Origin of the sequence: Bacillus sp. FDAARGOS_527 (assembly GCF_003812125.1) — a bacterium.
In the GTDB taxonomy this organism is placed as follows: Bacteria; Bacillota; Bacilli; order Bacillales; family Bacillaceae_G; genus Bacillus_A; species Bacillus_A paranthracis.
On record NZ_CP033789.1, the window covers coordinates 1 to 57,671 of the forward strand.

The 57,671-nt window shown below is 34.1% G+C and carries 53 protein-coding genes and 9 pseudogenes (1 of these 62 running past the window's edge); 15 read left to right on the forward strand and 47 right to left on the reverse strand.

The features are described from left to right. The first annotated feature begins 359 nt into the window (after positions 1-359). Positions 360-908, forward strand: coding sequence for a recombinase family protein (locus EGX95_RS00075; protein WP_413463791.1), 549 nt, complete (start codon positions 360-362; stop codon positions 906-908). A 22-nt stretch (positions 909-930) separates the two neighbouring features. Here the strand turns inward: EGX95_RS00075 and clpP are convergent, their stop codons facing one another. The 8 genes from clpP to EGX95_RS00115 all read right to left on the reverse strand — a co-directional run bounded on the left by clpP (position 931) and on the right by EGX95_RS00115 (position 5,516). Then, positions 931-1,512, reverse strand: a complete 582-nt coding sequence (gene clpP, locus EGX95_RS00080; RefSeq protein ID WP_001049162.1) for an ATP-dependent Clp endopeptidase proteolytic subunit ClpP — start codon at positions 1,510-1,512, stop codon at positions 931-933. Between the two features lie 242 nt (positions 1,513-1,754). Further along, complete coding sequence (locus tag EGX95_RS00085; protein ID WP_048548355.1) at positions 1,755-2,624, reverse strand: DUF421 domain-containing protein; 870 nt, start codon at positions 2,622-2,624, stop codon at positions 1,755-1,757. A gap of 20 nt (positions 2,625-2,644) precedes the next feature. Continuing rightward, positions 2,645-2,851, reverse strand: a complete 207-nt coding sequence (locus tag EGX95_RS00090) for a DUF1657 domain-containing protein (protein WP_000215901.1) — start codon at positions 2,849-2,851, stop codon at positions 2,645-2,647. Positions 2,852-2,860: 9 nt separating this feature from the next. Continuing rightward, a complete protein-coding gene (gene spoVAE, locus EGX95_RS00095; RefSeq protein ID WP_000575919.1) occupies positions 2,861-3,211 on the reverse strand; it encodes a stage V sporulation protein AE in 351 nt (116 codons plus the stop codon). Continuing rightward, complete coding sequence (gene spoVAD / locus EGX95_RS00100; protein WP_000938965.1) at positions 3,208-4,224, reverse strand: stage V sporulation protein AD; 1,017 nt, start codon at positions 4,222-4,224, stop codon at positions 3,208-3,210. Before spoVAD ends, spoVAE begins: the two co-directional genes overlap by 4 nt. Continuing rightward, the gene (spoVAC, locus tag EGX95_RS00105; protein ID WP_000095403.1) at positions 4,225-4,701 is read right to left on the reverse strand and encodes a stage V sporulation protein AC; all 477 of its coding nucleotides are present in this window, start codon (positions 4,699-4,701) and stop codon (positions 4,225-4,227) included. A gap of 29 nt (positions 4,702-4,730) precedes the next feature. Continuing rightward, positions 4,731-5,216: a YhcN/YlaJ family sporulation lipoprotein gene (locus tag EGX95_RS00110; protein ID WP_001170597.1), complete on the reverse strand. Its 486-nt coding sequence runs from the start codon at positions 5,214-5,216 to the stop codon at positions 4,731-4,733. A 93-nt stretch (positions 5,217-5,309) separates the two neighbouring features. Further along, positions 5,310-5,516, reverse strand: coding sequence for a DUF1657 domain-containing protein (locus tag EGX95_RS00115; protein ID WP_000216164.1), 207 nt, complete (start codon positions 5,514-5,516; stop codon positions 5,310-5,312). Between the two features lie 484 nt (positions 5,517-6,000). Here EGX95_RS00115 and EGX95_RS00120 point away from each other — a divergent pair, with 484 nt between their 5' ends. Further along, the gene (locus EGX95_RS00120) at positions 6,001-6,711 is read left to right on the forward strand and encodes a tyrosine-type recombinase/integrase (protein ID WP_123805304.1); all 711 of its coding nucleotides are present in this window, start codon (positions 6,001-6,003) and stop codon (positions 6,709-6,711) included. 73 nt (positions 6,712-6,784) lie between these two features. On the opposite strand, the gene EGX95_RS00125 is transcribed toward EGX95_RS00120, so the two are convergent. From EGX95_RS00125 to EGX95_RS00150, 6 genes are all read right to left on the reverse strand, one after another. Then, positions 6,785-8,215, reverse strand: a complete 1,431-nt coding sequence (locus EGX95_RS00125) for an IS4-like element ISBce2 family transposase (protein ID WP_001055915.1) — start codon at positions 8,213-8,215, stop codon at positions 6,785-6,787. A 231-nt stretch (positions 8,216-8,446) separates the two neighbouring features. Next, positions 8,447-9,883: an IS4 family transposase gene (locus EGX95_RS00135; RefSeq protein ID WP_001053964.1), complete on the reverse strand. Its 1,437-nt coding sequence runs from the start codon at positions 9,881-9,883 to the stop codon at positions 8,447-8,449. A 287-nt stretch (positions 9,884-10,170) separates the two neighbouring features. Further along, positions 10,171-10,623: a Ger(x)C family spore germination protein gene (locus EGX95_RS00140; protein ID WP_000226102.1), complete on the reverse strand. Its 453-nt coding sequence runs from the start codon at positions 10,621-10,623 to the stop codon at positions 10,171-10,173. A gap of 80 nt (positions 10,624-10,703) precedes the next feature. Further along, positions 10,704-10,991: a spore germination protein gene (locus EGX95_RS30865; protein WP_264295257.1), complete on the reverse strand. Its 288-nt coding sequence runs from the start codon at positions 10,989-10,991 to the stop codon at positions 10,704-10,706. Continuing rightward, a complete protein-coding gene (locus tag EGX95_RS00145) occupies positions 10,888-11,667 on the reverse strand; it encodes a spore germination protein (RefSeq protein WP_264295258.1) in 780 nt (259 codons plus the stop codon). Before EGX95_RS00145 ends, EGX95_RS30865 begins: the two co-directional genes overlap by 104 nt. After that, positions 11,600-11,902 (reverse strand): N-acetylmuramoyl-L-alanine amidase family protein, encoded by a 303-nt coding sequence (locus EGX95_RS00150; protein ID WP_002073809.1) that lies wholly within the window; start codon positions 11,900-11,902, stop codon positions 11,600-11,602. Before EGX95_RS00150 ends, EGX95_RS00145 begins: the two co-directional genes overlap by 68 nt. A gap of 361 nt (positions 11,903-12,263) precedes the next feature. Between EGX95_RS00150 and EGX95_RS00155 the strand changes: the two genes are divergently transcribed. Further along, positions 12,264-12,716, forward strand: a complete 453-nt coding sequence (locus tag EGX95_RS00155) for a hypothetical protein (RefSeq protein WP_000701228.1) — start codon at positions 12,264-12,266, stop codon at positions 12,714-12,716. A 254-nt stretch (positions 12,717-12,970) separates the two neighbouring features. Here EGX95_RS00155 and EGX95_RS00160 read toward each other — a convergent pair whose 3' ends face one another. The 3 genes from EGX95_RS00160 to EGX95_RS00170 all read right to left on the reverse strand — a co-directional run bounded on the left by EGX95_RS00160 (position 12,971) and on the right by EGX95_RS00170 (position 15,207). Further along, a complete protein-coding gene (locus EGX95_RS00160; RefSeq protein ID WP_033656251.1) occupies positions 12,971-13,546 on the reverse strand; it encodes a recombinase family protein in 576 nt (191 codons plus the stop codon). A 127-nt stretch (positions 13,547-13,673) separates the two neighbouring features. Continuing rightward, the gene (locus EGX95_RS00165) at positions 13,674-14,519 is read right to left on the reverse strand and encodes an AraC family transcriptional regulator (RefSeq protein WP_000383881.1); all 846 of its coding nucleotides are present in this window, start codon (positions 14,517-14,519) and stop codon (positions 13,674-13,676) included. Between the two features lie 112 nt (positions 14,520-14,631). Beyond that, a complete protein-coding gene (locus EGX95_RS00170) occupies positions 14,632-15,207 on the reverse strand; it encodes a recombinase family protein (protein ID WP_001226074.1) in 576 nt (191 codons plus the stop codon). A 147-nt stretch (positions 15,208-15,354) separates the two neighbouring features. On the opposite strand from EGX95_RS00170, the pseudogene EGX95_RS00175 reads away from it, so the two are divergent. Next, positions 15,355-15,675, forward strand: a pseudogene (locus EGX95_RS00175) (DUF4158 domain-containing protein); the annotation flags it as partial. 71 nt (positions 15,676-15,746) lie between these two features. Here EGX95_RS00175 and EGX95_RS00180 read toward each other — a convergent pair. Together EGX95_RS00180 and EGX95_RS00185 are read right to left on the reverse strand one after the other, a co-directional pair. Beyond that, complete coding sequence (locus EGX95_RS00180) at positions 15,747-18,800, reverse strand: Tn3 family transposase (RefSeq protein ID WP_179099244.1); 3,054 nt, start codon at positions 18,798-18,800, stop codon at positions 15,747-15,749. Next, on the reverse strand, positions 18,797-19,423 hold the full coding sequence (locus EGX95_RS00185; protein WP_000690664.1) for a recombinase family protein: 627 nt from the start codon (positions 19,421-19,423) through the stop codon (positions 18,797-18,799). The genes EGX95_RS00180 and EGX95_RS00185 overlap by 4 nt, the downstream gene beginning before the upstream one ends. A gap of 392 nt (positions 19,424-19,815) precedes the next feature. On the opposite strand from EGX95_RS00185, the gene EGX95_RS00190 reads away from it, so the two are divergent. The 3 genes and pseudogenes from EGX95_RS00190 to EGX95_RS00200 all read left to right on the forward strand — a co-directional run. Continuing rightward, positions 19,816-20,292 (forward strand): DUF2975 domain-containing protein, encoded by a 477-nt coding sequence (locus EGX95_RS00190; protein WP_000820334.1) that lies wholly within the window; start codon positions 19,816-19,818, stop codon positions 20,290-20,292. Positions 20,293-20,301: 9 nt separating this feature from the next. Next, a complete protein-coding gene (locus EGX95_RS00195) occupies positions 20,302-20,532 on the forward strand; it encodes a helix-turn-helix domain-containing protein (protein WP_000974627.1) in 231 nt (76 codons plus the stop codon). Positions 20,533-20,616: 84 nt separating this feature from the next. Beyond that, positions 20,617-21,282, forward strand: a pseudogene (locus tag EGX95_RS00200) (alpha/beta fold hydrolase); the annotation flags it as partial. A gap of 379 nt (positions 21,283-21,661) precedes the next feature. Here the strand turns inward: EGX95_RS00200 and EGX95_RS00205 are convergent. The 9 genes and pseudogenes from EGX95_RS00205 to EGX95_RS00245 form a co-directional block, all read right to left on the reverse strand. After that, positions 21,662-22,462, reverse strand: a complete 801-nt coding sequence (locus EGX95_RS00205) for a hypothetical protein (RefSeq protein WP_000957125.1) — start codon at positions 22,460-22,462, stop codon at positions 21,662-21,664. A 120-nt stretch (positions 22,463-22,582) separates the two neighbouring features. Then, positions 22,583-23,296, reverse strand: a complete 714-nt coding sequence (locus EGX95_RS00210) for an HAD family hydrolase (protein ID WP_000588533.1) — start codon at positions 23,294-23,296, stop codon at positions 22,583-22,585. A 1-nt stretch (position 23,297) separates the two neighbouring features. After that, complete coding sequence (locus tag EGX95_RS00215; RefSeq protein WP_000842461.1) at positions 23,298-23,978, reverse strand: formylglycine-generating enzyme family protein; 681 nt, start codon at positions 23,976-23,978, stop codon at positions 23,298-23,300. Positions 23,979-23,997: 19 nt separating this feature from the next. Then, positions 23,998-24,813 (reverse strand): sulfotransferase, encoded by an 816-nt coding sequence (locus EGX95_RS00220; RefSeq protein WP_123805306.1) that lies wholly within the window; start codon positions 24,811-24,813, stop codon positions 23,998-24,000. 644 nt (positions 24,814-25,457) lie between these two features. Then, complete coding sequence (gene cysC, locus EGX95_RS00225; protein ID WP_002073964.1) at positions 25,458-26,060, reverse strand: adenylyl-sulfate kinase; 603 nt, start codon at positions 26,058-26,060, stop codon at positions 25,458-25,460. Between the two features lie 222 nt (positions 26,061-26,282). Beyond that, positions 26,283-27,473, reverse strand: a complete 1,191-nt coding sequence (gene sat / locus EGX95_RS00230; RefSeq protein ID WP_000646391.1) for a sulfate adenylyltransferase — start codon at positions 27,471-27,473, stop codon at positions 26,283-26,285. A gap of 612 nt (positions 27,474-28,085) precedes the next feature. Continuing rightward, positions 28,086-29,423 (reverse strand): annotated as a pseudogene (locus tag EGX95_RS00235) (IS3 family transposase). A gap of 447 nt (positions 29,424-29,870) precedes the next feature. Beyond that, positions 29,871-30,739: pseudogene (locus EGX95_RS00240) on the reverse strand (phage integrase N-terminal SAM-like domain-containing protein). A 10-nt stretch (positions 30,740-30,749) separates the two neighbouring features. Beyond that, positions 30,750-31,355, reverse strand: coding sequence for a recombinase family protein (locus EGX95_RS00245; RefSeq protein ID WP_001097387.1), 606 nt, complete (start codon positions 31,353-31,355; stop codon positions 30,750-30,752). 333 nt (positions 31,356-31,688) lie between these two features. On the opposite strand from EGX95_RS00245, the gene EGX95_RS00250 reads away from it, so the two are divergent. The 4 genes from EGX95_RS00250 to EGX95_RS00265 all read left to right on the forward strand — a co-directional run bounded on the left by EGX95_RS00250 (position 31,689) and on the right by EGX95_RS00265 (position 35,576). Continuing rightward, positions 31,689-32,021, forward strand: coding sequence for a hypothetical protein (locus tag EGX95_RS00250; RefSeq protein ID WP_002073959.1), 333 nt, complete (start codon positions 31,689-31,691; stop codon positions 32,019-32,021). A 179-nt stretch (positions 32,022-32,200) separates the two neighbouring features. Next, the gene (locus tag EGX95_RS00255; RefSeq protein WP_000714042.1) at positions 32,201-32,581 is read left to right on the forward strand and encodes a GtrA family protein; all 381 of its coding nucleotides are present in this window, start codon (positions 32,201-32,203) and stop codon (positions 32,579-32,581) included. A 34-nt stretch (positions 32,582-32,615) separates the two neighbouring features. Continuing rightward, complete coding sequence (locus EGX95_RS00260; protein ID WP_000413109.1) at positions 32,616-33,590, forward strand: glycosyltransferase family 2 protein; 975 nt, start codon at positions 32,616-32,618, stop codon at positions 33,588-33,590. A 306-nt stretch (positions 33,591-33,896) separates the two neighbouring features. Next, the gene (locus tag EGX95_RS00265) at positions 33,897-35,576 is read left to right on the forward strand and encodes a DUF6044 family protein (RefSeq protein ID WP_000479588.1); all 1,680 of its coding nucleotides are present in this window, start codon (positions 33,897-33,899) and stop codon (positions 35,574-35,576) included. A 91-nt stretch (positions 35,577-35,667) separates the two neighbouring features. Here the strand turns inward: EGX95_RS00265 and EGX95_RS00270 are convergent, their stop codons facing one another. The 5 genes from EGX95_RS00270 to EGX95_RS00290 form a co-directional block, all read right to left on the reverse strand. Then, complete coding sequence (locus EGX95_RS00270) at positions 35,668-35,892, reverse strand: DUF2187 family protein (protein ID WP_000400418.1); 225 nt, start codon at positions 35,890-35,892, stop codon at positions 35,668-35,670. A 677-nt stretch (positions 35,893-36,569) separates the two neighbouring features. Beyond that, complete coding sequence (locus EGX95_RS00275; RefSeq protein WP_000095762.1) at positions 36,570-39,530, reverse strand: Tn3 family transposase; 2,961 nt, start codon at positions 39,528-39,530, stop codon at positions 36,570-36,572. Between the two features lie 143 nt (positions 39,531-39,673). Further along, entirely contained in the window at positions 39,674-40,234 is a 561-nt protein-coding gene (locus EGX95_RS00280) for a recombinase family protein (RefSeq protein ID WP_000668449.1), read from the reverse strand. Between the two features lie 296 nt (positions 40,235-40,530). Continuing rightward, the gene (locus EGX95_RS00285) at positions 40,531-40,908 is read right to left on the reverse strand and encodes a VOC family protein (RefSeq protein ID WP_000449612.1); all 378 of its coding nucleotides are present in this window, start codon (positions 40,906-40,908) and stop codon (positions 40,531-40,533) included. A 53-nt stretch (positions 40,909-40,961) separates the two neighbouring features. Then, positions 40,962-41,825 (reverse strand): helix-turn-helix domain-containing protein, encoded by an 864-nt coding sequence (locus EGX95_RS00290; protein ID WP_000041618.1) that lies wholly within the window; start codon positions 41,823-41,825, stop codon positions 40,962-40,964. A 411-nt stretch (positions 41,826-42,236) separates the two neighbouring features. Here EGX95_RS00290 and EGX95_RS00295 point away from each other — a divergent pair, with 411 nt between their 5' ends. Further along, the gene (locus tag EGX95_RS00295) at positions 42,237-43,673 is read left to right on the forward strand and encodes an IS4 family transposase (protein ID WP_001053964.1); all 1,437 of its coding nucleotides are present in this window, start codon (positions 42,237-42,239) and stop codon (positions 43,671-43,673) included. A gap of 306 nt (positions 43,674-43,979) precedes the next feature. On the opposite strand, the gene EGX95_RS00300 is transcribed toward EGX95_RS00295, so the two are convergent. The 8 genes and pseudogenes from EGX95_RS00300 to EGX95_RS30595 all read right to left on the reverse strand — a co-directional run. Then, positions 43,980-44,432 carry a DUF421 domain-containing protein gene (locus EGX95_RS00300; protein WP_225991073.1) on the reverse strand — a complete coding sequence of 151 codons (453 nt, stop codon included), beginning with the start codon at positions 44,430-44,432 and terminating at the stop codon, positions 43,980-43,982. A gap of 42 nt (positions 44,433-44,474) precedes the next feature. Then, positions 44,475-44,528 (reverse strand): annotated as a pseudogene (locus EGX95_RS31090) (hypothetical protein); the annotation flags it as partial. Between the two features lie 247 nt (positions 44,529-44,775). Beyond that, on the reverse strand, positions 44,776-46,269 hold the full coding sequence (locus tag EGX95_RS00305) for a phospholipase D-like domain-containing protein (RefSeq protein WP_000454745.1): 1,494 nt from the start codon (positions 46,267-46,269) through the stop codon (positions 44,776-44,778). A gap of 352 nt (positions 46,270-46,621) precedes the next feature. Continuing rightward, positions 46,622-47,129, reverse strand: a pseudogene (locus EGX95_RS00310) (DUF421 domain-containing protein). Positions 47,130-47,243: 114 nt separating this feature from the next. Beyond that, a pseudogene (locus tag EGX95_RS00315) lies at positions 47,244-48,106 on the reverse strand (DUF421 domain-containing protein). Between the two features lie 29 nt (positions 48,107-48,135). Then, entirely contained in the window at positions 48,136-48,342 is a 207-nt protein-coding gene (locus EGX95_RS00320) for a DUF1657 domain-containing protein (RefSeq protein WP_000215801.1), read from the reverse strand. Between the two features lie 11 nt (positions 48,343-48,353). Continuing rightward, the gene (locus tag EGX95_RS00325) at positions 48,354-48,617 is read right to left on the reverse strand and encodes a SpoVA/SpoVAEb family sporulation membrane protein (protein WP_087943165.1); all 264 of its coding nucleotides are present in this window, start codon (positions 48,615-48,617) and stop codon (positions 48,354-48,356) included. A 126-nt stretch (positions 48,618-48,743) separates the two neighbouring features. Next, positions 48,744-48,821: pseudogene (locus EGX95_RS30595) on the reverse strand (recombinase family protein); the annotation flags it as partial. Between the two features lie 104 nt (positions 48,822-48,925). Between EGX95_RS30595 and EGX95_RS00340 the strand changes: the two are divergent. Beyond that, positions 48,926-50,362, forward strand: a complete 1,437-nt coding sequence (locus EGX95_RS00340) for an IS4 family transposase (protein ID WP_061184285.1) — start codon at positions 48,926-48,928, stop codon at positions 50,360-50,362. Positions 50,363-50,935: 573 nt separating this feature from the next. Here EGX95_RS00340 and EGX95_RS00350 read toward each other — a convergent pair. From EGX95_RS00350 to EGX95_RS00365, 3 genes and pseudogenes are all read right to left on the reverse strand, one after another. Next, positions 50,936-51,478, reverse strand: a pseudogene (locus EGX95_RS00350) (DUF6037 family protein); the annotation flags it as partial. Positions 51,479-51,660: 182 nt separating this feature from the next. Further along, the gene (locus EGX95_RS00355; protein WP_000200275.1) at positions 51,661-51,960 is read right to left on the reverse strand and encodes a transcriptional repressor PagR; all 300 of its coding nucleotides are present in this window, start codon (positions 51,958-51,960) and stop codon (positions 51,661-51,663) included. Between the two features lie 855 nt (positions 51,961-52,815). Beyond that, positions 52,816-54,129, reverse strand: coding sequence for a hypothetical protein (locus EGX95_RS00365; protein ID WP_000531859.1), 1,314 nt, complete (start codon positions 54,127-54,129; stop codon positions 52,816-52,818). Positions 54,130-54,690: 561 nt separating this feature from the next. Between EGX95_RS00365 and EGX95_RS00370 the strand changes: the two genes are divergently transcribed. Next, on the forward strand, positions 54,691-55,071 hold the full coding sequence (locus EGX95_RS00370) for a DUF4878 domain-containing protein (RefSeq protein WP_000790845.1): 381 nt from the start codon (positions 54,691-54,693) through the stop codon (positions 55,069-55,071). Between the two features lie 41 nt (positions 55,072-55,112). Here the strand turns inward: EGX95_RS00370 and EGX95_RS00375 are convergent, their stop codons facing one another. The 3 genes from EGX95_RS00375 to EGX95_RS00385 form a co-directional block, all read right to left on the reverse strand. Beyond that, a complete protein-coding gene (locus tag EGX95_RS00375; protein WP_001015690.1) occupies positions 55,113-55,565 on the reverse strand; it encodes an SMI1/KNR4 family protein in 453 nt (150 codons plus the stop codon). Between the two features lie 14 nt (positions 55,566-55,579). Then, the gene (locus EGX95_RS00380) at positions 55,580-56,812 is read right to left on the reverse strand and encodes a WXG100 family type VII secretion target (protein WP_000107160.1); all 1,233 of its coding nucleotides are present in this window, start codon (positions 56,810-56,812) and stop codon (positions 55,580-55,582) included. 370 nt (positions 56,813-57,182) lie between these two features. Further along, on the reverse strand, positions 57,183-57,425 hold the full coding sequence (locus EGX95_RS00385; RefSeq protein WP_000491739.1) for a hypothetical protein: 243 nt from the start codon (positions 57,423-57,425) through the stop codon (positions 57,183-57,185). A gap of 100 nt (positions 57,426-57,525) precedes the next feature. Between EGX95_RS00385 and EGX95_RS00390 the strand changes: the two genes are divergently transcribed. After that, on the forward strand, positions 57,526-57,671 hold the 5' portion of the coding sequence (locus tag EGX95_RS00390) for a hypothetical protein (RefSeq protein ID WP_000751950.1). Its footprint extends 457 nt past the window's final position; 146 of the gene's 603 nt are visible here — the first part of the coding sequence; the start codon lies at positions 57,526-57,528; the stop codon falls past the right edge of the window.

Genomic DNA, 57,671 nt, shown 5'->3' on the forward strand with positions numbered 1-57,671 from the left:
CTCATTTACTTATGAAAAGCTCACCGAGGTTGATATTAAACTTATCTTCCAATAGTTCAATAATTGTATGTAAAACCATAATTAACTACAATCCTTATTCAACAATCTGGCCCTATTGCGGAACAAAAATAAAAGAGCTCTCTTCAGTCATACTGCGGCTGGTTAGTTTAATAAAATTAGCCCCATAAACGGACATTTATGGGGCTGGTCCTTATTGGAGCAAAACACACTCTATTTACCCTGATCTTTGGTACCAAAACTCATTCCCAAAATCAAAGTAACATTTTTAATAACAAACACCGTTTTTGGTGCTAATATATTCATATAAATAGTTTTTAGTAGGTGATTAATTATGATTTTTGGTTACGCGCGCGCGAGTGAGTACGGAGGAACAAAACCTAGATATGCAAGTTGATGCATTAACACAATTCGGGGTTGAGAAGATTTATAAAGAAAAATTAACTGGCACACGAAGAGATAGGCCTCAATTAGAAGACCTTTTAAAAGTTTTACGAAGTGGCGATAAAATTGTTGTATATAAACTTGACCGTATTTCACGTTCCACAAAACATTTGATAGAACTGAGCGAATTATTTAACGATATGGGTGTACATTTTGTATCAATTACTGACAGTATTGACACTTCAACCGCAATGGGAAAGTTTTTCTTTCGTACAATGGCAAGCATCGCTGAACTAGAAAGAGATATTATTAGTGAACGAACAAAGTCTGGTCTTCAAGCAGCAAGATCAAGAGGAAAGAAAGGTGGGAGACCTACTAAGAAAGAAGATAAAGTGGAAATGGCTGTTAAGATGTATAAGAGTAAAGACTATACAATTAAGCAAATTACAGTGGCAACTGGTATCAGTAAGACCACGCTGTATAGGTATTTAGACAAGGCGCTATAGGGTTGCCTCAGTAATTTAGTTATTAACGATTTGTAAAGATCTTATCGATTAAACCGTATTCTAAAGCTTTTTCTGCTGTCATGAAGTTGTCGCGGTCTGTGTCGCGTTGTAGTACTTCAAGTGGTTGACCTGTGCGGTCAGCAAGAATTTGGTTTAGTTTTTCACGTAAGAATAGAATACGTTTAGCAGCGATTTCGATTTCGGTCGCTTGACCTTGTGCACCACCAAGTGGTTGGTGAATCATTACTTCACTGTTTGGAAGTGCATAACGTTTTCCTTTTTCACCTGCTGCAAGTAAGAATGCACCCATAGATGCAGCCATACCGATACAGATTGTTGATACTTGCGGTTTAATAAACTGCATTGTATCGTAAATTGCCATACCTGCTGTGATAGAACCACCAGGGCTGTTGATGTAGATGTGAATATCTTTTTCTGGATCTTGAGATTCCAAGAATAAAAGCTGGGAAACGATTGAGTTAGCTACGTTGTCATCAATTGCGCTACCAAGCATAATGATGCGGTCTTTTAATAGTCGAGAGTAAATATCGTAAGCGCGTTCTCCACGATTTGTTTGTTCAATTACTGTAGGAATTAAATTCATCTGTTATTTCCTCCTTCAAAAGCTTTCTTAGTCTTATAATACAATTATGGTCAATAAAGGTCAAACGAAACCACTTTAAATCAAAAAAATATGTAGTTGTACCATGAAATATTCGCTATGTTTTTGAAATTCCCTGCTTATGTATCTTCAACATCATAACCGAATTACATAAATTTAAACGTTATAAAAACTGTAGAAAAAAAGAAAAGAACGCCTTTTTTACTGAAGCGTTCTTTCGATATCTATTCTTTTAAAAGATAGGTTACTTTATTTAAAATCTTTTCGATTTGTTTCGCGTTTTTACTATACATTTCGCTTGCTGATTTCGACTTTGTTTCTAAAGAAAATAGTTCAAGATCAGCATGACATTTTTTTAAAGATGCCAATAATAAAGGTTTGTTTTGAGGAGAAGGCATTTGTAGTTTGTCATTATAAATGTCGATAGTAAGTTGTCCATATGAATCCACTTGACCGAGAAAGACGTTTTCAATGACAACACCGAGTTTTTCGAGCTCAGAATGTAACCAAGCTCGGTTATGTCCGCTTGCTGAAAGAGGTTCATCTAGTACATTGCCATCCATAATAACAGTTTGTGGTTCTTTTTCGTTTGCTACTTTTAAACCGATGTCTTTTGCTGTGAGTGGTTGGCGATCTTTCTTTAATAATACATTTAATTCTCCGCTCGGTTCTAGTACAGCAAATTCAACATCAGCTACGCTGAAGGCATCTTTTCCACGAAGAAGTTCCAGTAATTCGTCACTTGTATATTTTTCTTTCTTTAAGTTGTCTTCGAGTATCTTTCCATCTTTTATTAATACGGTAGATTTCCCTTCAAAGAAGTCCCGAGCTGTTTTGTTCTTTAAAGAAAGGATTCCTGTTAAAAAAGGTACCACAGCGAAAATGAGTATCGCAAAGACGCCGTGAAAAAATTTTGAATCGAGCCCTGTAGATACTTGGGCAGCGATGTCACCGATTGTCATTCCGGCTATGTATTCAATAAAGGAGAGCTGAGAGATTTGTCTTTTCCCTAACCATTTCGTAATAGCGAATAAAATAATTAATATGAATACAGAGCGAAGAATGACAAGTGTCCATTCCGGCAGGTGAGACATAGTCATTTCCTCCAGTCTACTTAAAACCCTTTATATTGAGGTTCTTCACGTTCTAATACTGAAACTCTATTTTGTAAATCAGCGATGATGCTCTCCATTTCTAACATACATTCATGAAATACACGTTTTGATTCTGCGTCCTGTGAATGTAGTGAAAGGGAGCTCAAACTTGCTTGAGCGCCCCTTACACTAGCAAGGCAGGTTTTGACGCTAGCGATAACTGTCATACGAACACCTTATCCTTTCGGTTTGAATAGCAATGCTCCGATGAAGCCGAAAATAATAGCTGCGGATACACCGGCGCTTGTTACTTTAAACATGCCGGTAATAACGCCAACGATGCCATGTTTTGCAGCTTCTTCCATTGCACCGTGAACGAGGGCATTACCAAAGCTTGTAATAGGTACAGTTGCCCCAGCTCCAGCGAAATCAATTAATGGTTCATACAAATTGAATCCATCTAATATAGCTCCAGCAACAACGAGTGTTGCCATTGTATGAGCTGGTGTTAGCTTTCCAACATCAAACATAAGTTGGCCGATTACACATATAAGTCCGCCAATGACGAAAGCCCAGAAAAAAATCATTGCGTTGCACCTCCAAATTCAATCGAAACGGCATGAGCGATACACGGAATCGTTTCTTCTTGTTGGAATGTAAGTGGAGATAGTAAAGCGCCTGTCGCAACGACAAGTATTTTATTAAACTCTCCTCTTTTCATTCGGTTTAATAAGTGACCGTATACGACCGTTGCGGAACACCCTGGTCCACTAGCGCCAGCGATGACAGGTTGCCCTTCTCTATAAATGAGCAGCCCGCAATCTTGAAACTGTTCGCTCGTTACTTTCGTTCCGTGTTTATGTAATAAGTCATAAGCAATTTCGCGTCCTACATGTCCGAGGTCACCCGTTACGATTAAATCGTAGTAAGAGGCATCAATTTGTCGTTCGCGTAAATGGGCTTCAATTGTATCAACGGCAGCTGGAGCCATTGCACCTCCCATATTAAATGGATCTGTTAATCCCATATCAACCACTCGTCCGATTGTGGCAGATGTTACCCTAGGACCGTGTCCAGTATCGCTTAAAATAGCAGCTCCTGCTCCGGTTACTGTCCACTGCGCGGTAGGTGGTTTTTGCCCACCATATTCGGTAGGATAGCGGAACTGTTTTTCTACAGCTGTATTATGACTGGATGCACCAGTTAATAAATATTTTGCGCCTTTTGCATTTACGATACTTGCTCCAAGTGCTAAACCTTCCATAGAAGTAGAACAAGCGCCGAATAGTCCGAGATAAGGAGTGCCCAGTGTACGGCAAGCAAAGCTTGTAGGGGTAATTTGATTAATTAAATCGCCTGCGAGTACAAATTGAATATCGTCTTTACGAAGTTTTGCCTTTTCAGTAGCGCGGCTACAAGCTTCTTCGAACAAAATTTTATGTGCTTTTTCATAGGAATCTTGTCCGAGCCATAAATCTTCATGGAGGGTATCGAAGTCTTCTGGAATTTTGCCTTTAGCTTCAAACGGCCCGCCAACGACTCCCGTCGAAATAATAACTGGTTTGTTTTCAAATACCCACGTTCGGTGTCCTTGTAACATTTATAGCCCTCCCCATTGAACGAGAATCGTTTTAATAAGTGCGATGACGAAAGCGGAAAATACACCAAATAAAATAACAGAACCAGCTAATTTAAACATGTTACCACCAACGCCGAGTACAAAACCTTCTGTGCGGTGTTCGATACATGCGGCAATAACGGAGTTACCAAATCCAGTGACAGGTACAGCTGTGCCTGCTCCGGCAAATTGACCAAACCGATCGTATATACCAAATCCAGTTAATAACATGGAGATGAAAATAAGAGTTGCGACTGTTGGATTCCCTGCTGAGCGTTCAGTGAAATCGAAATACGTAATATAAAAAGTAGAAATGAGTTGCCCAATTAGGCAAATGAAACCACCAACGAAAAAGGCTTTTATACAGTTTTTTAAGACAGGACGCTTCGGTTCGCGTTCTTGCTCGAATTTTTTATATTCCTGTTGCACAGGGGTTAAGTTTTTATCTTTACTAGACATTGCAAACCTTCCTTTTCTTTTAAAAAGCGTTAAGTGTTAGACTCCATTTTTTTACCAATGAATTTTAATTGTTTATTAATTTCATCTTTAGATATTTTCTTTTCCTTAATTTTTCTTTCAAGCTTTTCAAGTAACATAAAGATTTTTTTATCTGTACTTACACGAACATCGAAAGTGGGGTGCTCATCACTTAGCTGCTTTTGGAGCTTCTTACGGAGAGGTTTTAATCCAAATCTTTCGTGATGCTCAGGTGTAACTGCTATGTAGAGATCTAAATTTGAATTTACTGCTGTACTTTTTATAATTTCATCCATAGTGAGAGCTCTTTTCTTGGCTCCTTGTGATATAGATTGATTAAAGGATTCCATACTCGTTTTTGTTAACTTTGGACCTTTCTCTTTCTCCGTTCGTTTTGCTTCTTCTTTCACTTTTTTATCTAAAGGACTATTATCACATCCGGTAAAAGAGCTAAATAGAAGGGCAAATAATACGGTTATGAGTCCGAGTTTTTGCATATTTATCATTCCATTTCTATTGCAATATGTAATGTGATAGAAAAAGGATGACTGCATATCATCCTTTTTCTATTTCACAGCAAGACTGATTCGTTATTGCTGTGAGTATTGTGGTTCTTCTTGTTTGACTTCTTCAACGCGTGGGTTTAAAGAATCGATAATCGTTTGTGTTTGCTGTGCAGCTGTTTGGAAAAGTTGCTTAGCTTGTTGGTTATCCGTATCAAGAGCGAATCCCTCTAAGCTAGCTTGTGCACTTTTTAATCCAGAAACAGTTTGTTTTAATTTCGTAATTACAGTCATTGAATGAAGCCTCCTTTGGAATATCAATTCAAAGATTATAATTTGTGAGTTGGGGTGAATTTATGATTGGAAAATTTAGGGGGGTGCTTTGTTAATATACTCATAACTAAGCGTCATAAAGGATTACGGGGATATTTTTATTGATTTAGATGGATTTTATTGCTATTATTATGAGAAGAAAATGAAGTGTTTTCTATTATCATGCGCCCATAGCTCAGTCGGATAGAGCGGTGGTTTCCGGTACCACGTCTTATATATGACAAAGGAAACCAAATGTGCTTTAGGGTGCGGTATAAAGCTGTTTGTCGGAGTTTTTAACGCTTAACTTGAGCGGGAACAAACCGCAAACGTCCTACGTAGGCATTAGCGAATTATTGTCGCATAGTAAAAAGGTGCTACGTGTAACCAAATGAAGATAATGATAGTACATATGCGGAGAGCTTCCGTCTGAAATTCGTTTCAGATAGGGGGCTCTTTTTTTATTATGTCTAAAAGTATACGAGTAGTAAAAAGACGAAGAGAAGTAGTTGATTTTATTGGTACTGCGGAAGCACTAGACACAGAAGCGGCGATAGCGATTGCTGCGCAGGCATTTCGGGCAGAGGGATTTAGAAAGCGTACTATAGATGATTACAGCAAGCTCTTTCGTTATTTCATGCGAGAATTGAACATTGAGAAAGTCGAGATCATTACGGCGGCACATGTACAAATGTATATTAATAAGCTGCTTAATCGAGAATTAGCACCTGCCACTGTAAATATTCGCATATCGGCGTTGAAGTCGGTCTTTAAGCGATTGAATGAGCAGGGCTACATTAAAAGCAATCCCGCTGTAGACTTTGTAAAGTTACGTACCGATGAAGCGCCGATTTTTACGCTAAATCATAATCAGATAAAGCGCATTTTTCGTGTGGTAGATAAGACGACCTATGCAGGCTATAGAGATTACTGCGCCATGCTGCTTATGTTGCACTGCGGGTTGCGTGTAAACGAAGTAAATCAGCTAGAGGCTAACGATATAGATTTTGATAACCTTACGATTATGTTAGCAGGCGCTAAGAATAAGAACCGTAAAACTAGAGCTGTACCTATGACGAAGAAGGTAGCGGAAGAGCTACGAATGCTTATAGGGGTCCTACCACACATCCATCAACTTAACGTATATTTTTATATAAAATGCGGTCTTTCCACGTAGTTTTTTATTATCTTTTATAGATGTTATAAAAGTAGGCACATCAAATAAACCCTGACGGGTTTCAAATTTTTCGCTATGCTACCTGATGGGCAGAAGTGGTATACTCATACACAACACCTAAAATATCAAAGACTGTTTTTTTCTCATATCTGTGAGATTTTCGTCCGTTTCGCTGTAGGAGGTTAAACAGACGAAGGAGAATCTTTGATAATTCTTGGGTGTTTTTATGTAGTGCTTGATGAAAAAGTAAGAAATAATCTTTAATTATGTACATCGCTTTATATTCACTTAGTTCTTTCTGTTTCTTACGTAACAGGAGTTCTCTCATTTTAAACATAGTAGAAGAACATAATAGGATACTAATGAGTTGTCCATAAAGGTGGCATTCTAATCGCTCTTGTTTAATAGATTTACAACGATGAATTCGAAACCAAGATTTCCATATTTTAAATAACAGCTCAATTTGCCAACGCAGTGAATATAAATCATAGATTTTCTCTTTCGGTACCCATTCCGTAGGAATGTTTGTCATATATACCGTAATTCCTTGTAAAAGTTTCGTACGCTCTGTATATGTAATCCCTTTTTTCTTTTCACGAATAGCTCGATCATGTAGACGTTTCTGTTTTTGCTCCTCTGTACATCTATAAACCACAATGCGAGTGGGTAGTTTGTCTTTGCTCCCTACATATACATCATGTAATTCATACACTTGGCCAGGTTGTAATTGGTTCATGATGTCTTCCAAATGAATTTGTATATATACCGGTCTCAATTGAGCAGGTTTTGTTTTAAATACCACTGTTTCGAATTCTTTTCTATATATTTTAGTTGGTAATTTAAGACGCGATAAATAATACCCTTCCTTATCTTGGATCGATTTAAAGTCTTGTAAACGAAAATACCCTAAGTCACGAATATATAGTTCATTCTTTTGTGTCATGTCCATTCGAGTCGCCCCATATGCCTGATCACTTCGTTTTCCTGGTTCAATTTTCACATCAGAAAACTCTCCGCTCAACAAGTCATACTCTAATTGAATTTTCACACCAGCTGTATGACTACAGCCTCCGGCACCAGGATAAGTAGCTGCGAATCGATCTGGAACTTGAAAGGTTGTAGAATCAAGGATGCGAATCCGCTTAAAGTAAGCAGAAAGAGAATGAGAAATTGTAGATGATCCTCCAATTTTAGCTTGTAGAAGTGTAGTAAATACATTTCGAAAGAAGGCTACAGAAGCCGAGTTAAATCGTCGATTCAGTCCCTCAGGACTTAATAAAATTCCTGTTGAAGTTTCTAATTGACTACAAAGTTGAGTAAGAGAGGTTGTAGCGATTTGTTGATTTAACCATACACACAAAGATAAAAAATGGTGCCCATGGCACTTACGTTTTCGTTTCATTCCACCTGCTTCTATAGCTAATTGATTAAGTGTAGCGGGAGACATATATCGATATAACTCTTCGGCAAATAAAGACAGCTCTTGTTTTTGATGCATATTCATAAAAAGCACGTCACCCTTTCTCATTAACATAAGAGAATAGTAACGTGCTTTTAAGTTTAAGAATAGTCTAAATCCTTAAGTTGATGGATGTGGGGTCCTACCACATGCCCATCAACTTAAGAACGAAAACAAAATGAACTTTCGTTCAAACAAACTAAAAAACACGTAATGTACTTTTGGTATTGAAAAGTACACACACCAAATAAACTCTAACGAGTTTCATTTTAAAAATTATGCAGCTTTCTTTTGTTTTCCAAACCCATTATACTCATAGACAACACCCATAATATCAAAGATAGTTTTCTTCTCATATCGATGAGATTTCCGTCCATTCTTCTGTAGGAGGTCGAACAAACGGATTAAAATCTTTGTTAGATTTTGGGTGTTTCTCTGTATCGCTTGATATAACAGCGATACATGATCTTGAATCATCCCAATGGCTTTATATTCACTTAATTCTCTTTTGTTCTTTTGCAAAAGAAGTTTACGCATCTTAAACATCGTAGAAGAACAGATAAAGATGGCAATAAGTCTTCCATACACATGACATTCTAATCGCTCTTTTTTGATAGTTTGCCAATGATGAATTTGAAATAAGGATTTCCACGTTTTAAAAATAATTTCTATTTGCCAGCGAAGGGAGTAAAAGTCATGTATTTGTTCCATCGGAACAACTCCTTCAGGCGTATTTGAGACATATATGTTGATACCCGTTAATCGTTTACTCTTTTCTGAAAATGTAATACCCTTTTTACTTTCAGTGTAACTTTGTTTTTTTCTACGTTCCTGTATCTGTTTGTCTGTTAAACGATAGATAATTACACGTGTGAATAGTTTTTGATTCTTTCCAATGTAAGCTTCTTTTATTTCGTATGTTTGACCGGGTTTTAAATTGTTCATAATATGTTCTAAATCAACTTGGATATACTGTGATTGCTTTTTTACGGTTCCGTTTCGAAAGTATTCTGGAAACGGATTTTTTACATACACGGTATGGTTTAATTTTAATCTGGATATATAATAAGCACCTCGTTGATCCATTTGATCTAAGTCTTCTAATGAAAAATAACCTAAATCACGGATACATAAATCGCTTGGACGTAATGTGTCTAAGCATTCTGTTCCAAAGGTCTTATCATTATTTTTTCCTGGACCTATCTGAAAGTTTAGAAACTGTCCGCTATGTAAGTCATATTCTAATTGAATCTTGATACCCGCTGTTTGTGCACAACCACCTGATCCAGGATATACATGGGCTAAATGTTTTGGTACTTGGAAAATCGTCGCATCTAAAATACGAATTCGTTGAAAATACGTGAGCGCCGCGCTTGAAATGGCCGATGTTTCACAGATTTTACTTTTCCATAATGCCGAAAAAATATATTTCAAAAATTCAACCGCTTTTTTATCAAAGCGTTTATTGAGTCCTTCTGGACTCATAAGAGTGCCTGTGGCCGCATGTAATTGACTGCATAGTCGAACAAGCGAGTCACTCGCTGTACGTTGACTTACCCAAATACATATGGTAGCTAATTCATTTCCAGAAAACTTTCGTTTTCTTTTTACAAAACCTAATTCTTTTGCGAGTTCTTCCAAAAGAGAAGGGGTTAAATGACGATACAGTTCTTCAGAAAATAGTTGTAATTCATCTTGAATCGAAAGATTCATAAAAAATGTCACCCTTTCTAGCTAGCTTTTTAGAAAGAATAACGTTTTTTGTCACTTGGGGGTAGTGAAAATTCTTAAGTTGATGGGCATGGGGTCCTACCAACAAAAAGCGCAAAACATACGCTAGGCAAAATTTAACATGACGAAACTGTTGAGTGACAATAAAGTTCTTTCCTTACCAATAAAGTTGTTTACTAATCGGTTTGTTTTATTACAATAAAGTCGTTTGCTTTTACCATAAGGTTGATAAATCAACTGTTTGAACGCATAAAAGTAAACAACTATTTTTATGCATTTGGCGAAAATCTAAAAAATGGGGTTGCCAGCAAGATTTCTTCAGGAGGCTCTCTTGTGCTAAACAGCCAGGCCAAGTACCTTATTTCACGATAACGGTTGATCAATTCCAGCACTTCTCCGACTTTGTTTTCCTTCATCAATCTCTCGCTGAACAAAATGGCAGAGATTTGTCCCAAGTTTAAGCGTTGTTGTGATGTACTGTACAAATCATTTGCCGCCTCCGTAAACGAGGAACCTTCGCCTTTGCCCACCCAAACCGGGGGCTGCTCCGCTTTTTGCTGTCCCTCCAGCTTGGCCACTGTCGAGAAATCAAGCAATTGCACATACAAGGTGTATTGGCCATCGACATAGTCTATTCCAACAGCCGTAGCATAGTTCATGTTTTGCACTTCATATCTGCTCCAGCAACCGGTAAGGGTGAGAAGAAGGAAAAGTGCAACCATACTTTTATATCTCCTCATTTATGCCTGTCCCCTTGCCTTGTAGAATCTCGTGTCTTCAACATGTCCGGTCGAGTGTTTCGCTATGGCCAAGGTAATCGAAACAAAGCGTTGGCCAAGTCTTTAAATGGAGGTGATATTGGGGCCAAGTAAGGCAAGCCGCATGAACGCAATGAGGCTAAATGGCTGAGCACAATAAATAATCCAAGAAAGAAGCCATAAATGCCAAGCGTGGCAGACAGAATGAAAAGAAAAAAGCGTAAGGTACTAATCGTTCCAGCCAATGATAGGCTCGATAAAGTTGAACCAAAGATTTGTGTAATTGCTCCGATGACAACGATACCTGGGGGATCCAGCACGAATGGCCGCATCCCCCAGGATAAGTCCTCCTACAACCGTTACCGTGGAGCCGACCGCAGAAGGCAATCGGATACCAGCTTCCCGCAGGATTTCTAAGAAGAGAAGTGCAATAAACATTTCAACTGCCACATCAAAAGGGATTCCCAACCGGTTAATCCCCAAAGTGGCAAGTAGATAATAGGGCAGCTGATCTTGATGATAGGAAAGAATGGCAACAAAAAATGCAGGAAGCAGTAGCGATACGGACAAGCCAAGTAAACGAAGCGTTTGACCAAATGTAGCTGCCAAAGCAGTAAAGTGGATATCTTCGGGTGCTTTCACAAGCAAAAATAAATTGGCAGGCGCAATCAACGCAGCCGGTGTACCATCCACAATCAACGCTACACGCCCATTGAGCATACAGTTCACGGTAAAGTCTGCTCTGCCTGTATACCCCATCAAAGGAAACAATGCTTTTGTCGGTTCCATTAATTCTTCTAGCTGAGTGGCGCTAAACGCTCCGTCAATGTGAAGATCATCTAATTTATTCTTTACATCTTGAACAATCTTAGGATCAACAATGTCACGCATGTAAAGAATTGCAACGGTTGTTTTCGTGCGAACGCCTACTTTTTTCGTTTCATAAACCATGCTGGTTGATTTGATTCGTTTCCGAATTAACGCCACATTGACTCCCACTTCTTCCACAAATCCATCCTTTGGCCCCCGTACCGAAAGCATTCGCATCATCTGTACGTTCTTTCAAGCTGCGCGTAATATCTGCTGTTCTACTCATTTTAATTTGCAGGCCTTCATAATGGTTTTCCAAGAGATTTCGGATGCTACGGGAAATATTTAAGGTAATTTCTTTTTCCTGCATCCCATTGCCAATAGCTCCTGGGTCCATTCTCCCGTGACCAGGATCTAAATATAATTTAAACATTTTACACCACCTCGTACAAATAAAATATGATCGAAGAGTAACGGAGGTATAGGAATTCGTCTGAGATACATATAAAAATAGGTGATGATAGGCATTACATTTCATTGAATCAGATGATTTATTTTAAAGCTAAGAAATTTTCCAAATACGAGACCATATGTATGAGCAGCAATTAATGTTCCATATTTTTCGTGGGTCAGGCAAACTCTTGTTCATCTAGACAGTAGGCTGATTGATTATTGATGCTTCTTTCTTAACAAAACACCTAAGTGATTCTCTGTGCATATACTGTATCATTACTACAGGATTATGATTAAATACAACTCAATCTATACATAAAATAATCAAGGAGAGGTTAATTTTGAAAATTCCAAAGACAGCCAAAGTTAGTATCCCCTTTCCATCCGTATGGGGGATTGATGCTTCTATTGCGGGGAGATCCATTATTAGAGGTATACTTACCATTGATTCCATTGTAGACAACAAAGTAGTAGGTACAGTTAATTTTCGTGGTATACCTATTCCGATTAATGGGTATTGGGACGAAAGCGCTAAACAAATAAGTTTCGATTCACCATATGCCTCCTTTTTTGGCAACTTGACAATAATTGATGAGACCGCTATAAGCATTCGGCATTTCATTTTAAGTGGACGGTTTATAATGAAACCTCCCTCTTTGCTGGCTGGTGAATACGGAAATTGGATTGCTACAACCTTTACAACCCGTTTGGGACCTCCCATATATACTAATGTTTTACCACCTGCTGGTGCCTTTTCAGTCTCAAGTATGCTCTTGGGACAGCAATTGTTTTAATTAGACCATGACTTTATAAAAACAACCTTCGTTTGTGATTGACTAAGGTTGTTTTTTATAAAGTGTTCTCGGAAAATACAGCCTTGCTTTAAATCTGAGTTTAGCGTATATCTCCGTTAAAATGTACTCGGAACCCTTTGATGATCGTGCCTAGTTAGATAAACAAATATTGATACTTCCTTATAGAAATAGCCTGCTTGGTTAGGTACGTTGTTTCACAATCCCCGGAAATTTTTAATATAAGTAATGAATGCTTATTTTTTTCCTTCCGATAGCTTTCTATATAAAGAAGCTCTAGATACATTTGTAATTTCACAAATTTGATTTACAGTCATATTTCCTTCTTTATATAGCTTTACTGCATAATTCATTCCTGCGTGATTTTTATGATATTTCTTTAACCGTCCTTTAAACTTCCCTTCTTTCTTTGCGAGCTCAATTCCTTCACGCTGACGCATACGAATAAGGTCTCGCTCTAATTGGTTAACACCAGCCATTACCGTAATTAAGAATTGGCTATATGGATTATCTTCTGATAAATCTAGCCATGTATCCTTAAGTGATTTTAAGCTTCCCTTTTTATTTCGTATTAAATCAATCAATTCAAATAAATCTTGCGTACTTCGAGTGATCCGAGTTAAATCTGTAACATAAATAATGTCACCTTCCTGTAAATCCTCTAACATTTTTTGAAGTTGTTCACGATCTTTTGTGGCTCCTGAAGTTTTTTCTTCATAAATAATATCCATTCCAATTTCGTTCAATTGCCGAAATTGTCTTGAAGGATTTTGGCTAGTCGAACTGACGCGTACATAACGGGGTGGCGTCAGGAAAATGCGGATTTACAACGATAAGGAATTTCCAATATAAAAAGCCTGATTTCCCATCACCTAAATTGAGAAATTAGGCTCTTTTTTCGTTACTCCATAAACAGCATTCTATTACTGAATATGTAATTTACTTCGGGATAACAGGGACCCAGAGTTCGTGTCTTGGTTTATGCTTCGGACCGTAATAACATTCTATACACGGTAAATTTGCAAGTTCATACTCGGAGGTAGGGACCCACTCGGAATATAAACGTTTCCATGCATCCACTATGTTCGGAAAAACTGCCCATGTACTTGCGGGAATAATAAGCGTCTCCATATTTTCTGGGGATTCCCCATCGTATCTTACGCCCATGAAATAGGAAAATTGTTCATCTGTGATGGCAGCTTCTTTTCCGCAAACCCCCAGAAGGCTTTCAAGCGTGCATTTTGGATTTTCCCATGACATATCTACTAGTTCTTGCATAAATCCATCTTTTTTCGCAGTGTTCCAAAGCGTAGGGATTGTTTTAAATGCTCTGCTTGTTTTTACTGGCTTGCTTTTTCCGACAATTCTTAATTCAAAATCAAGGTTTTCAATTCTGTAGTCCATCTCGGTATCTCCTTTAATAGAAATTTGAAAGGAAATTTTGGGAAAGGCTTTTAACTGTACCCCTCTATTACGAGCATTGGAAGGGGTTACCCCATGCATTTTTTGAAAAGCACGTGAGAAAGTATCAGAAGAAATATAACCATATTTAATTGCCACATCGATGATCCGAATATCACTTTTTTGAATTTCAAATGCTGCAAGTGTTAACCGTCTTCGTCTAATATATTCTGATAGCGATACACCTGAGATTGAAGAGAACATTCTTGAAAAATGAAACTCAGAACAGTTAGCTGCTTTTGCAATCTCTTTGTAGTCTATTTCTTCATCCAGGCTATTTTCAATGTAGTTTAACGCATTGTTCATTCTTTCTAGCCAATCCATAAGTTTACTCCCTTTCAATATTTACTTTAAAACAAAATAGATAATAATTACCGACATTTCATGCCTAAAAATGTTGGTGAAAAAATACACCTTTTGATAGAATCAGGACAAACTATTTGTTTCTTTCCGATAGATTTCTATATAATGAAGCCCTAGATACATTAGTAATTTCACAAATTTGATTTACAGTCATGCCGCCTTCTTTATATAGTTTTACTGCATAATTCATCCCTGCGTGATTTTTATGATACTTCTTTAAACGCCCCTTAAACTTTCCTTCTTTCTTTGCTAACTCAATCCCTTCACGTTGACGCATACGGATAAGGTCGCGCTCTAATTGGTTCACACCAGCCATTACTGTAATTAAGAATTGGCTGTATGGATTATCCTCTGATAAATTTAGCCATGTATCCTTGAGTGATTTTAAGCTTGCCTTTTTCCTTCGTATTAAATCAATCAATTCAAATAAATCCTGCGTACTCCGAGTGATCCGAGTTAAGTCTGTAACATAAATAATGTCGCCTTCCTGTAAATCCTGCAACATTTTTTGAAGTTGCTCGCGATTCTTTGTTGCACCAGAAACTTTTTCTTCAAAAATAATATCCATCCCGATTTCGTTTAATTGCTGAAATTGCCTTGAAGGATTTTGGTTAGTCGAACTGACACGTATATAACCAATTTTCCGCAAAATATCACCTCATTTTTGAGATAAGTCTTATGAGACACTCTTAACTATGATTTTATCAGTCTACTATAATTGTATCAATAGAGTACACTCTATTGATTTATAATTGAACTAATTAACTGAACAATTACAGAAATGAGATGATACTGTATGAAAGTTGCGAGAGGTAGAGAATTGCTTACATCGGAACAGCGACAGGTCCTTATGCAAATTCCTGAAGACGAGTGGGTGCTAGGAACCTACTACACTTTTTCCAAACGGGATTTAGAAATTATCAATAAGCGAAGGAGAGAAGAAAACCGTTTAGGGTTCACCGTTCAATTAGCTGTTCTTCGATATCCCGGTTGGCCATACACTCATATCAAAAACATCCCGGATTCAGTCATACATTATATATCAAAACAAATCGGTGCTAGTCCATCCTCGCTAAAGCTTTATCCTCAAAGAGACAATACACTTTGGGTGTTTTTGCCCATCCCCCCGAAAAGGTGGAATAAGGAGTACCTCACTGAAAGATTAGGGAAGTACTCCTTAAACATCGCTTACTCTGTTTCCGATATTACGTTTAATTGGGCTAATTCTTGAATAATTGCATCCAAATCAACAGACTCTTGTTGTATATTAAACTCGTATCTTCCATAGAAGTTAATATGTTGCCATGCAACTGGGGATATTTTTTTCATAACATCCGAATCTAGAGCCTTTGTTTCTCTGTAAGCCAACATATTAGATAAAATACTGGCATTGTAATAAATAATGCAATTGGAGAGTAAGCGACTGCATTCGCCCCAAATATGTTGATCATTTTCATTTTTGAAACGTAATTTTCCAAAATTGGCAAAGGATACTGCTTTGCGTAATTTATGATAACTTTCCCCTCGATTTAATGCCTTTTGAACATTCCGGCGTAAAGGGGGAGAATCAATATAATCCAAAAAATATAGACTTCTTATGATGTTATCGTACTCCCATAAAGCACGTTTGGTTTTGTTCTTCCGTGCATAAGCGCTTAGCTTACCAATAATAATGCTTTGTGTGGTTGTTTTAACTGCAAGGGATAACATAATTCGTTGAATATTTTCCCATTCCTCTATAATAAGATTCGTATTAATCTTTCGAACTGGCTTGATCAGGTTATCTCCATATTGGCTTGGATGTTTGAATCCGTAAAGAGATTTGTTGACCTTATCGTGAATATCCTTGTAGCGAGGCGCAAACTGATAACCAAAAAAGTTCAGGATAGCAAAATTCACTTCATTGGTTCCATGTGTATCCGTGGAATGCACATCAGGCTGAATATCAGTTGTGTTGTTAAATAAAATATCAAATACATAATGACTTTCATGCTCATTGGCCCCAATAATTCGAGCATTAACAGGGATATGGTTGGCTACCATTGTGTAGGAAACAATCCCTTTACCAAGACCAAAGTATTTAGGTGAATGACGGGAATTAATGGTATTGATTCGAGTCTCAACTTTCTGCCCGTCACTACTAGAATGAATCGTCTCCCCAATGTCATAATGTTTAAAGATTGGGAGTTTGGCTATTGCATTACTGATACAATCATTCGCTTCTTTTAAAGTCTCCAGACGAATAAAGTTATCAGATGTGGCAGCCAGTAACGGATAGCTAATATCAGAAATTTCCCCCATTCTCCCTAACCCCATGTTGGTTCCCCAAGCAATCAGACAGGCGACAAGAATTCGATTGTCTTTATTCTGTTTGGCATAACGTCCCAAGATGTGCTCAAATGAGTCAAGGAATTGACAGTGCTGTTGAACAAAATGCAAGACACTCCTAATGTCTATTTGCTTTAATGTATCGTAGAATGAGTGATTAATAGATTCTGTGTCACGAGTATAAGGTAATGTCCATCGGGTATGTGAACCCCGTTTTTTGATTTGAAGATGCTCATTTTTCCCAGATGAAATACTCTGGTTAACTTTAGTAATGCGATCTTCTAATCGCTTCTCAAGCTCCACTAAATGACTATGAATGGGTTGGTTGAAAATCGTCAGACCAGTGTCAGCGATCAACATTTCTTTCTGTTCCCATTGACGATCATTGATCAGGTCATCCTCAAAACTGCGAAATCGGATACTATCACGACAAAAAATATCTCCTGCTTCCAAACGGTTGCGTAGGAGGCGATAGACTAAAAATTCATATCGATCTGCTAAAATTGTTTTTTGTTCATAGATATAACGCTTCACACCATCGGATATGAAACCATTTGGCAAATCATCTGAGTGATATTGTCCTAACGCTTTATTCTTATTAAAAGCAGTTTTCATAAAATTCACTGCTTTAATTAATGGATCATTTGGTGAAGGAGCTACGAAATCAACCTGCAAAAATATAGGTCTTAAATAACGTTTAAATCGTCGTGCCTGCTGACCAATATGTTCCCATTGGAAGGCAGTTTCATCATATTTTATATTTGTAGTAATCTGTTTGGCTACGGATTCCAGTTTCTGACGTTCCAAAATAGTAAATGCACGGTCTTGAATATCCCTAAAGGGAGTATTGGCAGGAATATGATCATCAGTGAATATTTTAAGCAGTTCCCCTGCTTTTTTGATGTCTTGATTACTCTCTGTATAGCACTCGTAAACTCGTTCTTTTGCTGCTAATTTAGCTTCATCTGCATACCCCCTTACACTATATATGAGGGTATTGATCAGGTTGTCATGCATCCGTTGATAACGATGGGATACAAAACATAACAAATAGACATAAACAATCCATACATTCAGCCGTTTGAGCTTGTAGACAGAGTAGTAACTTACTAATGAAGCATAGTACTTGATGCTTTCGTTGGAAATACCTAACTTTGGTAACAGTTCTTGAGCAAGGTAATATAAATGCTGTATTTGTTTACCACGATTCATTTCAAGCTTTATTTCAGTGGCGCTAAAGTCTTTCGGTTCGTGTTTCAGTAGTGTTATTTCATACAGCCCTGAAGAATCTTCAAGTAATCGATCTAAGGATTCCATATCATTCTGTTTTAGATGATCCTGCATCAATGAAATTAATCGGTTTTGCTCATGGGTTATTGCCTGTCCTGTCATATCTTGCATAAAACTATAGCCAGGAACAACAATGCAGTTTTCAGACAAATAATTCATGATTTCTCGAAAGATGTAAATCGGCTTACCACAAAACGCCGCAGACTTTTGAACTTTTTCCTCCATCTTACGCCGTTCTTCGGCACCGCAACTGTGGTAGTTAAATAATTTAAGAATCAATTGTTGTTGTTTTAACCTAGTGGACTTATCAATTGAACTCAAGTCATCAATTTGACTGTTGTTGAAATGTTCCTTCAGAATATATTGAAGATCCTCTTCTACCTCATGGAGGTCAAATGTAAAAAATAGTTGTCTGGCTTTGAAATAACCCAGTTGTAAAACGAAATAAGCCTTAGATTTGACAGAACGCAATGTGTGTAGCAGCTCTTTCTCTGGCTGTGAAAGAGAAAAATAAGAACAGCGATCTTCGTATGAGAAACCTGGTCTGTCATAAATGATCTTTACTTCATCTTCGCTAAGAATCCTCAACCGTTTTTGGGTAGTTGTATTATTCTCCATATTCATATTCCAATCTCAAATTCCCTGACTACTTTATAAAATGAGTTCTTTTTCAACCCAAGTAAACACATGAACTCAACGCCCGTGATCTCTTTATTTTTCCACTTCGGATAGTGAGAATCTAATAATTGGCGCTGTTCATGGGAAAGGGTCCGTAAATTAAGCTTTGGTCGTCCCAAATGTCTACCTTGAGATTTGGCGAGCGCTATGCCTTCGGCTTGGCGCTGTTTGATTTTTTTTCGTTCTTGTTCGGCCACATAAGAGAGAAGGCTTAGAAACTGATCTTCCATTAACTTTCCGATATCTCCCATCTCTCTATATTTACGACTATCAAATAACGTTTCGTTTTCCAACACGACAATATCTGCTTGAATGTTCCTTGTAATGTGTTTCCATTCATAGATAATCCCTTCGTAATCCCTCCCCAATCGATCTAGGGCATCCAGATAAAGGAGATCCCCTTTCCGCAGGATACGCTTCATCGTCTGGTAGCTGGGGCGATTAAAGTCTTTTCCACTTTGTTTATCAACAAAGATCATTCGCTCTTCGATGCCTAAAGCTAACATTTTTTTGATTTGACGTTCTTCATTCTGATCTGTAGATGAAACGCGAACATAACCGATCTTCACAATGAACTTCCTCCAGAAGATATATTTTCTTCTACTATTTTACTATATTTAGTTTCTAAAGGTATGACGATTTTAGTAAACGTTTATAAAAATATTTTCATAGATTTATAAACGCAAGAACCACCCTTTATTAGACAGGTTTTAAAAGTACACCTTTATAAACAAAAAAGAACCCAAAGAATTGAGTGTGGAATTTTTGCTCCACGTACGGACCATTTAGTTGAACAAGAGATAAATTAAATAGCTAAGGATTGTGAAGTATTTTATAATGATGAATGCTTTTTATTTTAGTCTAAAAATAAGAATAAAAGGGGTTGTTTAAAAAAAACAATAATATATTGCATATGGATAATGATTTATTGTAAAACGATAAATAAGTGAGGTGCATTTTTATGAAACGAGGAACAACTGTTTTTTTAAAGATAGCTGTTTTTCTTATTGGGATTACGGTACTCGCCTTGTGTATATTTTGGTTGCCTTGGTTAGCAAATGATACGGCAGAAATGTTTCCGGAGTTTGCTTTTTTGCAATATCCTGTATTAATCGGTTTGTATGTAACTGTGATACCATTTTTCCTTGCTCTGTATCAAGCTTTAAAACTTTTAAACTACATTGAAAATAACAATGCTTTTTCGGAATTGTCTGTAAAGGTTTTGAAATATATAAAATACTGTGCAATTACAATCAGTATCTTATATTTGATAGGGACCATCGTTCTTATGTCTCAAAACGCCTTACACCCAGGAATAGCAATTATCGGATTAACAATTATTTTTACTTCTGTTGTTATTGCAGTCTTCACTGCGGTTCTTCAGAAATTATTAAAAAACGTTTTAGATATAAAATCAGAAAATGATTTTACGGTCTGAGGTGAAACAGTGGCAATTATAATCAATATCGATGTGATGTTAGCTAAAAGAAAAATGAGTGTAACAGAACTATCTGAAAGAGTTGGAATCACAATGGCTAACCTTTCTATTTTGAAAAATGGAAAGGCTAAAGCGATTCGATTATCAACTTTAGAAGCTATTTGTAAGGCATTGGACTGTCAACCTGGGGATATTCTTGAATATCAAAGTGACATTGACAATCAAGAATCAACCATTTGATAGTTTAAACACATTAAGAAGGAATGTCATAAAATTGTTGAATTTTAACTAATGATAGTTGGCTAAAAGAGAGGAATGGACTAAATGGCTAAAGAAATGTTTGTGCAAATAAGTGATTGTAAACTATATGCTAAATTGATAGGGGAAAATAATGGAAAACCAACAATAATAATGGACGCTGGATATGGAGACTTTTCCAAGGCTTGGGATTCAGTAATTGGGGATATTTCAATGCTCTCTAATGTTCTAATTTATGATAGAGCAGGACTTGGGAAAAGTGAAACAAGTTCAAACCCCAGAACCAGCCGTGAGATGGTAAAAGAATTGAAGGAACTTCTTATTGAAGCCAATATTAAACCTCCGTACATATTAGTTGGTCACTCATTTGGTGGAGTTAATATGCGGATATATGCAACTGAATATCATAATGAAGTTTGCGGACTTGTCTTAGTTGACTCTACGCCTGAAGATTACAGAGAAAGATTTCTCCCAACGATGTCACAAGATTTTCAACAAGCATACAACAAGCAATTTGTTTATGAAGGCAATTATGATGAATTTATGGAAAGTCTAAAGCAATTAAAAGAAACCAGACTTAAATTAAATGTCCCATTAATTGTTCTTTCAGCTGGTAAGAAAGCTCATTATTCAAAGGAATCACAAGAGTTATGGAATGACATGCAGAGAGAGATTCTTGAAATATCCTCAGATGGTGAATTGGTGATTGCTGAAAACAGTGCTCATTTTATATAAAATGATGAACCAGAAGTAGTAGTTAGTGCGATAAAAAAGCTAATTGACATTTTTAAAAATTAAATTGTGGAGGATAATACTTAAACCTTAAACTCCCTCAGTTTAATACGATTTTCTCCCAACCCAAATACTCGCTATCGGGGTGCGTTAGTTTATTAAGTAATTTTATGGAAGAGGTCAGAATTTAGTTATTCCATTAAATGGCGCTATTCTTGCATAAGGAAGCGCCTTTTAACGGGGATTTGTTTTTAGGGAGATCCCTTAATCCACCTTTTCGAGGGGATGGGCAAAAACACCCAAACTATTAAATAAAAATGTTTAATTAAACCACCATAAAAAAATTATAATCTTAGCTTTATATGTTACTATTAATTACTTATGCCTTTTCTAATACCAATGCTCTTAATGGATAATTTATATTTTTTCTTTTAAAAACATATTTCTCCATATCAGGAAGATATGAATTATTTATTTTAAAAGAAATTAATTTATAACTTAACCCATTCTGTTCAACAACTTTTAAAATTCTTTCATATAAAGATGTACTATTATAAATTCGAGCAAAACCCATGTTGTGTTCCTTTTTTCCAGGGAAATTGCTCTCATTTGTAATAATCTGTTGAGCTGCATTATCATAAAGTTCATTTGTCTGATAGTTGAATATTTCCAAATATTCTCTTCCCAAAAACAAAGGTTCAATACAGCACTTTCCATTAGGAGGGAGAGTTTTACATATTAACTCCATTAGTTTTATATCTGCATCCCCTCTGAAATGTTCAAGGGCATGACCTACAACGATTTTATTAATATTATGTTTTTTAAAATCAACTTGAAAGATATCCTTTTCTAAATAAATTGTATTTAAACTATTAACTTTAGAAGATATATTAATATCATTAACAACTACTTTATTAACACTTTCTCCTATAATTGAAGCGTAGATATTATCTCCACCACCGACATCGAGAACTATATCTCTAGATGTTAGGTCCAGTACTTTGGTAGATAGATAATACCTTAGTAATCTAGTATAATTCGCTTTCTCTTTATAATTTATTAACCAATTTTCTAAATGATTTTCATCTATATGAATCGTTTCTTTATTTAAAAAGTCAGGCAATTCATGATCTAGTAAACTTTTAGGATACACATCAATTGGATCGATATTAGTTAACATAGTTTCCCCTTAACATAGTTATTTTTATAGTTATTTAACCCTGTCCTATAAATTTGTAGATAAGTGTTCTCAACACATTTCTCAGATATCTGTATTTTCATTAAGTAAACAAATGATTTTTCATCCACTATAATATTCAAGCTTTTCCAGTTTGTTTAGTATTTTTAATAAATCTATTAAATTACTAATTTTATCATCTTGATAATTTACATGTTTATTTTCGCGATCAATTAATACTCCTTTAATTTGAGCTCTTTTAGCTCCTTCAATATCATATTCTAATGAGTCACCTATTACTAATACATTAGCTGGCTCTAATTTCATTGTATTTAATACATAATTAAATGCATTATTATCTGGTTTTGCAAAACCAATTTCTTCACTAATATAGATACTTGAAATAAATTCTTCCAATCCTAACGCTTTTATTTTTTGCCTTTGTCCATCAACAGGGCCATTTGTTAATAGGGCTGTATCTATATTTTGTTCCTTCAGTTTTTCAAGCAGTGGAACAACATCTTCAAATAAATTAATTTCATTATTTGCTTTTTTCATATATATATCATTTAATTTTAATGATAATTCTGTATTTTTAACACTTAATATTTCCAATACATCTGAGTAACGTTTTAGTCGATACATATCTTTAGTTATTTTTTTCTCTGTAAATTTTTTAAATAAAGAAGGTTCTAATTCGTGGTAAATCTTCCAGAAAATACAAGTATCTATATTTGCTTTCTTTAAATGGATATTTACGCTTTGCTTAGCATTTTCCATAGCCCCTTTATAATCACAAAGGGTATCATCTAAGTCAAATATTACACATTTAATCAAATTATTTCCCCCATTCTTTTTCTTTGTAATCCCACACAACACGAAATCCAATACCAACAGTCCCAATTCGAGACCATTTCCCTCTTCTTGCTTTACAATTCAAAAAATCTATTCCTTTGTTCCATCCCCCTCCCTTTACTGTTTTTTCTAAAGATAAATTTATATCGGTAATCCCCAGATAAGGAGAATGGGGATAGTAATCATCCATACACCATTCCTCTGCATTACCTGCCATATCATACAATCCCCATTCATTTGGGGGATAACTTTTTATAGGTGTGGTAACGCCGACAAACTCACCATAATTTGCTTTTTCTATTGTTGGACACTCATTTCCCCACGGATATTTATAATTTAAATTTCCGCCTGTTGCACAATACTCCCATTCTTTTTCAAAAGGAAGTCTTCCACCTAATAAATCTGCTATGAAATGGGCACCATTCCAAGAAATTCCTACAACAGGGTGTTCTTCATAGCCTGCCTTTATTTGATAAATTTCTTTTTTATAATTATAGTAGATTGGTAAAGCTGGATTATATTCATTAATTATATAATAACTCCCATTAGTAATATTATTAAATGGCATAACATTCAATAATTTTACTAAATCAATGTTTCTAAATAATGTTGATGAAATGCATATCTCTATATCATCTGCTTTTATATAACATGAACTTTTCAACAATTCATCTCTTAAATTCTCACAAATACTTAAGTCCTTCTATTTCTTCACGTAATTTTCTTTGTATATACTGCTGATGGTCATCTGTTAACACCTTTCTCCACGAATTTAATACATCATCCGATTGCCTATAAGAAGAAAAAGTTCCTCCGAGAGTACGAAGGCTTGATTGACGTATAAAAGCTAATTGGCTAGTATCTATATCATTTTCTAGAAAACTCATAATTTTATGGAGCGTTTCTATCGGATCTAACATAATATCTTCAAGTCTAATAAAGATATGATCAAATAAATGACAATTTTGCTTCGCTAGTTGGTAACGTATCTTCCAGCTATATGTTGATAACTCTAATATATTTTCTGGATTTACAAATTCTTCAGTCATATAATTATCGATGTAATTGGTGATTGTTTCCTTGTAATTCCACAATGAGTTGTGTAGATTGCGTTTCATTACAGAAGTTATAACTGCCCTTGGATCTCTAATTAAAAATATAATTTTTAATGTTGGTAAATATTCTTTTAACCACCCAAGCTTATCAAACAACAAAGTTTCTTTAAATCCTCTTATATTATAGTCAGTAGGATTTAAGAGCCATTTTTTTAATTCATGCATAAACTCAATAACCCCAGGTTGTTCATTTAAATCAATATGAAAATGCTCTGGATTATATTCTTCCATAGTCCAAGGGATTAAGTCCTTTTCTCTAAAGATATTTGTATGCATAGATAATGGCTCATTTATTGAAGTGAAATTATTATGATATTGAATTAATTCATTTAAAAAGTTAGAACCTGAGCGATGATGACTTAAAATTAAGAATGGCCTTTTCATTAATGTCTCCTCATATCCTTTATTTTTTAATAGATTAATATATTAGATAACTTTATCATTCTATTAAGAAAACACCTTTCTGCATTTTCTTAATTTTCAGCGTACATTATTGATTAAATAGAGGGATTCATATAAATTACATAAGATTTCTTAATATTAAAACTCCAGATTTTCAATTAAGAATTAGATATGTAATTTGATAAATATTCTAATCCTTCTATCCTAATTAATATTAGCGTTACTAGTACTCTCATAATTGCTTATCCTCACAATTATTTGATATTGAATTTAAGTTATAGTCTTCATAGCATATATACTATATTTAATTAAATGATTAATATTAAGATATTATAATTTAATATTAATTGAATTGTTTTTATTCTTCGATTTTTTCGTATACATTTAAATTTAGTAATATTATTAATAGATAAATTATTACAAGTATGTGAAAGCTCTATAACCAAAGAACGAAGTGAAAAAGGTTTTTTCCTAATCACAATCGTTAATTCCGCTTCCGAATTGGAAGTTGACCATACCAATCGACAAATAGTCGAAATGAATTAAAATGCTTAATAAACTTTTCAAATATCTAGCAGGAATTCTACCACCTTAAATTCAGAAAAATAATTATGAATTTAATTTTGTTATTCAATATATTTTTTATTTTTCAAGAAATTGATAATTTGTTTCACTGATTCCTCTATCGAATGTTTATCTGTCTCTACAATTAGGTCTGCTTTTAAAGGTGCTTCATATGGAGCATCGACCCCTGTAAATCCTTTTATTTCTCCGTTAAGGGCTTTTTTATATAGACCTTTAGGATCACGATTTTGACATTCCGTTAGACTACATTTAACATAAAGTTCTAAAAATTCCCCCTCTTTGAATAATGATCGAACCATTTGACGATCTTCTCTGTAAGGAGATATAAAAGCCACTAAAGTAATAATGCCAGCGTCTACAAAGAGCCTTGATACTTCACCGATACGACGAATATTCTCTTTACGATCTTCAGGTTGAAAACCTAAATCTTTATTCAAGCCATGGCGAATGTTATCACCATCTAAAATATAAGTATTAACTCTTTGCTTATGTAATAGTTTTTCTACTTCACTTGCCAGTGTAGATTTACCTGCACCAGATAATCCAGTAAACCATACTACCAAACTTTTATGATTATTTAATTTTTGACGATCTTCTTTTGTAATTATAGCTTCATGCCAAGTAATATTAATATTTTTCATCATACCCCCCCTTTTAAGTATATAGTTTTTAAAAACTCAAAATAACTAGAGCAGTTTAACGGACAAATATGCATGTCTGTTGTGTCGGTATATAGTACAAAAAATCCTAATTCCAAGATACAGTGATGTGTACACGTCTTCATTGGAAAAAAGGTTTAGTTTATTATAAATTTAATAAACAATTTGGTAGTAATGAAAATACAATTTAATCATGACTAAATACTTTTATTTATACTTTAGGCCACGCATACCTTGAATTAAAATTTCCGCAACTTCTGGACGTGAAAATTGCTTTGGTGGTTTCGTCCCTTTTTTTAACATCTCTCGAACTTTCGTTCCGCTCAAGTGCAGATGTTCTTTAGAATCATGTGGGCATGTCTTCTTTGATCCCATACTTTCACACTTGATACAGTAAAAAGTATGTTCAAATTTTAATATATTAATCCCTATTTCTTTCTCGTATTGGCTTATTAGATTTTGGGCCTCATAAGTACCATAGTAGCTACCAACCCCTGCATGGTCACGCCCAACAATAAAGTGTGTACAACCATAATTTTTTCGCACTAGTGCATGAAAAATCGCTTCTCTTGGACCTGCATATCGCATTGCTGCAGGATATATAACTAAACGTACTCGATTAATTGGATAGTAATTCTTAAGCAACACTTGATAGCTTTCCATACGAATATTGGCTGGAATATCATCATCTTTCGTCTCGCCAACAAGTGGATTTAATAACAAGCCATCTACTATTTCTAAAGCACATTTTTGGATATATTCATGAGCACGATGTACCGGATTTCTTGTTTGAAAACCAACAATAGTTTTCCATCCTAAATCCACAAACATCTTCCTTGTTTCACTAGGATCCTGATAAAATTGATTAAATGGTGCATGGCTAGGACGATTTAATAATGTAATAGGACCAGCTAAGTAAACCTCTCCTTTCTCGTAAATTTTTTCTACACCAGGATGTGCTTTATCATCAGTGCCATATACATTTATTGCCTCGTATCGTTTATCATATGTGTACATTTCTTCTAACTGAAGAGTTCCATAAATCACCCCATCCTCACCTTCAAGTGAAATTTCTTCTCCAATATTAAAATTTTCTGCTTCTTTTAAAGAGACAGGAAGAGTAATCGGAATGCTCCAGATAAGACTATTTGTTAGCCGCATGTCCTTAACGACGCTTAAATAATCTGCTCTTCCCATAAAGCCTGTAAGTGGGCTAAACCCACCAATAGCAATTAACTCTAAATCTGATATTGACCATTTTGAAATTCTTAAAGACTTCATATCTTTTGTTTTATCTAATAAAATTTTACGTTCTTCACCTTTTAATTCTCTGTTAACCAAAGTACCACCGTGTGGCTCTATTTGTATTAATGCCTGATTTTCTATCATAGCCTTCATTGATATCTTTCGCTCCTTGACTATAAAAATTTTAAAAATATGATAAACATAAAAATTATATAAGTTGAATTGAATACTTTTTCTTCTTGTGTTGAAATGAAAAATAACCTCAGAAAGGGTGCGGGGCAATATCACATAAATTCAAACAGGCGTATGCAAACTCCATTATGTGGAAAATACCCATTATTATTAGATGTTATAATATTTTAAAATTATTTTATTATCTAATAATTTAATTATATCAAAAGAAAGGATGGTTTTCACTATAAAACCTTTCTATTTTTTGTAAATTAATACTTCTTTTCAGTTCTCTTAACGTTCTGGGTTCCCTTCACACACCGAATCTCAAAAAATAAGACAGACTCAGGATACAAATTGAAAAGTTATCTGGTTTTTTGTTGACATACATAAATAGGGTAAGGATTTAATAAAGTATTAGAATCTAAAGGATTATATTGCATTTCCAGTTCATTACGTTCTTTACTGCGTGGTAGGCGTTTTATTTTTCACAATGATGTGCGGTTTGAAAATCGTAAAAAGAATGTGGATAATAAGAAAAAAGGAAGCGCCCCCTCTAATCCGTACCCTTTGTAAAGGACATTTTAAAAAAAGTTAGGCGGCATCAAGAAGATGATTTCTGTATTCAACAGGGGTCATCTTCTTTAAATTCCACTGATAGCGGTGTTGATTATAGTATTTCATATAGTCTTTAATTTCTTGTTTTAACTGAGTGAAAGATGTACAAGTTTTTATGTGTGCTTCATCTTTAAAGTGCCCAAAAAAGGATTCTTGAGGGGCATTATCCCAACAGTTTCCTCGTCTTGACATGGATTGTCCTAGCTTTAATTTTTTGACCAACTTTTGATAGGTAGGGCTTGTGTAATGAGCTCCTTGATCTGAATGAATATATGCATCTGGTGTTAATTCCACTTTCTTATTCCTCTTTAGTTTACGAAGAGTTGTCGTTGCGATATCTAGAGTAAGCCGTTCTGAAACATGATAAGCCAAAACTTCATTCGTAGACCCGTCTAGAATGGTAGATAAGTATCCTTTCTGATTTTTGCCATAAAACAGGTATGTGATATCTGTAAGAAGTACCTTTCCAGGTATACCTTGCCTGAATTCTCGTTTTAATTGATTAGGTACTACAAAGTGTTCTTTCGTCGCTTTCAACATTCTTTTATAGGGATTCGCTTTCCGAATGGGACAGACAATTCCATATTTTTTCATGATTCTTCGGATGCGTTTTAAATTGTAAACAACTTGAAATTGACCCGCCAATGTCATTTTAATTTGACGAGCCCCTTTCTTTCGGTTTTTAAATTGAAATGCCTTTACTATGAGCTCTTTCGCCATTTCATCTTGATGCATTCTTTTCTCTCGCTGACTTTGAGCAGTAGCGGAAAAATAATGATAGTATCCAGAGCGCGAAACACCAGCGATCTCACACAAATATCTCACCATATTTTTCAGGTTATACCTTTCAATAATAGTACGAATTAAGATGTATTTCTGACTGGGTTGTAACCTTATTTCTTTCCCATCCTCCCTTCCATAAGCTTGATCTTTTTTAATAATTCATTTTCAGCTTTTAATAAGTTTCGTTCCGCTTCTAAACGTGCATATTTCTCTTCTAATGTAAGTTCTTTCTCTGACTTTCTTCCGGAGTTATCCTTACGTGTATCTCTTAAACCAAATACCCCCCTTTCCTTATAGGAAGTACGCCATCGATTTCCTGATGATACAACACGTTGTAGACCGATGACATCTATATCAAATCCACATTCTTCAAAAATAATACGAGGTGGTTTTCCTTTTTCATTTTCTTCAATAAAAATACGTTTGAATTCATCTGTATAAGTAATCCCTTTCTGACTGACTGACTGATTTTACGTATCGATTCTTTGATAGTGCTTGAACTTCTTTTTCTGTGAACAGTTTTTTCGTCATTTTGAAATTTCTCCGATTCTCATTTTTCTCTCATTATACAAGAAAGACCCTATAGAATAGACTTTTTTTTAAGTGTCTATTCTATAGGGTACATTTTACATTCCAACTTCCTTTTTTTATATGTGTCCCCTTTTTTATCGCCAGTTGCTTTTGAATGTAAAGTATTCCTTTTCTTAATTAAGGAGCGTAGCGCTATGCTACTTTTTGTTTGGATCCATCTTTATCATTTAAATTTGAAAGATGTCACTGTCTTTTATACCCAGGACTCGCATTTCTTCTTTTAGTGAACGCCAGGACCAAATTTTGATAGATTTAGTAGTCCTATCCCGTAAAGTGTATTGGTGCATATAATATGATTCTTCATTTTTCTCATTGTTAATCCTCTGTTTTTATTTAATTCATTAAAGTCTCGTAGATGTGTAAAAATTACATATTAATTGGTGGGTTTCAGACTTTATTTGCTATGAATCGTTTATAGTAATTCGTAATATCTTTTTAAGGATAAGTTAGATTTAAATCCTATTTGTTGCATGACTTGTTCAGATGTAGTGTTCCCTTGAATAATCTTTAAAATAAAGGTGTTCCGAAAATGTTGAGCAGAAATTCCCTTTCGGAGATTAGCACGTTTCACTTCTAAACGGATCCTTTTTTGTATTGAGATTTCAGTTAGAAACTTTGGTGCATCATCCTCATAACTCCAATGATATGTCCCACGTGTAAAATCAAAAGCACTAACCAGCGGATCATTGCTGTGATATTTAGGGCGTACAGGTTCAGGGATAGTTTTATAGTAATTATATAAGTGTAATTTATCTTCTTTCTTCAAATGAATGGTTCTATTTACTTTTGAGTCTTCAGGAATGGATAAAGTATTATTTTCGAAATGGACGTGTTGGTCGTTGTTTTTCTGTAAGGCCTTCAAGTGAAGAAATAACGTCTTTTAAGCGTATCTCTTCCTGGAAAGAAACGAAATCTTCCCTACGTAATGCCCGATTAGGTGGTTCTATATGAATAATCCCTTCAATGGGACTTGGTAAATCTAAGTATTCGTACAACCTATTTAAGACAATATATATGCGGTGTATAGTTTTATCGGAGTACTGACAATCTTCCTTCAAATATTTGAAAAGGCTTCAAACTCTTTTTTATGAAGCGAGTCAAAAAGATTATTTTCAGTGATTTTTTTTGATTGGTGCAGCCATTGAATGAAACTTTCTACATCATATATAGCGTTTAATTGTTGAAGGTTTTCTTCCCTTATTTAATAAAAAAGAAGAGAAGCCTTCTATTGTATTTTTGGTCTCTTTTGTAGTCATGCTATATTTTTCATTCCTTATCCTCATACCTTTTGACTACTCTGTAAAATGTAGGACTTGTCATATTGCACTTCTTCATGGCGTATAGCGCTGTGATCTTTCCATGTTTCCAATCGTTATATGCATCGATAAATTCCTGAGTTATTTCAGTTTTGGGTCTACCCAAATGCTTTCCTTTTTTCTTTGCAGATTCAATACCTTCACGTTGACGAGTTTTTATTTTAGTTCGTTCTTCTTCAGCAAGCCAGGACAAGATTTGGAGTACCAAATCAGTAATAAGATTTCCTAAACTATCTTTGTATTGAGTTGTATCTAGAAGTGGCATATCTAATACAACAATATGAGCTTGTATATTTTGTGTGATATTTTTCCACTCCTGGAGGATAGCTTCTTTATTTCTGCCGAAACGATCTAAGGAATGAATATATAAAATATCATCTTTTCTTAACATGCGTTTTACGAGTTGATATTGATCACGGTTAAAATCTTTTCCGCTTTGTTTGTCGATAAAAATATCTCGTTCGTCAGTGATGAGTTGTTTCATTGCTTCAAGCTGCCGATCTTCATTTTGATCTCTACTACTAACCCTTATATATCCGAATTTTCTTGTATTCAAAATAAATAGACATCCCTTCAATAGTGTTTCTAATGAAATTATAACAAAAAATACTTCAAAAGATATCGCTAATTATTTAGTAATTCAAAAGTGTGTTTTTAAACCTTTTGAAGCACTAAATTCAGTAGAGTTTACGGCGCTAAAAAAGGTGTACCTTTTGAAACACTTAAAAAGCATTAAGGATTCCAATTTAAAAATCAAGAATTATTAGTATAAGTTGGTATCATAAATTTCTATAAAATATCGCATTATAAATAATGTGGAAATTAACCTTGTGTTTCTTTTTACGATTTTTTATAGGGGGGGACAAAATTGAATATACTTAACTTTTTGATGTCATCATTGAATTATAGGGAAATAATCCAAAGAATACTTGAGTTATTCGGAAATAAAAAGAAGAACAATAAAGGATGGATTTGGGCTTCTTTACTAGGATTAGGAACAGTTTTAGGGTTATTGGCAACACGTAATTCAAGTATGATGAAACCTATAAAACATACGTTCCAAGGTTTTCAAAATAAAACAAGTTCATTTATTCCATCCAAAGTAAATTTAGCAAATATGGAATTTGCTGATGAAATTACGCCTAACAACCAAGAGAGACATGGTAACCAAACTAATAATCACCACCATTACAAGACACAAATCCCATCAAAACAACAGTAAATAGATAGCCGGTTCTTTATCTTACAGGGAACCGGTTCATTTATGTCTAAATGTACAATCTTCTTTTTAGAAATAGTAATCCCTAATAAACCCTTAAAGTAATCATTAATTCATACAAAAAAACTACAAATTATCATTATATATTTTTATATCTTTAATAAAAATGAGGATACTACATTATGAAGAAATTTTTAAAGTTTAGCTTGGTAGGAATATTAAATACACTTATCACAATGATTAGCTACATAGCTTTAGTTAATATTGGTATAAATTACCTTATCGCTAACTGCTTTGCATATTTAATTGGTGTTATTAACAGTTATTATTGGAATAAAAATTGGGTTTTTGAATTTAAAAATAAAAAGGTATCATTATTTTTAAAATTTCTAACCGTAAATTTAATTGTATTAATTTTTAACACAATTATCTTATTCATATTAGTTGATAAACTTTTTATCAATAAGTTTATCTCACAACTTTTTTCTATCAGTGTTGGCATGATAATGAATTTTTCTCTTCATAAACTTTGGACATTCAACAAACAAAATCATTTGCAATAATTCAACCAATCCCTACTACAAGGAGGATAAAAGCTTGGAGAAACTTATTTCAATTATCGTTCCTATGTATTTTGAAGAAGAAGTAGCACAAGAATGCTATAATTGTTTAAAATCTGTTATGCTACAAAATAATATTAATTATGAATTTATCTTTGTAAATGATGGTAGTACCGATCGAACGATTGAAATTTTAAAAGGTATTTCAGCCGAAGATTCTCGTGCTAAAATCATAAACTTTGCTCGTAATTTTGGACATCAAATAGCTGTAACAGCAGGAATTGATGTTGCTAAAGGTGATGCTATGGTCATCATTGATGCTGATTTACAGGATCCACCTGAAGTCATCCCAGAACTTATCGCGAAATGGGAAGAAGGTTATGAGGTTGTTTACGCAAAAAGAAAACGGCGTGAGGGTGAAACTTGGTTTAAACTTGTAACAGCTAAATATTTCTACCGCTTCTTAAATGTCATGTCTGATATTAATATTCCTAAAGACGCAGGTGACTTCCGTCTTATTGATTGTAAAGTAGCAGATGTATTCAAACAAATGACAGAACGAAATCGTTTCGTACGTGGAATGATGTCTTGGATTGGATTCCGCCAAACATATATCGAATACGTAAGAAATGAACGTTTTGCGGGTGAAACAAAATATCCCTTAAAGAAAATGATGAGATTTGCCTCAGATGGTATTATTGCATTTTCTACAAAGCCATTAAGAATGGTTATGACTTTAGGTTTAATTTCTGTATTAATTTCTATTGCAGTTTTAATATACTCAGTTATTGTTAAATTTATTGGACAAGACATTCAAACTGGATGGGCTTCTCTTATGGTTGCTATCACATTCTTCAGTGGCGTGCAACTTCTTGGTCTTGGTATTGTCAGTCAATATATCGCTCGTATTTATGACGAAAGTAAGAATCGACCAATCTATGTTGTAAAAGAGACTGTCAATATAGAAGAGGATATAGCTGTAGACGATAAAGACAAATTGAAAAAATCTTAAATATACTAAAAAGAATTGTAGCACGTGGTTTTCACTGCCATAATTCTTTTCTTTATTTAGATTAAATAATGTCTACAATCTAGTCTTTGAGCGACTTAACTGTTAAGAATTTTCTTTTTTATAAAACTAATCAAAATCAAGAAATAGATTCATTTTCCTCTGGTATTCTTCCCTCTTCTACGCTTAAGTGTATACAAGAATTTTCTTATTTACAAAAAAATCATAACATCTTATTAACCAGGGATAATTTCTTTCGTTTAGGAAATTTTATAAATAAACTTTTTGAAATTTTTTGAGGTGCCTTCAATGTTTTTAAACCAGAATAACAAAGAAATAAAGTTACTTGTTTTTGCAGCAATCATACTCATTCTTTATTTGTCTCCTTTATTTATTCTTGGAGAAAATGCGCATATTCGCGTTCATGATAATCTTGATTCCAATTTGTCCTGGTATAAGGTTTTGGCAAAGAGCGGAGAGATAATAGGTCCAATTGATGCTACCATTCCACAGGTGATAAACAATCAATTGTCAAGAAACGCATTTAGTACGGAATTTAGTGGTATCGTTTGGTTGTATGCTTTTTTTCCAAATATGGTTGCGTATGCATTAAGTCAAACGATTACAAGAGTGGTTGCGTTTATAGGGATGTATGTTCTTTTAAAACAACATTTTTTACCTAGAGAGGAATGGAGGATCATTGCAGTAGGAGTTTCATTAGCTTTTGCACTTACTCCTTTCTGGCCTTCAGGAATGCTTAGTACTCTCGGAATGCCTCTTGCACTTTGGGCATTTTTAAATATTCGAAAAGGAGAAAGGTCGTGGAAGAACTATTTCGTACTCACTCTTATTCCTCTATATTCGAGTATTGTTTTAGGTTTTTTCTTTTTTTTAAGTGGAATGGGAGTCCTTTGGTTAGTGGACTTAGTAATAAAAAAAGAATGGAACTTTCGTTTTCTTTTTTCAATTATTTATATGACGCTCATTTACATGATTGTAGAATATCGCATAGTATCTTCCTTCTTTTTATCTACTGCACCTAACAGTAGAGATGAATATTTTCATGCAAGATTATCGTTATGGCGGTCTCTCCGCCTCACATTGAAAAATTTCCTTTTCGGACATACTCATGTCATGACAGTCCATACATTTGTTATTTTACCTGTCATACTTATTGCGATGTATTTTATCATTACTAAGAAACAATGGAAGCAAGAAAAAGTCTTTGTTTTTTTGTTTTGGTTTAACATAGCGTTGTCAATTTGGTATGCTTTTTGGTTTTATAAAGGTTGGCTTCCATTAACAAAACGTTTTCACATTTTAGATACATTTAATTTTGCACGTTATCATTTTTTACGCCCGTTAGTTATCTATGTTTTATTCGCTCTTGGATTAAAAGTTTTATGGTTACAAGGGAAAATATGGAGACACGCTGTAACAGGCTTTGTGGTAGCTCAAATTATTTTGTTAAGCTTTTTTAATGAAGAACTTATTTTTCAAAATAAACCTTCAGTAAAGGAATTTTTTGCAGAAGAACAATTCCAGGAGATAAAAGAGTATATCGATTTACCTTTGGAACAGTACCGTGTCGCTAGTATTGGTTTACATCCTGCTATCGCTCAGTACAATGGATTCTACACACTTGATACATATAATAATTTTTATCCTCTATCATATAAATATGAATTTCGAAAAATAATCGAGAAGGAACTAGCGAAGAATAAAACGATTCGTACGTATTTTGACGAATGGGGTGGCCGCTGTTATATTTTCACCGATGAACTTGGAAAACACTATATGTTTACAAAAAAATCAAACAAACGCTTAAGAAATGCAGAACTAAATATAGAACACTTCAAAAAAATGGATGGTCGTTACATACTTTCTGCTGTTCCAATTGAAAATGCAGCAGAAAACAATTTATCTCTTGAAAAAATATTTACATCAAACACATCCGCTTGGAAAATTCATTTATATAAAGCAATATAGATAATTGAAATAGATTGCCTCTCTCGATGTAAAATAATAAATTGAACTACTCACCATAAAAATTGCGCCTAGATATATCTAGGCGCAATTTTTATGAAACATTATTTTTGATTTGCTTATGAACCACTTTATTATAGCAACCATGTTTTACTACTTGCCTAAAATCATCTACTTCACTTCCCATTATCTCTGTAATATCAACAACAATTGTATTCTGTAGAACACTCACTACATATCCGGTTAATTGTAAATTAGGATTTTTACGAGATAAAAATTGAACATAATCCCCAATTGTTACTTTTGTTTTATGCTCCATTTGGTACCCCCTGAATCATCATAAATTATATGTTAGGTTTCCCTTTTTTTACTTCTTCATACTGTTTGGCAAGTTTATAAAATGAAAGATACTTAATATCATGTTTCTTCATAGCTTCTACTCCATTAATTGCATCACAAAATTTTAGTTAGTAAATTAGAGATATATACTTTATTTATGTTTCTGCTATATTTAAAGGGCTTTTTTCTAATACAATAAGAAAAGCAAAAAGAACTTGTAGGAATCCCTACAAGTTCTTTTTTAGATAATGTAAAAAATTTAACACAAACTATCTCATAATTTGAATCGGAGCAAACACTATAACCACGGGTTGATTTTATTATATACCAAATCTTAACGTATGCACTTTTAATGTTTGAAAATTTTGTGAATTCATCATAGGAGAATAAATAACGATCTTAACCCCTGAAAATCCTAATTTATTATTTCGAACAAAACGTTTTAAATCAATATTTATATCGTAATAATTTATAAAAATATAAGTATAGGTAAATAGAGAAGAATGGTGCATTCTTACAGAAAAATATATAATGACATTCAGGATTAATTAACTATAAGGGGTCCCGCCAACCAAATGACATAAAACCCACGCTAAGACATTTTTTGGAAGGTAAAAAGCCGATTTTCCCACGTTAAGGAATTTCGGCTTTTGTGTTTTATTTTCGGAGTGGTCGTAATGTTTCTAATGTAGTTGATTGCTTAAATTTGAATTTATATTCACCAAGGAAGTTGATATGTTCCCAGCCAAGCGGTGAAATATGATGTAGCAATTCTTCATGCAAGACACCGTTCTCTTTTTTATATTCTATTGCCTTGGTTAAATATACCGTATTCCATATACTAATGGCATTAATAATAATATTTAATGCACTAGCTCTTTGAAGTTGATCCTGAAGCGCACGTTCACGCAATTCGCCACGTTTTCCGAAAAAAATAGATCTAGCCAAAGAATTCATAGCTTCACCTTTATTTAATCCACGATGAATTTTTCTTCTTAATGTTTCACTTGAGATATAATCTAAAATGAAAATTGTTTTTTCAATTCTTCCCATCTCACGAAGTGCTGTAGCCAAGCTATTTTGCCGAGCGTAAGAACCAAGCTTTCCCATAATAAGAGAAGCAGATACAGTACCCTTCCGAATAGAATGAGCTAATCGTAATACATCATCGTAATTTTTTTGAATAACATTTATATTGATTTGACCGCGCAATAATTTTTCTATTTGTGGAAAATCACTAGATTTTCCTATCGTGTAAAGCTTTGAGTCAGCTAGATCTCGTAAACGCGGTGCAAAACGAAAACCAAGTAAATGGGCTAAACCAAAAACTTGATCAGTATAACCGGCTGTATCTGTATAATGTTCTTCAATCGCTAAATCTGTCTCATGATGAAGGAGTCCATCAATGACATGTACAGCATCTCTAGCGTTTGTATTAATAACCTTTGTATAAAAACTTGAAAATTGGTCACTGACAAAACGATAAATTGTAGCACCTTTTCCAGTACCATAATGAGGATTAGCATCTGCATGAAGTGCAGAAACACCAATTTGCACACGCATGCCGTCTGATGAAGATGTTGTTCCATCTCCCCAATAGGAGGAAAGAGATAATTTATGATGGAAATTAACGAGTACAGATTGTGCTTTACTCATTGCATCCTCATATAACCTCCATTGTGTTGCATTTGCCATTTGTCTATAGGAAATATCAGGTGTAGCTTCACCCATTTTTGTCATACCTATGTTTGTTCCCAATGCCATAAGCGCAGCCATTAGAATAGTGGTTTCTTCTTCATTTGGAATACGATTGGTTGAAGCATGAACAAACTGTTCATGGAAACCGGTCCAATGAGCTACTTCCATTAATAAGTCAGTGAGCTTCACACGTGGAAGTAAGTCATAAAGAGATGAGCTAAATTCTTTTGCTTCTTGTGGTGTATCTTTTTCCAAACGGCTTAAATGCAGTCTACCATTCTCTAAACTTACCCCATTTAATTCGCCTATATGATTTGACACCCATTTTAAGCGTTTTAATAATGAAGATGTTCGTTCTTCTAAATATTCATGAGCAGATAGACTAACAGCTAACTCGGATGTTCCAGGCTGAATCTCGTTCCACTCTTCTTTTGAAATAAGGTACTCATCAAAATCCTTATGTTGTCTACTACCACTAATAGATATATTGCCTGACCGAATAGAATTTCGTAGTTCAGTTAAAACAGCCATTTCATAATAATGCCTGTTAATGGTTCCATCTTCATCATATACGTGCTTTTGCCATCTATTTGATACAAAATCAAGAGGGGCACCTTCCGGTACTTTCCGTTTACCTGTTTCGTTCATTTCTCTAACCGTGTGAATTGCACGAATTAAGGGCTCTGCTGATTTCGTAGAATGAAACTCAAATGATTTTAACAAGAGGGGTGTATACTTTCTCAATGTGTAGAATTTCTTCTCTAATAAGTCTAGATAATCATAGTCGATTGGACGTGCTAATTGCTTTGCTTCTTCTACAGATTGAACTAGCTTTTCCCAAGGCATTATCATTTCTAATACTATATAAGGATCTGTACCCTCATCTCTAGCTTTAATGAGCGCTTCTCCGAGGTTAGCAAAGTGAACCACTTTTTCATTAATTGATTTCCCATTTTGTTTTTGTCGTTCTTCTTGCGCTTTTCTTCCTTTGGATAATAAAGACATAATCTGACGATCATGTATCTCAAATGCTTGGTCCGTCAAATCTTGAATTAATTCTAGAAGATAAACAACCAAAATAGCATATTTTTTAGAATCATCAAACCTTCGAAAAGAGTGGGGTTCATATCTTGAACCAATTTTAGATAATTGTCGTAATCTGTTTGGATGTAAGGTCTTTGTGTCAATTTGCAATTGTAAATTTCGAATATATTCAAGTTTTTCAACTACTTTGAGAAAAGAATCGGGGGAATGAGAGCTTGGTATTTCTCGCAACCATGCCAAATATGTTTTGGTACTGTCTTCCATCGGAAGTAGAAGACAGTTTAATTTTTGAATATGTTCCATAGCTAGAGAAGAATTAAGTAATCGAAAAATCTTTACTTCTGCACGTCTTCGAACTTCCCATACCATTCGTTCTATTGTTGTCATAGCTGGTAAAATAATTTTTCTCTTTTTTAATTCTTCAATGGTTATCTGAATTAAATGTAGAGCATTCCCATTCTCTAATGCATATTGTAATAAGACTTGAGACACAACACGATATTCACGAATGGTGAAGTTCCGAAATCCATATTCTCTTCTAATTTCTTCGAGATGCTCATGTTTCGTTTGCTCACGTTCTGCATATATATGTATTTCTTTCGCATTAATTTGGAGTTGTTTGGCTATATAATTCACAACACAATCGGGTATATGTTGAATATCTGATAAGGTCCAACCAGGAAATCTCAATACACAAAGCTGTAAAGCAAATCCTAACTTATTATGATCTCGACGATGACGCTTGATAATTTCTATATCATGAGGGGACAAGGTGTAGTAACTTCCTAATTCATACTCACTAATTTGTTCTGGAATAGATGCAAACTCTAAACGCTGTTCTGACGTCAATAATTCTCTTGCACGTTTTGAAGACATAGTTTTCTCCTTTCTAAAATACAAGAAAATACCTTGTCTATAGGATGCCGTAGCTCAATGGATGTTAGGTTGAAGTATTTTCTTGTCATGCTAACATCTTTGTAAACTATTTAATTTAACTACTCAGTTTCTTCATTAGATTATCAGTTGGCCATAGTATCTTGTTGCATCTTGCGATACAAAGTCATTCTAGAGATACCGGCTTTCTCTGCAGCATCTGTACGACTCATACCTTGATTAATAAGATATAAAGCATAATCAATCTTTTCCTCATCCATTTTTGGTCTTCCAGGATGTTTCCCTCGCTTCCTTGCAGCCTGAATCCCTTCCTTGGTCCGCTCAGAAGTTAAATCTCGTTCAAATTGAGCAATACCAGCGAAAATAGTAAATAACATTTTTCCATGTGCTGTTGCTGTATCGAGCCATGATTCCTTTAAACTTTTCAAGTGAGCACCTTTTTGAGAAATATGTTCCGTGATTTCAATGAGATCTTTTGTAGAACGTGATAATCGAGTTAAATCTGTTACAACAATTGTATCTTCTGGACGAAGAAATTCTAGCATACTATTTAACTCTGGACGGTTTCGTTTTGTACCGGTTATTTTTTCGAAGAAAATACGATCGCATCCAAACTCTTCAAGTTGTTTCTTTTGGCGATCCAAATTTTGGTCTAATGTAGAAACACGCATATAACCAAACTTCATGTTTATCATCTCCCTTACTAAAAATTGTATCAAAAACGATTCAATGAGGATATTGTTACAAATAATATTGTTACATATTTTTGTTACGCTCGTTATGCAAGTTAATTAGACTAAAAGTTTATTACTAATTATTGTAACAATAATGGTCGTTTTTGTTACGGTGATATCATAAAAAATACTACTCTATAAAAAAGTAGTAAAGTTAAAAACTAACTCTAGATTATGAAGTACTACATAGGCTAACATAAAATGAAGGAGACCATGCGGGTTATTTAGACGGTCTCCTTTTGTTTTTCTTAAGCTTCTACTTCACTCAGCAATGCATGAGTATTGTCTTCAGTATCCTGAAAAAATACCATCCATGTTTCTGTTTGTCCCATTTTAGCTACAACATGTGGTTCGTCGATAAAAGTAACTTCTTTACCTAATAAGCGTTCATAAGTATCTTTAATATTATTTACTTCAAAATAAATTACTGAACTTGAAAGAGCGAATTCCTCTTTTTCTGGAAGTGTTAACATGAGACGCAATCCGTTGCATTCAAAGAATGCCATACTATTAGTGTTAAACAAAAGTGAGAGACCTAATTTTTCTTTATAAAAATCTAGTGCTCTATTTAAATCTTTTACAGGTACTCCAATTTGTCCAATTTTTTGGATTATATTAGTTTCCATAAAAATTTGCTCCCTTCAAAATATCTTATTATTAAAAGGATAAATTATTTTACCTAATTTTTCTTATCCAATATCACCTTTTTTCGATATTCTTTAGGAGATATGCCAACATGTTGCTTAAACATTTTGCTAAAGGATACAGGATTTTGAAATCCAAGTTTAAAGGTTATATCGGTCATATTATTACTTAATTCTGATAATAGTTGTTTTGCTTTTGTTACTCTAAACTCTGAAATATGCTGATGAGGAGTTTTACCATATATTTGTGTGTATGTTCTTAATAAATGATTTGGAGATAGACAAGAAATTCGTGCAATGTCATTTAATTTAATAGTTTTGTCATAATAAGCTCTTATGTAATCATGGGCTATACATATCCTTCTATATAATTCTTCACGTGTAGAGGTCCTTATTGCACTTAAAGATTCAACTTCCTTGTATGTATTAAAATGTTCATTCAAAATATATTGCATTAACTTATGAAATTGTTCCTCATAACCAACAGAATTAATTTCGAGACTAGGTAAAATATGTTTGAAAGTTTCAAGTTGAAAAGATAAAGTATTATTTTTATGATAGGTTTTATCAAAAAAAACAATAGAACTCGTATCCATAAATGGATCGTTTAGAAGATTATCGTTTGTTTCTTTTAATGAATTAAAGACCTCGGCTTCAAACCCATCTTTAAAGAAAATACAAAAAGATTCCACATCCTTCGTTTCATCAATTGAAATTGTGTATGAACCTTTATTAAGGAGTAGGTATCTACTTTCTTCAACAGCAAACATGCCTTTATTAGTCTTATAATGGGCTTTACCATTTGAAAATGTTTTTATGGACAGTTGGCCAATTCCTTCCCAGTAAAATTGGTCACTTTTTGCATGTAAAACGAAATTGGTAGAATCATTTTTTGACATAATACACTCTCCATAAGTGGCGTCATTATTTTTTTAACTTTATTATACATAATAATGGAATCTAAGTATGAAAATATATATTATCAATCTAAAACAGTACGGTGGATATGCGTATTGTAAGTGTTAAACTTAAACAACTTATTGTAATCTTAACGTATCCTTATTGCAAATGGTGACAGCTTCGCTGGTACTCACCCTAATATTGCCGTCTATAGCAAAAATATTCATTTTAGTTACAACCCTTAGCGTACCTAAATCAAGGATTTGAATTCCAAAAAATGTCTTAACGTGGGTTTTATGTCATTTGGTTGGCGGGACCCCATGCCCATCAACTTAAGAATTTTCACTACCCCCAAGTGACAAAAAACGTTATTCTTTCTAAAAAGCTAGCTAGAAAGGGTGACATTTTTTATGAATCTTTCGATTCAAGATGAATTACAACTATTTTCTGAAGAACTGTATCGTCATTTAACCCCTTCTCTTTTGGAAGAACTCGCAAAAGAATTAGGTTTTGTAAAAAGAAAACGAAAGTTTTCTGGAAATGAATTAGCTACCATATGTATTTGGGTAAGTCAACGTACAGCGAGTGACTCGCTTGTTCGACTATGCAGTCAATTACATGCGGCCACAGGCACTCTTATGAGTCCAGAAGGACTCAATAAACGCTTTGATAAAAAAGCGGTTGAATTTTTGAAATATATTTTTTCGGCATTATGGAAAAGTAAAATCTGTGAAACATCGGCCATTTCAAGCGCGGCGCTCACGTATTTTCAACGAATTCGTATTTTAGATGCGACGATTTTCCAAGTACCAAAACATTTAGCCCATGTATATCCTGGATCAGGTGGTTGTGCACAAACAGCGGGTATCAAGATTCAATTAGAATATGACTTACATAGCGGACAGTTTCTAAACTTTCAGATAGGTCCAGGAAAAAATAATGATAAGACCTTTGGAACAGAATGCTTAGACACATTACGTCCAAGCGATTTATGTATCCGTGATTTAGGTTATTTTTCATTAGAAGACTTAGATCAAATGGATCAACGAGGTGCTTATTATATATCCAGATTAAAATTAAACCATACCGTGTATGTAAAAAATCCGTTTCCAGAATACTTTCGAAACGGAACCGTAAAAAAGCAATCACAGTATATCCAAGTTGATTTAGAACATATTATGAACAATTTAAAACCCGGTCAAACATACGAAATAAAAGAAGCTTACATTGGAAAGAATCAAAAACTATTCACACGTGTAATTATCTATCGTTTAACAGACAAACAGATACAGGAACGTAGAAAAAAACAAAGTTACACTGAAAGTAAAAAGGGTATTACATTTTCAGAAAAGAGTAAACGATTAACGGGTATCAACATATATGTCTCAAATACGCCTGAAGGAGTTGTTCCGATGGAACAAATACATGACTTTTACTCCCTTCGCTGGCAAATAGAAATTATTTTTAAAACGTGGAAATCCTTATTTCAAATTCATCATTGGCAAACTATCAAAAAAGAGCGATTAGAATGTCATGTGTATGGAAGACTTATTGCCATCTTTATCTGTTCTTCTACGATGTTTAAGATGCGTAAACTTCTTTTGCAAAAGAACAAAAGAGAATTAAGTGAATATAAAGCCATTGGGATGATTCAAGATCATGTATCGCTGTTATATCAAGCGATACAGAGAAACACCCAAAATCTAACAAAGATTTTAATCCGTTTGTTCGACCTCCTACAGAAGAATGGACGGAAATCTCATCGATATGAGAAGAAAACTATCTTTGATATTATGGGTGTTGTCTATGAGTATAATGGGTTTGGAAAACAAAAGAAAGCTGCATAATTTTTAAAATGAAACTCGTTAGAGTTTATTTGGTGTGTGTACTTTTCAATACCAAAAGTACATTACGTGTTTTTTAGTTTGTTTGAACGAAAGTTCATTTTGTTTTCGTTCTTAAGTTGATGGGCATGGGGTAGCGTCAGGAAAATGCGGATTTACAACGTTAAGGAAACCAAAATATAAAAAGTCTAATTTCTCGGTGTTATAAGTGAAAAATTAGGCTTTAGTTACTTCATTAAAGCGCCTGATTGTTGAAGACTAAAGTTTATATTCACCAAGAAAATTGATGTGCTCTTATCCTAACAAATTTTATTTAGGACTTACATGTATGCCTTCACGCTCTCGCCAATCTGCGTAAAGTATACGCTTTACATTATCATATCCATTGGTAGTTAATTGGTTATCTAACCACTGTTGATCAAATCCGAGTTCATGTAAATTATCCCATAAAATTTCCCCATCTATAATTAACGATGTTGGGAGGTCTACTGGACTTTCTGGAAGATTGAGATCTGGTTTTTGATACTTGGATTTTAATAATAAACTTATTTGCCCATTAGCTTCCAATATACCGTATTTGACTTCGCGAACTGAAAAGACATTATTTTGACGGAGTATACTCAATACTTGATTTACATCCAATTTGTTCTTTGTAAGTAACTTTCTGTCCATAACACCATCTCGAATGATGATGTTAGGATTGCCTAATAAGAGAGAACGTGTCGATTTATTTTTTAGAGTCATAAACTCTATTCCCAACATAAGAAACGTCCACAATCCGATGGCATATAAAAAATGAAAAATCCCTACCTTATCTTCATAAATGTTATTTCCTAAAAAATCTCCAAGTACTAACACAAAAACTAAGTGAAACGGGGTTTAACTGATAGATGGATGTTCTGCCTGTTATGATAATGATAAAAAATAAAGTTGCAAAACCTACTATGACTTTGATTGCCAGTAAACCCCAAAAAACTTCACCCAAAATTTATTCCTCCATTTTATATTTCACTCGATTTCAAAAATCCTCATGTTTTAAAATATTTATATTACAACATGTAAGCTAATTAAAATCAGAAAGATAAATAATACCGGTTTTTTCAACTTATAATAATGGAGAAAGCACGCGAGCACCCTGTTCAACAATGCGCTCGGTCAGGGATCGTTGCACCAAGTCTTCAATTCTTAATGGTACAGAATCAGTAAGATCCCTCTCGAACTGCTCTGTGAGTTCCCTTGTCACATCAGCACTGTACACGACTTGACACACCTCATAATTCAGGCGAAAACTTCTCATATCATAGTTTGCTGAGCCTACGGCAGCAATCTCCTCATCGATGGTCAACACCTTCGCATGTATCATTCCTTTGTCGTACTGGTAGATTTGAACTCCAGCTTCTATAAGTTCTCCGTAATAAGTACGGCTTGCAAGACCCACGATTTTTTGATTATTGTGGCGAGGAACCAGCAATCTTACACGGACACCACGAGTTACTGCTGTCTTTAATGCCATGATAATATCCGTTTCTGGTACAAAATAGGGTGTTGTTAAATCAATAGTCTTGGTCGCCTGTGTTATACATATAAAGTAAGCTTGCCGAATGACTGGGGTAGGAATTCCAGGGTTTCCTTCCAACGTATGGATATACGCTTTATGCAATGTCCTAGTTTTTCCGGATATGTCCATTTTTTTATCATCAAGGGTGCTCAACTCTGATCCCAATTCGGCTGACCATTTGGAATGATCTGCTCTGCCGATTGAATTGATTTTCGTTACCTCTGATTTTGTTTTCAAATTTGTTTTTGATTTTATCCTTTCCGGCACAGCGATTTCCCAATGAACATCAAAAACAGTCTGCAAGTCGCCTGTTGCTTCCCCTATAATTTGCAAATGAGTGTCCCTCCAAAATCCTACGTCTGGCTTTAATCCTGTATATTCATACCCAACGTTCATACCGCCAGTAAAGGATTCCTTTCTGTCAATCGTCACAATCTTACAATGATCCCGATAATTCCAATTGGACAAAATCCAGGGAAATCGCAGAGGAAATATTGTCCTACATTCTATCCCTGCTTCAACCATCTGCCGGATTTTTTCACGCGGGAATTTATAACTCCCCAAGCTATCTCTCATAAAACGAACCTGCACTCCATTTAATGCTTTTTCGATTAGCAGTTCTGTGATTCGATTACCAATTTGGTCGTTCCGATAGATGAAATATTCCAGATCAATGGTTTCTTGGGCTTTTTGCAGGGATACAAGGAGTTGATCATATTTTGCTATCCCATTGTTAAACACTTGGACTTGGCCCATTCGAAGCCCATTCACAGTGAAATGCCGTAAAGCATTGGCAATTACCGATGCTGAAGCACCGAATGTCTCAGGTAATTTGTTAGATTCATTTTTAGAACAGGTCAATCTTTTTCGATGAATAAACTTAGGGTTTGATATGCTAAGATATAGCCAGAAACCAATGACAGGTAAAAAAAGGACGATTATTATCCAATTCAAAGCCTTGGCAGGCCGACGAACTTCCCAAATTGCTATGAATAAGATAAAGAACGTATTTAACAGGTATAGATAAAAAATCCACTCCAACTGGAATCCCTCCTTCTGTTACTCTTAATATGTACAAACTATGTAACCAGTATACGTATGGAATATGAAGGGATTGTCTGTTATATATTATGGACTACCTTTATAAGAACTTGTATAAGATATTAAGAACGAAAAAAAGAGAATTAAGGTTGGGAAAGTTCTGACATCAAGAAAGGCGTAATGATCTGGGCACTGTCCTAACTAGAGACTTAGTGATTTTGAAAATTACCATCTGGTAAATTCCTAAATATAGGTATAATTTTTTATAAATTTGGAAAATGAAAGTGGTAAATGCAATAAGAAGTAAATAAGAGAAAACATTAATTTATATTGGGAGGAAATCGTCTTAAAATTAGTCGTTAACATCTTTTTTGTTAATGGTTAATGAATGATCGGTATCTCTAACAGCAGCATAAAAAAAATCTTTGATTTGAAGATATCCCTTTGCCTTTAGTTCTTCCTTTAACCACTTTTCATTTTTGTTGATAAATTTTAATTTACGCTTTTGCACTTTCCCTTCAATGACAACGGCTATGGGTAATCCGCGGTATTCCACTTTCATATGTAAATCTTTTGGAGTAATAGGAACTAATTCTTTTCTTGGAAAAATGCTAATTTCACCTGTTGCTTCCAAAATCGCATATTCATTATCGTGAATATCCGGATATCCTGTTGTTCTTAAATTAGACAACAGCTCAGGTAAAGGATATCTACTTTCCTTTAACTTTCGATTAAGATAAAAAAAGAATCGCTCCAAAATCATGAGGGGTAAGTTGGGCTAGAGCTGATTTCCCTAAAATATTTACTGCTACAATAAACACAATATAGATAAAAATAACTTTAACTAAAAAAATAGACACTTCTAACACCTCGTAAAAAAATTCACCTAGTCCGAAATTGGACTAAGGTTTTTAAACTTATTTCAATTAAAAATGGTATCTTTTTTTCGTCATGTATGAATCTAAGCTAAATCCTTATCCTTTTAAAATAGGGGTCACTTTATCAATGGCTTCTTGTAATTTTTCACTGTTTAACCTATACATTTGTTTGGCGTCTTTTGATTCCGTTCCAAGAGCAAATAGTTCTAAGTCTGCTTGACATTTTTTCAAGGTTGAAAGAATTAAGGGTCTTTCTTGTGGGGGTGCGACTTGTAATTTATCGTCAAACAGATCAATCGTTAACTCTCCGTAAGAATTAACCTGTCCCAGAAATACATTTTCAATCGTTACCCCTAGTTTTTCTAATTCAGTTTGTAGCCAAGCCCGACTTCGTCCAATCGTGGCTAGTGGTTCATCCATTATTGTACCATCCATAATAATGGTCTGAGGCTCCTTGATTGAAGCAACCTTCAAGTTTATATCCTTTGCTGTTAAAAAGGTTGATTTTCTTTCTTTAGCATCGCAGATAAATCACCTGTTGCCTCTAAAACAGCAAATTCTACATCAGAGACTTGAAAGACATCCTTCCTGCGAAGGAGATCTAACAGTTCATCTGTCGTATATCTTTCCTTTTTTAAATTATCTTCCATAATCTTCCCATCTTTGATAAATACAGTTGCTTTTCCTTCTATAAAATTGCGAAAACGTTTACTTTTTAATGAAATTAAACCAGCGAAAAAGGGAATAGCCGCAAAAATGACAATTCCAATAATTCCGTGAAAAATGTTCCGTTCAAGTCCTATAGCCACTTCTGCACCAATATTCCCAATAGAAATACCGGTGACATATTCAAAGAAAGTTAGTTCGGAAATTTGCTTTTTCCCTAACCATTTTGTAATGAAAAATAAAACAGCAACAAATAATGCTGAGCGTACAGCTATATCTAACCATTCAGGCACTGCTTACACCTCCTGTAAATATAGTTTTTCTAGAAACCTTTGTACTGAAGTTCCTCTCCTTCTAGTTCTCCTACTCTTTTTTTTAAATCTTTTGTTACTTCGTATACTACCATCATAGCCTCATGCAAAGTTCGCTTCGATTCATCATCAAGAGTCCGTAATGCTAAACTTGAGAGACTTGCTTCTACCCCTCTTAGACTGGCAAAACACTGTTTAACATCTGATCCTACTGTCATCCTAATTCTCCTTATCCTTTTGGCTTAAAAATTAAAGCTCCTATCATGCCGAAAACAATGGCAGCTGAAATACCAGAACTAGTTACTTCAAACATTCCTGTCAGTACACCAACTAACCCATGTTTTTCAGCTTCCTGCATCGCACCATGAACAAGCGAATTCCCAAAACTTGTAATCAGAACGGTAGCCCCTGCCCCAGCAAAATCAATCAAAGGCTCGTATAGTCCAAATCCATCTAAAAGCACCCCAATCACTACAAGGGGTACCGCCAGCATTTCGGAAAAAAACCACGCTAAGAGAATTTATCTAAAAAAGAGCCGAAATTTACCCCGTTAAGAGTAAATTGGCTCTTTAATATGTAGAGGGTGCATAGAAAACTTAGAGGGTTATTAATTCTGTGTTTATTCGAGTTTTCGTTGATTAATTGCTCGATAAAGAGAACCTTGTGATACACCAGTTCCTTCTACAATTTCTTTAATAGGGGTCCCGTCACATGCCCATCAACTTAAGAATTTTCACTACCCCCAAGTGACAAAAAACGTTATTCTTTCTAAAAAGCTAGCTAGAAAGGGTGACATTTTTTATGAATCTTTCGATTCAAGATGAATTACAACTATTTTCTGAAGAACTGTATCGTCATTTAACCCCTTCTCTTTTGGAAGAACTCGCAAAAGAATTAGGTTTTGTAAAAAGAAAACGAAAGTTTTCTGGAAATGAATTAGCTACCATATGTATTTGGGTAAGTCAACGTACAGCGAGTGACTCGCTTGTTCGACTATGCAGTCAATTACATGCGGCCACAGGCACTCTTATGAGTCCAGAAGGACTCAATAAACGCTTTGATAAAAAAGCGGTTGAATTTTTGAAATATATTTTTTCGGCATTATGGAAAAGTAAAATCTGTGAAACATCGGCCATTTCAAGCGCGGCGCTCATGTATTTTCAACGAATTCGTATTTTAGATGCGACGATTTTCCAAGTACCAAAACATTTAGCCCATGTATATCCTGGATCAGGTGGTTGTGCACAAACAGCGGGTATCAAGATTCAATTAGAATATGACTTACATAGCGGACAGTTTCTAAACTTTCAGATAGGTCCAGGAAAAAATAATGATAAGACCTTTGGAACAGAATGCTTAGACACATTACGTCCAAGCGATTTATGTATCCGTGATTTAGGTTATTTTTCATTAGAAGACTTAGATCAAATGGATCAACGAGGTGCTTATTATATATCCAGATTAAAATTAAACCATACCGTGTATGTAAAAAATCCGTTTCCAGAATACTTTCGAAACGGAACCGTAAAAAAGCAATCACAGTATATCCAAGTTGATTTAGAACATATTATGAACAATTTAAAACCCGGTCAAACATACGAAATAAAAGAAGCTTACATTGGAAAGAATCAAAAACTATTCACACGTGTAATTATCTATCGTTTAACAGACAAACAGATACAGGAACGTAGAAAAAAACAAAGTTACACTGAAAGTAAAAAGGGTATTACATTTTCAGAAAAGAGTAAACGATTAACGGGTATCAACATATATGTCTCAAATACGCCTGAAGGAGTTGTTCCGATGGAACAAATACATGACTTTTACTCCCTTCGCTGGCAAATAGAAATTATTTTTAAAACGTGGAAATCCTTATTTCAAATTCATCATTGGCAAACTATCAAAAAAGAGCGATTAGAATGTCATGTGTATGGAAGACTTATTGCCATCTTTATCTGTTCTTCTACGATGTTTAAGATGCGTAAACTTCTTTTGCAAAAGAACAAAAGAGAATTAAGTGAATATAAAGCCATTGGGATGATTCAAGATCATGTATCGCTGTTATATCAAGCGATACAGAGAAACACCCAAAATCTAACAAAGATTTTAATCCGTTTGTTCGACCTCCTACAGAAGAATGGACGGAAATCTCATCGATATGAGAAGAAAACTATCTTTGATATTATGGGTGTTGTCTATGAGTATAATGGGTTTGGAAAACAAAAGAAAGCTGCATAATTTTTAAAATGAAACTCGTTAGAGTTTATTTGGTGTGTGTACTTTTCAATACCAAAAGTACATTACGTGTTTTTTAGTTTGTTTGAACGAAAGTTCATTTTGTTTTCGTTCTTAAGTTGATGGGCATGTGACGGGACCCCTATAAGTTCTTTTTTAATAGTAATAATGCAATAAGGAGAAAATTAACTTTCTTCTTATTGCATTATTGCTGGCTAAGTAGTTTAGAGTTTCTTGTCCTAAGTACAAAAAGTTTAGACTTTCATGTCCCGTTATTAAGACAAGAAAGTACCTACAAAGTTTATGATAAGGACTATTTTCCAACGATTGTTCATGAGATTTTAGTTTAGAGATTCATGTCTTTGTACATTACAGAAGCAAATCCATGTGATCTTATGGGTACGTGTAGGTTTAAATGTAGGTTACTTTTCTACTCTGTAACAAGTTTAAATATATAGTATATAAAAAATAAACAAGATAGATATGCTAGTCTATAGCTACTAGTGATTGGGTGTGTAGTAGGTATATATAAAGAACCCGACATTTGTGCCAGGCTCTTTTGGGTTATATTTGAGATTAGAGTTTGTTAAATTTAGTCTTTATTTCTTCTTTTTCTTTTCGCTCATCTTTTGGTGTACGCGTGAAGCATACGGAAATATTCTTTGTACCAATAAGCTTATGAGCATCGGGTAAAAGTTTTTCCGTTTTCGCTTTATTTTCTAAACTCCGTTTTTTTCCATTTAAATCATTATTAAGGAAACTGCGAAAATATATTTTGTCTTGTTCATTATCTTTACTGGTAGGATATGAATATGAACAAGCCAATCTATCCTTAAGCAGAATATTAGCTTTTGTTGGAATAGCGTTATGTAGAGCCTTGAAAAAATATAGTGGTTTAAAAGGACCGTTTTTATTATAATCAATTTCCAGGAACTCACAAAGTTTTTTGTATAAAATCTTATTCAGATCTGCTAATGGTAAGTGAAACGATTTGTAATTTTCTTCATTTTTGTATATTAACGGTAATTCCAAAAATTCGTTAGTGCCTCTTTTAAATAAGCCCAATGTGTATACTTTATTTGCTGTATCATCATAACTTTTTTTATCATCTATATCCCTTCCAGCGGCGTATTAGTGTTGATGGGGCATTTTCTTTTACAGGTTCATTATGACATATTTTAGTTATTGATATCATTAGAATAAAGAGATTATTTTTTAATGAATTAACAAATAAAAACCCTCCATTATCAGGAGGGTTTTGCTTTCTAAATAATTTACTTTTAAATTGTAGTCCTAATATTTTATTGTAACGGTCCTAATAACCCCATAATTTCTTTGGCTTTTTGGTTTTCAATGCTATAGTAAATTTCTAATCCTTGACGATTACCTCTTATAACCTTCCCTTTCATTTTAGATAAATGTTGGGAAACTGTTGATTGTGGAATGTTTAAAATTTCGGTCATTTGGGTTACATTTAGTGTTTTATGTTTAGAAAGCTCACTGATCAGTTTTAAGCGCATTGGGTGTGCCATAACCTTTAAAAGCTCTACATCCTCTTCTAAAATCGTATTTTCTACGTGTTGATTCGCAAAACTTGTCATAGTATCTTCTCCCCTTATTTGTTCTCTTCTCTTCTAATGTCATATAACTTCTGTAATACCTAATATCATTATATTTGAATGTTCTTTGTGAATTATAATAACTAAATTATACAATATCAATTTGTGTTAGTAGTGTAGTTAATGTGTGGTTTGTATGAAGTTTTAATTTGTAATGGTCTGAATGTAGCCTATTTATTAGACGGGACAAAATAATAAAGTATTATTAGGTAATAATATTTAAGTCATTAAGTATACAGGTAAGATTAGATTAGACTTGAATTAATACTTTACATAAACCATAACTAATTAAGTTGCCAAGCTCCTTTGCTTATTGCAAACTTTATGTTGTTTTCCGTTTATTACTAATTTTAGAATTACGTAGATATTATAAATTTCCGAATCTATATTTAACTATTTTAATGTTTATATATTAAAAAGTTTAAGGATATGTGTTATTATTTATATTGCAGGAATCATAGCTACCCTGCTTTTTTTAGTTACTAAGGAGGAGTGCAATGATGAGAGTTTTAATCGAGTTTTTGTTATTTATGTGTTGCCTTGCTTCTATTTTTCAGCTTGCATTGGTAATTAGACGTTATATGGCCATAAAAAAAGATTGGTTATTATGTAAAACAAAAGTCTTTAGTCAATCATGTGTGACTGGTTGTTATATTCTAGCTTTTTTTGTATTGAGATTCTATTAAGAACCTTTTATATAAGAATGGATACTAATGAATTTTAATTACCTTAGAACAAAAAAAGAACTTAGAAACCATAATACATAAAGGTTATAAGTTCTTTTTTGCTATTGAAACATTAAGTTACTGGCAGGTTTATTATCCATTTTACGAGAGTTTACAATTTCCGTATTACTCCCTCATTAATTCCAGTCATATAATCTCCATACATATTCCTTGCGAAAAGCTCGTTTTGTACTCCTAATTCCCATTTTTCGTTTGTAGCAGCTGCAAGATAAATAAACATATCTTTAACATGTAATTCAGTCTTCTTTTTATCATAATTGTCATAATTACTAAAGGAACTTATATACCTACAATACATCTCAAACAAGTGAGTTTCATCAAAATAAGTATCTCCTATGACACTGTAAACATGATCATTTCCAAAAAGGAACTCTGTCATTTTCGATATTAGGTCAAATTGATGCTCCTTTAGTACAAACCATTCTGCACCAAGGTGCTTAGTTTTTTCTGGTTCTGATTTATCATAACGAACTGCAGATGCAAGTTTAGAAATGTAGCTTCCTGTTATCACCACTAGCATATCTGCTAATTGTAATCCAACAAATTCTTTAGAATCCTTCTCTTCCATTATATTGCCAAACCCAATATTCTCAAATGGCTTAGAAGGTATTCCCTGATCAAGAATTAGTGTAGATTGCTCAGGTTCCCATATACCGTGTAACTTATTCTCACTTAACCATAAATCAACATCAGAGCTTACCTTTTCCCAGTCAAATGATACTTTTTCAAATACCACATCATTAGCTAATTTCTTCCCATTCCCAATGTCCTTTATCATTTTTTTGTAATATGCTATTTGGTTCCTCATTCTAGCAATATTCTTATGTTTTGCCACAAATTCTTTCAAATCTTTTTGAATAGAGTATAGTATTTCATTGATTGTTTTTTCTGGATCAAAAAGATTTCTAATAACCTCTTCAGATGCTTCTAATTCACAATATTTTGTGAGACTGTATTTAAACAAAATAGCAGAGTCGATAAATCTTTTTGCTTCCAGTTGGAGAATCCACTGTGTAAGTCTAGCATCAATAACCATCGACATTTTATTTACTGAAAATAGTAAGTTAGAGACATTTGCATCTAGTAGCATGTTAAATAAATTTAAATAAAAACTACTATTTACTTCTTTCATACTTGCAACGCCGAAATTGAAATTGCCTTTTAGAATATCAATTCCTTTTAGCTCTTTCTCAACTTTATTTTTTTGTCCGCTTCTATAGTTTTCAACCAGTTCCAGGTATTTTTTGTTAACATTTTCTAGGGAATCTTCTGGAATATAAAGTACATCGGCTACATAAGAACGCATTAAATCATCACCTAGATTTATTCTTCTATCGTCACGGTATGTATTTGGAATTCTGATTGTTTCTTGTGGTCCTTTTTCATCAATAAACACTTGTCCCATTGTTAATCATCCTCTCTTCTACTTAAGTCATTTAATTTTTACTACAATGTAAATGGATAAATAGTACACGCTAAAATTACATTTAACGTTTTTTCTTAATGTTAGTATCTACAAATATATTATATATACGATATATGTGTTTTGTATGGATTTACTGTAAATTTTTTGGTAAGTTTTCACAAAAGTAATCTATATAAAGAAAGCCTTAACTCTAATTTTTATGAATATGCGTATAGTTCAAAAAAGATAAAAGCCCTCCTGTGAATGGGAGAGCTTTTATCTTTCATATAAGTGAATCCGATTTTATGATTTTAAAAATGAATGTCGTCTGTTATACCCCTATAACGCTGACTTCATTATTATACTAATGTATATAACGGAAATCAATATTATAGTAATAGGTAGATTCCCCTGCTGCTCATCTTTTTAATAATAATAGTAACATCATAAAAATTATATTTAAATATATATAGTTTTACGGTTTTAATTATTATATACTTATACAAGTGATTTAGCTCTTTATAAGAGTTGAAATTACGTTATATATAAGGAGTGGTTTGAATGAAAAACAAATTTGTGCGTATGATCATGTTAACGCTGGTAATGATAGTATCAATTTCAGCACTTGCAGCATGTGGAAATAATCGTAACCCTGAAGAAGTTGCTACAGCGTATTTCGAAGATGCAAAAGAAGGAAATGTCAAAGATTTTGGCGAGTTATTCACTCCTGAAGCGAAGAAAATCGTTGCTTTTGTGGGCGGAAATGCAGACCTAATGAAATCAGTTAGCAAGGATCTTAAAAGCTATAAAATCCGAAAAGTTGAAGAGAAAAATGAAATTGCTACAGTAACTGTTGATGCTGTATATAAAGATAATCCTAAAAAAGTAATCGTAATTGAACTAGAGAAAACGGATGATGGTTGGAAAATTAGTAAATCATAAAAAAACGGTCTATAAGAATTCTAGACCGTTTTTTTATTCCCTCAATCTTCTTCTTCAAAATCACGTAAACTAGCAAGTAATTCTGTAAATGTTGAGCAAATAGGATATATTGCTTCCTTTATGTCTTCTTCCTCATGATCCCAGAATACGATTGATGGTGAATCACTCGTATTTCGGTAATCGAAGCATAAAAGATTACCGAATGGATCTCTAGCAAAAGGATAAATTTTATGAGGTAATCTATCTTTCGTATTATTATATGTTTCTAGAATGGAGTATTTTTTATTAGAATCTAGGGTTAAAAGATTATTGAGTGAATTTTCATCTTGATTTGGAATATTAAAGGTATCTGGCGTAGGATATCCACCATCATACTTTTGTACACACTCTATAAAATCATTAGGAAATTTAATATTAAAGTATTGTTCTAATTGTTTAATTTGGTCATTTGTTATTTTGTTCTCATTTGTATTGATCCATGTAATGTGATTCATGACTAAGTACCTCCCTATTTATCGCTATCTTTCCCCCAAATTTTATATCCACCTGTATGACCGGTATCATGATGAGTCTGATAATCTACAAGTTGCATTCTCCCAGCATCTTGATGATGATGCCATGTATAATGCTCTGGCGTTTTCCCTATTTTAAATAATTGAATTTCTTCCTCTGTGAATTTTAAGGCTAATTCAGGATTTTCCATTATTTGTTCATATAATGCTTTACTACACTTTCTAGACTGTGTTGTTCTAGACTTTTTGAAATCTGCCTCTTTTAATAGTACCTCCCCTTTTGATTCAAAAATAGGAAATCCGTCAGCATCGTATGGAATTCCTGTAACTGGGTGCTTGTCTCCTGCTAAGTCTCCTTTTCGCAAACGAATTGTTTTTGGACCATTCGCGCCTTCATAAGTATACGTAGCTGCTTTCTGTAAATATTGTTGTGTACTACCGACACCTGCATATGAGAGATGATTACCACCCTTAAATTCATAATTATTTAATATATGTAATGCATTTCTGTATGCCGGGGAATTAGTTATAAGAGATTTCCCTTTAGTCAGCCCTGTAATAGCAGCTACCTTCCCAACTTGTCCTGCTTTACTAAGACCTTTATCACCCAGAAGCCCGAGTCCTAACGTTGCTATACCATAAGCCAGATAATGCTCTCTACTTTCCAGATCCCCATTCCAAAATTTATTCATAAATGTATCTGATACAGTGTTCCATGCAGCAGGAATAGTCTCCCTATAGTTTACAATTGCGTCTCGCATATTCAACCAGGTTTCTTTATCACCTAAGGATATCAGTCCTTCCCACGCATCCACTGCACCATCTACAAACCCAGTAGAAATACCAGTCCACGCAGCATTTAAATCTTTTTCATTGAAAAATGACTCTTCTGATTTTGGAGGGAGTTTTCCACACATGGCTCCTTCTTGAATATCAGAGTCAACTAAATTTCCTCCATACAATTCATCCGCTTTTCGGAATTTAACAGCTGCACGTTCTAATTCTACTGCGATTTTATCTAATTCTTGCAAGATGTTAAACATCATTGGCTTTGCTTCATTAAACATCTGATAAAAACGTTGACTGCTTGCTCCGCTCCACTGAGAAGCTATATATTCAGTTTGAGAGTATAAATCTTTATGTATATATTCTAATGATGATCTCGTATTTCTTACTGTTTTAGCAGCTTGTTCTAATTGTTCCGGTGTTACCTTTATTTGCGTGCTCATTCCATCCCTTCTTTTCTTATATATTAAGAAAATTATACCATATCATTATTTCATTAATGGTTATCATTTGAAAATATCCATTCCTAAAAGTGAAACGATATCCCATCATAAAAACAACCCTAATTCCTAATGAGAAATTTGGGCTGTTTCTGTTATAAATATGCTTTGTTTTATATTTTGTTTAGACTTATTTCTTTCATTACTGTCAAAGAATCTTAGTTATCTCAAAATTTCTAAATAAAAAAAACGGCATAAACCCCTAAAATAATCGATTTTTCTAAACTAGCACTATATTAAAATTGTTAGTAAAATATTCCATTTATCTAATAATTTGTTATAATCGTATTTAACAAGAATCATTGTTAGTATTTTACAAATTTATGATGTATTCTCCTATCCAGAAAATGAAACATAATGCTACAAAGCCAACAAGATTTATCATTACTTCCTTTTTTGTAGGTCTGTCTCTAAATATAAAAGCAGATAAAAATAACAAAAACACCATTCCATACAACCACCAAACTGTACGAGATATGCTAAACAACCCTATAGACAGTGCAACTACAAAAATCACATAAATACGTTCATTTTTTGAAGTAATCTTACTAAACATATTGACTCCTACCTCCTATTTTTAGAAAATAATTACTTTTCAGATAATGACTGTATAATATATTGTATAAAATTTTTTATGCAAATGAAAGGGGATTATTATGAAAAAAACATTATTGGCTGGAAGTTCATTGGTTTTATTACTAAGCTCAGGGTTTGCATTTAGTTCAACAACGCAAGCAGCAGAGAACAAGGAAGGAAATTCACCTACAGTTTCTTACAACCAGGATGTATCAAAAGAAAATAG

Excerpts from the sequence above, each read along its gene's own strand:
- clpP (WP_001049162.1), bottom strand. The coding sequence starts at position 1,512 with ATGAATTTAATTCCTACAGTAATTGAACAAACAAATCGTGGAGAACGC.
- EGX95_RS00085 (WP_048548355.1), bottom strand. The coding sequence starts at position 2,624 with ATGTCTCACCTGCCGGAATGGACACTTGTCATTCTTCGCTCTGTATTC.
- EGX95_RS00090 (WP_000215901.1), bottom strand. The coding sequence starts at position 2,851 with ATGACAGTTATCGCTAGCGTCAAAACCTGCCTTGCTAGTGTAAGGGGC.
- spoVAE (WP_000575919.1), bottom strand. The coding sequence starts at position 3,211 with ATGATTTTTTTCTGGGCTTTCGTCATTGGCGGACTTATATGTGTAATC.
- spoVAD (WP_000938965.1), bottom strand. The coding sequence starts at position 4,224 with ATGTTACAAGGACACCGAACGTGGGTATTTGAAAACAAACCAGTTATT.
- spoVAC (WP_000095403.1), bottom strand. The coding sequence starts at position 4,701 with ATGTCTAGTAAAGATAAAAACTTAACCCCTGTGCAACAGGAATATAAA.
- EGX95_RS00110 (WP_001170597.1), bottom strand. The coding sequence starts at position 5,216 with ATGCAAAAACTCGGACTCATAACCGTATTATTTGCCCTTCTATTTAGC.
- EGX95_RS00115 (WP_000216164.1), bottom strand. The coding sequence starts at position 5,516 with ATGACTGTAATTACGAAATTAAAACAAACTGTTTCTGGATTAAAAAGT.
- EGX95_RS00120 (WP_123805304.1), top strand. The coding sequence starts at position 6,001 with ATGTCTAAAAGTATACGAGTAGTAAAAAGACGAAGAGAAGTAGTTGAT.
- EGX95_RS00125 (WP_001055915.1), bottom strand. The coding sequence starts at position 8,215 with ATGAATATGCATCAAAAACAAGAGCTGTCTTTATTTGCCGAAGAGTTA.
- EGX95_RS00135 (WP_001053964.1), bottom strand. The coding sequence starts at position 9,883 with ATGAATCTTTCGATTCAAGATGAATTACAACTATTTTCTGAAGAACTG.
- EGX95_RS00140 (WP_000226102.1), bottom strand. The coding sequence starts at position 10,623 with ATGGTTGCACTTTTCCTTCTTCTCACCCTTACCGGTTGCTGGAGCAGA.
- EGX95_RS30865 (WP_264295257.1), bottom strand. The coding sequence starts at position 10,991 with ATGCGGCCATTCGTGCTGGATCCCCCAGGTATCGTTGTCATCGGAGCA.
- EGX95_RS00150 (WP_002073809.1), bottom strand. The coding sequence starts at position 11,902 with ATGTTTAAATTATATTTAGATCCTGGTCACGGGAGAATGGACCCAGGA.
- EGX95_RS00165 (WP_000383881.1), bottom strand. The coding sequence starts at position 14,519 with ATGGATTGGCTAGAAAGAATGAACAATGCGTTAAACTACATTGAAAAT.
- EGX95_RS00180 (WP_179099244.1), bottom strand. The coding sequence starts at position 18,800 with ATGAATATGGAGAATAATACAACTACCCAAAAACGGTTGAGGATTCTT.
- EGX95_RS00190 (WP_000820334.1), top strand. The coding sequence starts at position 19,816 with ATGAAACGAGGAACAACTGTTTTTTTAAAGATAGCTGTTTTTCTTATT.
- EGX95_RS00205 (WP_000957125.1), bottom strand. The coding sequence starts at position 22,462 with ATGTTAACTAATATCGATCCAATTGATGTGTATCCTAAAAGTTTACTA.
- EGX95_RS00220 (WP_123805306.1), bottom strand. The coding sequence starts at position 24,813 with ATGAAAAGGCCATTCTTAATTTTAAGTCATCATCGCTCAGGTTCTAAC.
- cysC (WP_002073964.1), bottom strand. The coding sequence starts at position 26,060 with ATGATGAAAAATATTAATATTACTTGGCATGAAGCTATAATTACAAAA.
- sat (WP_000646391.1), bottom strand. The coding sequence starts at position 27,473 with ATGAAGGCTATGATAGAAAATCAGGCATTAATACAAATAGAGCCACAC.
- EGX95_RS00250 (WP_002073959.1), top strand. The coding sequence starts at position 31,689 with ATGTCATCATTGAATTATAGGGAAATAATCCAAAGAATACTTGAGTTA.
- EGX95_RS00255 (WP_000714042.1), top strand. The coding sequence starts at position 32,201 with ATGAAGAAATTTTTAAAGTTTAGCTTGGTAGGAATATTAAATACACTT.
- EGX95_RS00265 (WP_000479588.1), top strand. The coding sequence starts at position 33,897 with ATGTTTTTAAACCAGAATAACAAAGAAATAAAGTTACTTGTTTTTGCA.
- EGX95_RS00270 (WP_000400418.1), bottom strand. The coding sequence starts at position 35,892 with ATGGAGCATAAAACAAAAGTAACAATTGGGGATTATGTTCAATTTTTA.
- EGX95_RS00275 (WP_000095762.1), bottom strand. The coding sequence starts at position 39,530 with ATGTCTTCAAAACGTGCAAGAGAATTATTGACGTCAGAACAGCGTTTA.
- EGX95_RS00280 (WP_000668449.1), bottom strand. The coding sequence starts at position 40,234 with ATGAAGTTTGGTTATATGCGTGTTTCTACATTAGACCAAAATTTGGAT.
- EGX95_RS00285 (WP_000449612.1), bottom strand. The coding sequence starts at position 40,908 with ATGGAAACTAATATAATCCAAAAAATTGGACAAATTGGAGTACCTGTA.
- EGX95_RS00290 (WP_000041618.1), bottom strand. The coding sequence starts at position 41,825 with ATGTCAAAAAATGATTCTACCAATTTCGTTTTACATGCAAAAAGTGAC.
- EGX95_RS00295 (WP_001053964.1), top strand. The coding sequence starts at position 42,237 with ATGAATCTTTCGATTCAAGATGAATTACAACTATTTTCTGAAGAACTG.
- EGX95_RS00300 (WP_225991073.1), bottom strand. The coding sequence starts at position 44,432 with ATGTTGGGAATAGAGTTTATGACTCTAAAAAATAAATCGACACGTTCT.
- EGX95_RS00320 (WP_000215801.1), bottom strand. The coding sequence starts at position 48,342 with ATGACAGTAGGATCAGATGTTAAACAGTGTTTTGCCAGTCTAAGAGGG.
- EGX95_RS00325 (WP_087943165.1), bottom strand. The coding sequence starts at position 48,617 with ATGCTGGCGGTACCCCTTGTAGTGATTGGGGTGCTTTTAGATGGATTT.
- EGX95_RS00340 (WP_061184285.1), top strand. The coding sequence starts at position 48,926 with ATGAATCTTTCGATTCAAGATGAATTACAACTATTTTCTGAAGAACTG.
- EGX95_RS00355 (WP_000200275.1), bottom strand. The coding sequence starts at position 51,960 with ATGACAAGTTTTGCGAATCAACACGTAGAAAATACGATTTTAGAAGAG.
- EGX95_RS00365 (WP_000531859.1), bottom strand. The coding sequence starts at position 54,129 with ATGGGACAAGTGTTTATTGATGAAAAAGGACCACAAGAAACAATCAGA.
- EGX95_RS00370 (WP_000790845.1), top strand. The coding sequence starts at position 54,691 with ATGAAAAACAAATTTGTGCGTATGATCATGTTAACGCTGGTAATGATA.
- EGX95_RS00375 (WP_001015690.1), bottom strand. The coding sequence starts at position 55,565 with ATGAATCACATTACATGGATCAATACAAATGAGAACAAAATAACAAAT.
- EGX95_RS00380 (WP_000107160.1), bottom strand. The coding sequence starts at position 56,812 with ATGAGCACGCAAATAAAGGTAACACCGGAACAATTAGAACAAGCTGCT.
- EGX95_RS00385 (WP_000491739.1), bottom strand. The coding sequence starts at position 57,425 with ATGTTTAGTAAGATTACTTCAAAAAATGAACGTATTTATGTGATTTTT.